This window comes from Sphingobium lactosutens DS20 (assembly GCF_000445105.1).
Taxonomy (GTDB): Bacteria; Pseudomonadota; Alphaproteobacteria; order Sphingomonadales; family Sphingomonadaceae; genus Sphingobium; species Sphingobium lactosutens.
Genome location: NZ_ATDP01000075.1, coordinates 56,053 through 112,013, shown reverse-complemented (window position 1 = coordinate 112,013; position 55,961 = coordinate 56,053). Strand labels below are relative to the sequence as shown.

Below are 55,961 nucleotides of genomic sequence, written 5' to 3'. Positions count from 1 at the left end.
TCACAGGCTGCGAGTCTGTTCTCGCAGCGGCAGTCTCCCGCGTCACGGGCGCCTGCTGTGTCACGGCGCGCTCCGCGGGGCGGCTCGCGGCCTGCTCGGCTTCAGCAGCGGCGCGTGCTTCGGCAATCCGCTGCTCGATCGGGGCGGTCTGCTGCACGACGGGCGCGCTTGGCTGGAAGACCGGGGTGGTTGGCGAGTCAGCGCCGATTGCGGGCGACGTTGTCGCCGTCGGCGCCTGCGTCATGGCGGGCGGGGTGATGATCGTGGCGTCTGGCGTCATCGTGGGGGCCGATGCCGCCGAACCCATATCCTGCGCCAGCACAGGGGTTGCGGTGAAGGCCAGAACAGCGGCAATCGCGGCCCTGGCGGGGCGGGGGGTGCGAATATGTCCAGTCATAGTGCATCATCAACCCGCCACCGGCCCGAATCTTTGCATGCCATGGTCATTTCACGGATGAGTCGAAATCGCTATGCGACGAACGGACAATCCTGAACAGGCGTTCATAGTGAACCTGCCAAATATCCTTCGTTAAATGAACCAATATTCATCTAAACGGAGTTATTTACTCGACGTTATCTTGGGATAACTCCCGAAACGCTCCCTTCAACACGGCACTCTGTTGATCGTCTTCCTTCGCTTGCGATGCGCGCTCGGCCTTTGTGCGGCCAAAGCGCGCGCGATTTTCGGCGGCCTGCGCCGCCTTGTCGGCGCGTTGCTTGCGCTTGCGCGCCTGCCGCAGATTGATGACAGTGCCCATTGCCCCACCATAGGGCCACGCGCCATGGCTTGCCAAGCGCGCCGGCAAGGGGGCATGACAGTCCCTCCCCGCGCCACGAGCCAGGACCCCATGACCAGCATTCACGACGTCGCCGCCCTCGCCAAAGTCTCGATCAAGACGGTGTCCCGCGTTGTCAACAAGGCGCCCAATGTCAGCGACGCGTTGCGGGACCGGGTGCAGGCAGCGATCGCGCAGCTGGGATATCGCCCCAATCAGTCGGCGCGGCGGCTGGCGGGCGGGCGGTCCTTCATGATCGCATTCCTCTATAATAATCCCGCACCCGGCTATGTCAGCCGCATCCAGATGGGCGCGGCGTGGCGGTGCCGGGACCTGGGCTATCATCTGGTGGTCGAACCGCTGTCGCCCGGTGGGGAGGAACGGTTCGACGTGCTCGACCGGCTGGTCGCGGCGCTGCGGCCCGATGGCGTGCTGCTGGTGCCGCCACTGGCCGACGATCAGGCGCTGCTCGACAAGCTGGCGCAGATGCAGCTGCCCTGTGCGCGCATCGCCGGTTCCGCGCCTTCGCCCAGCTTCACGATATCGACGCCCGAACAGGCGGCTGGCCGGATGGTCGCGGGTCATCTGACCGGGCTTGGCCATCGCCGCATCGGCGTCATCACCCCGCCCCCGACCCACCATGCCGCGCTGCGCCGCGTGGATGGCTTTCGCGAGGGACTGGATGCGGCGGGCATCGCGGCGGAGGAGGCGCTATTCGTGCCCGGTCGCTTCGATTTCGCGTCCGGCATCGCGGCGGGCGAAACCTTGCTGGCGCTGCCCAATCCGCCGAGCGCCATCTTCGCCACCAATGACGACATGGCGCTGGGCGTGCTGACGCTGGCGCACCGGATCGGATTGCGCGTGCCAGAGGATCTGTCCGTGACTGGCTTTGACGATACGTCGGCGAGCCTCACATCCTGGCCCCCGCTCACCACCGTGCGCCAGCCGCTGGAAGATATGGGCCGCGCCGTCATCGACGCACTGGCGCAGGGCGCGCAGGGCACGCAGGGCATGCCGCAATTCACCTTCACCCTGATCGAACGCGGCAGTTCCGGCCCGCCGGCGATGGAGTGATTTTTCCCGCATCATCGGATCAAGACATTAGGTTGATAGTAAAAGGCCGTTGCGTCTTGTTGATGTCGGACAGGAACCGGGTCGGTGATGACCTCATCCGCATCGCCGGGAGCAAACTCCAGCGTGGCGCCAACAGCTACTGGCGCATCGCCGCGCCGCGTTATTATCACTGAACCGAAATGGTGCACCCAACTGGATTCGAACCAGTGGCCCCCAGATTAGGAATCTGATGCTCTATCCTGCTGAGCTATGGGTGCCCGGTGCCGGCTCTATTGCGCGGGAGCGCCGGGGTCAATTCTTCGCGTGCGGCGGGACGACGGGAAGTGGCAGGGGCGCGACCTCTACGCCTTCGGCGATCAGGGCCTTGGCTTCGGCGGGGGCGACTTCGCCATGGATGCTGGCGCGGTCCTGTTCGCCATAATGCATGGCGCGGGCCTGATCGGCAAAGTCGCGGCCGACCCAGGTGGAATCGGCCAGCAGCTTCTGCTGCGCCTGCGCCACCGCTTCGACCAGCGCCTGCATCTTGGCCATGTCCGCGCCGCTCGCAGCCGGAGCGGCATCATTCGGCGCTGCGGGCACTGGGCGCTGATTGCCCTTGGCCGCGATGGCCGGCGCCATGACGGCCTTCATCACCGACACGTCGCCGCAGACCGGACAGGCGATGAGGCCGCGGGCCTGCTGCGCGTCATAATCGCTGCTGGACCCGAACCAGGCTTCGAACACATGGCCCTGACCACTGCATTTAAGGTCGAACACGATCACGAAATTGTCACGTCCTTCGGGATAAGCTGGCGATTGGCGAGCGCGGGCACCCGCGCGCGCACATCCTCTATGCGCGACAGGTCGATATCCGCAAGCCCCAGACCTGCCGCCTCGCCCATGTCCAGCAGCACGTCGCCCCAAGGGTCGACCACCAAGCTATGACCATAGGTGGTGCGCCCGTCCGCATGCGCACCGGCCTGCGCCGCGGCAATGACGACGCATCCCGCCTCGATCGCGCGGGCGCGCAGCAGCACATGCCAGTGTGCTTGGCCCGTCGGCACGGTGAAGGCGGCGGGCGCCAGCAGGATTGTCGCGCCGGCATCGGTCAGCGCCCGATACAGATCGGGAAACCGCATGTCATAACAGATGGAAAGGCCCATCAATCCCCACGGCGTCTTTACCGCGACCGCCTGTTCCCCCGGCCCGTATACGGAAGATTCCCGCCAGCTTTCCCCGCTCGCCAAATCGACGTCGAACAAGTGTATCTTGTCGTAGCGCGCGCGGATGTCGCCATTGGCGTCGATCATCAGGCTGCGATTGACCCAGCGGCCATCCGATCGTTCATCCTTGAAAGGCAATGACCCGATATGGACCCAAAGCCCTTCGCGCGCCGCTGCTTCACGAACGGCGGCCAGGACATCATCATCCGCTTCACTGCGCAGCGTGCCTGCCGCGCGGGCGCGATCGCGATCCAGATAGCCAGCCATTTCGGGGGTGAAGAGCATGTCCGCCCCTTCCCGCTTGGCGCGGCCCGCCATGTCGACGATCGCGGCGGCATTGGAAGCGGGATCAATCCCGCTCGTCATCTGAAAAAGGGCGGCGCGAAAATGGCTCACTGGCCGAGCATCGCGTCCAGCTTGCCGGCGCGGTTCAAAGCGGCAAGGTCGTCGCTGCCGCCAATATGCTGGCCGTCGATGAAGATTTGCGGCACGGTCGTCTGACCGGGCGCGCGCTCCAGCATTTCGTCGCGCTTGGGGCCGCCCATGCTGATGTCATATTCCTCGAACGCCACGCCCTTGTCGCCGAGCAGCGCCTTGGCCCGCGCGCAATAGCCGCACCAGGCCTTGGTATAGATTTCCACTTTCGCCATGAAGAATATCGCTCCTTTGCCACAAAGATGGGGCAAGGCCAGCCAATGTCAATCAGCTGCGTCGGTTGGCGCGGCATCGCGGTCGGGCAGCGCGCGCGCCCAGCAAAGCAGCCGGACGGTGGTGGCGCCGCCGCGCTTCAGCGTCCGCGCGCAAGCCCCGGCGGTCGCGCCGCTGGTGTGGACATCATCGATCAGCAACACGCGCCGCCCGGCAAATCCATGGCCCGCAGCCAAAGTGAAAGCCCCACGGACCGCCCTGGCCCGCTGCGCCGGGTTCATGCCGCGCAATGGCTGTGTCCGCCGCGCGCGTATCAGACCGTGCCGGTCGACCGGCCAGCCCGTCAGCGTGCCCAGATGGTCCGCGATCAGCGCCGACTGGTTGAACCCGCGATGCCACAGGCGCCAGCGATGCAAGGGCACTGGCACGATCACGGGCGGATCGCCCTCCCCTGCCGTCCCCACATGACGCAGCATCTGCCGGGCGATCAGCCGCGCCAACCCGATGCGCCGCCCATATTTAAGCCGCAGCGCCACCGTGCGCGCGACATCACCATAGGCCAGCACGGCGCGCGCGCTGTCCCAGGGCGGCGGAGCAGCCAGGCACGCGCCGCACGCGGCACCATCGCCCATGTCGTGCGGGAAAGGCAGGCCGCAGCGGGCGCAACAGGGGTCGCCCAGAAACTCCATGCCGCCCCAACATTCGAGGCAGAAGGCATGATCTTCCCCGACGATGCCGCCGCAACCGGGGCAGCGCGGCGGCAGCGCATAATCGAGCGCCGGACGCAGCGCGGCCTTGAGAAGCGGGGCAAGAGGCATCATCTGCCTTGTTCCCGCTTCACCGCCTCTGCACAAGGCCCGCCATGGATTCCCGCCCCGACATATTCGATTCGGCCCTGCGCGCCCGGCGGCGTGACAGGATGCTGCCCGCTTATGCGGACCATGATTTCCTGCACCAGGCAATGCTCGACGAATTGCTCGATCGGCTGGGCGATGTGCAGCGCGAGCTGCCCGAAGCGCTGGTGATCGGATGCCCTGACGGCCGCGCGCGCGCTGCGCTGGAGGCGATGGGCAAACGAGTCGCCTGCGTCGATCCGTCCTTTCTGGCCGCGCGCGCCGTCAATGGCGTGCAGGCGGATGAGGACGCCCTGCCCTTTGCCGACGATAGTTTCGACCTGGTGCTGGCATGCGGCACGCTGGACAGCGTCAACGACCTGCCCGGCGCGCTGATCCTGATGCGACGGGTGTTGCGGCCCGACGGGCTGATGCTGGCCGCCTTTGCCGGCGCGGGCAGCCTGCCGCGCCTGAAAGCCGCTCTGCTTGCCGCTGAAGGGGATCGAGCGGGCCAGCATATCCATCCGCAGGTGGACGTGCGCGCGGCGGGCGATCTGCTCAGCCGCGCCGGCTTCGCCATGCCGGTGGCCGATGGCGAGACGCTGACGATCCGCTATGGCGACATCGTGCGACTGATGCACGACCTGCGCGGCATGGGGGCGGGCAATGTCCTGACCCACCGTCCGCCTGCGCTCACCCGCAACGTGCTGATGCGGGCGGCGGCGCATTTCAACGATGCCGCCGATCCCGACGGGCGCGTTGCCGAGCAAATGGCGCTCATCTATCTGTCCGGCTGGAAACCCGACCCGAGCCAAGCGAAGCCGGCCCGGCGTGGCAGCGCGACGGTATCGCTCGCCCAAGCGCTCAGGAAACCGGATTGATGATCAGCCCGGCGACGCGGCCGAGCCAGCCAATAGTCCGCCATCAATGTCGATTTCGGTGCCCGTGATGTAGGTTGCCTCATCAGAGGCCAGCAGCACTGCGACCGCAGCGACTTCCTCGACCCGGCCAAAGCGTTTGACCGGCGTATCAGCCACCAGCGCCGCCATTCGGGCCTGCCGGTCGGGACCGTCCCCTATCATCGCATCCCAAATCGGCGTCATGATCGCGGCGGGATGGATGGAGTTGCAGCGGATTTTCCATCCCTGCTGCGCGCAATAGAGCGCTACGCTCTTGCTATGGTTGCGGATCGCCGCCTTTGATGACGCATAGGCTGCTGCGCCTGGAATGCCGACCACCCCGGACCGGGACGACATATTGATGATCGCCCCTTCGCCCTTTCGCTTCATCGCGCGAATGGCGTAGCGGCAGCCCAGGAAGGTGCCGTCGAGGTTCACGCGGTGCACCGCATGCCATTCGGAAAGACTGGCATGTTCAGGGTCATGGCGAGTGCCGGCCTCCCCCAGACCGGTGATGCCCGCATTGTTGACCAGCACGTCGATCTCAGGATGCAGGTCAAGCAGTCGGTCCCAGTCGGCTTCTTCGCCAACATCCAGCCGTTCGAAGCGACAGCCGATCGCGTTCGCGCTTTCGCTGCCCGCCGGTGCGTCGATGTCCGTCAAAAGCACATCGGCGCCTTCCCGATGAAAGGCCTCGACGATTGCGCGTCCGATGCCGCGCGCACCGCCTGTCACGACGCATGTTTTTCCCGCCAGCCGCGCCATATCGCCTCCAATTGTTGAGATGCGGCGAGAGAAACCGTCAGTTCGCCGCCGACGTCAAGCCCGCAGGGACCGTCATGGCCCCTACCCGCGCCGGCTCTATCACCTCCTTCGCGGTCCATTCCTCGTTATCGCGGACATATTCCACATGGCTGGCGCGGCGGAAGCTGGCGCCGTCCCAGACGATCACTTGCAGGTCCATCTCATTATTGCGACGGACATGCAGCCAGTTGAAGCTTTGCGGTTCGTCATTGCGCAGGCGGGTGGAGGTGGCTGTCCCGGCCTGGATGACCAGCGCGCCGCCGCTGTGGGCGACCATCTTGTCGGCAGCTTCCGCATAGGTGCGATGGAAATGGCCGGCAAGCGCCACATGGACGCCCGCCTCACACGCGGCCTGCACGGCATCGTCATGCCGCCCGACCGCTTCGCTCAGTTCATTGCCTCGGCCGATCGGCATGGAAAAAAGCGGGTGATGCGTCACCAGGATGCGCGTCTTGTCGCGCGCGACCCGGCCGAAGCGATCGCGTATCATGTCCATCTGGTCATGATTGATCCGCCCGTCCTTGATCGTCAGCGACCGTGCCGTGTTGATGCCCAGGATCGCGACTTCATCGTCTTCGTAGAATGGGCAAAGGTCATGACTGATATAGCGACGGTAGCGGCGCAGCGGCGCAAAGAAGCGGCGCACAATGTCATAGAGTGGCACGTCATGATTGCCCGGTATGACAAGCGTTTTGAGGCCAGCGGCGCGCAGCTTGCCCAGCCAGGCGGCGGCCTCACGAAACTGATCGACCCGGGCGCGCTGCGTGAAATCGCCGCTGATGACGACCAGGTCGGGGCGACGCGCCTCCAGCCAAGCGGTGGCGGCGTCCACGATCCGGGGATCGTTCGCGCCGAAATGAATGTCGGACAGGTGAGCGATGCGGGCCATGGCAAGGTAACGAATCGCGCGCAAAGGGTTTCCGGCCGGAGCCGAATCCATCGGGCGGAGTTATTGCGGCATGGAAACGACGGACTTGCCCAAGGACGCGATACTGGTCGTCAACGCCCATAGCCGGCGCGGCCAGGACAATTTCGATCAGGCGCGCGAGAAGCTGGAATCGGCCGGCGTCAGGCTGCTGGCCGCCCATGCGGTGAAAGACCCCGAGCAGATGGCCGCCACTGTGCGTCAGGCGATTGCCACCGGCGCGCCCATGGTCATCGTAGGCGGCGGCGACGGGTCGATGTCGGGCACGGTCGACGAATTTGTGGGGAAGGATTGCGTGTTCGGCGTGCTGCCGCTGGGCACCGCGAACAGCTTTGCGCGCACGCTTGGACTGCCGCTGGATCTGGACGGCGCGGTGCAGGCCATTGCCACCGGGCGGCGGCGACGCGTCGATCTGGGGATGGTGGATGGCGATTATTTCGTCAATGCCGCCTCCCTGGGCCTGTCACCCATGATTGGGCGCACGGTGCCGCATAAGTTGAAACGCTATCTCGGCCGGATCGGCTATCTGGCCTGGGCCGCCAAATGCTCGGTCGGCTTTCGCGCCTTTCGCCTGACGATCGATGACGGGACGCAGGAACATCGCATGTGGTCGACAGAGGTGCGAGTGCTGAACGGCCCCTATCATGGCGGGGTCGAACTGTCCGATCATGCCGACGTCGATACTGGCGAAATCGTTATCCAGGCCGTGGTCGGCCGCAGCAAGCCGCGCCTCGCCTGGGACTGGTATGCCAAATTCTTCAAGCTGCGGGATCGCGACGCGCACACCCGCGAATTTCACGGCAAGTCGTTCCGTATCGAAACCCGGCCGCGCCAGCGCATTTCCATTGACGGGGAGGTGCTGGCGCGCACGCCCGTCACGGTCAGGATCGCCCCCGGCGCTGTCGACGTCGCGGTGGCGCGCGATGAGTAGCTACGCGATAGCAGGCAACAAAAAAGGGCGCCGATCGCGGCGCCCTTCTCTATTCGTGCCGCGTCGGCCGATTACTTCTTCAGCGTCAGACCGCCGAAACGCTTGTTGAAGCGCGCCACCTGGCCGCCGGTGTCGAGCTGACGGTTGCCGCCCGTCCAGGCCGGGTGCGACTTGGGGTCGATGTCGAGCGCCAGCGTGTCGCCTTCCTTGCCCCAGGTCGAACGGGTCTGGAAAGTGGTGCCGTCGGTCATCTGGACGGTGATCATGTGGTAATCGGGGTGGGTATCGGCCTTCATGGCAATATGCTCCTTTGGTGGCCGGTTTCCGACCGGCCGGATGCGAAAATAAGCGAAGGCGCGCCGTTAGCGGTTTCGGCGCGCCAAAGCAAGCATGGTAATGGACGGGCGGTCAGTCCTGCGGCGGATCGGTGATCATCGCGACGAAATTCGCCTCCGACGCCAGTTTGCCGTCGATCGTCGCCTTGCCGCTGAACTTGCAGATCGCGCCTCGGTTCTGCGTCACTTCGACATGCAGGTCGAGCAGGCAACCTGGTTCGACCGGCGATCGGAACTTCGCGCCGTCGATGCTCATGAAATAGACGAGCTTGCCGGAGTCGGCGAGGTTCATCGATTCCACCGCCAGCACGCCGGCCGCCTGGGCCATCGCTTCGACGATCAGCACCCCTGGCATGATCGGGCGCGTGGGGAAATGCCCCTGAAAAAAGGGTTCGTTGACCGACACCGCCTTGATCGCGTGGATCGACTGGTTGGGCACCAGTGACACCACGCGGTCGATCAGCAGCATCGGGTAACGATGCGGCAGCGCAGCCATGACCCGACGGACATCCATCGGGCCACGCGCGTTCGTTTCAACCTCTCCGTTCATTCTTGTGTCAGCGCGACTTGGGCGCCTGCGCCGGGGTCGCGGGCGCTGCGGCGGCCGCGCCCTGCGCCTGGCCCGGCTGCCAGCCGGCCGGCGGGGTGATGCCGACGCTGGGCACCAGTGCATTGAGTTCGGTGATGACGGCCGGCGTGATATCCGCGTTCGCGCCGAAGCTTTCGGTCGCCGCCTTCTTGAAGACGATTTCCGACTTGGTCTTGGCGGTTGCGGCCTTCAGCGCGTCGTCCAGCTTGGCGACGATCTGCTGTTCGACATAAGCGCGGGCGAGCGCCACCGGTTGGGTCAGGCGCTGCAATTCGGCCTGGCCGGTCTGCTGGGCCTGCTGCAACTGCTGGAACTGGGTTTCCAGCGCCGGCGTCGATTTGTTGCCGGCGGCCTTGTAGGCGGCCTGAAGCGCGTCATTCTTGGTCTTGAGATCGGTTTCGATCGCGCTGCGACGCGCGGTGATCTGGTCCAGCTGCGGCTTGTAGGTCGTCTGCATTTGCGTCATCGCGGTGGTGAAGGCCGTGCTCTTGGCGACGGCTTCCTCCAGATCGACGACAGCGATGCCCGACTTGGTCTGGGCAGCGGCCGGGACGGCCGTCAGGGCGATGGCGGTCATGGGCGCCAGAAGCAGCGCCGCAGCTTTAACGAATGTCTTCATCAGAATTGAGTCCCCACATTGAAGGTGATGAGCTTGTTGTCGTCCCCTGGTTCCTTGAGCAGGGCCTTGGCGATGTCGATGCGGAACGGGCCGAAGGGCGAGTTCCAGTTGACGCCAAAGCCCACCGACAGACGCGGCTTGAGCGTGTCGCCGAGATATTCTTCTTCGAATCCGCCGGCCACTTGAAAGCCATCGGCTGTCACATAGTTTGAAGGGCAGATCGGGCTGGCGGCAGTGCCGGTTGCCCTTACCGTGGTCAGACCGCTGGCAGAGCAATAGCCTGCAAACTGACCATTACCGTTGATCAAACCAGGATCTTTGAGGCCAGCCACGGCCCCAGCGTCCATGAAGATCGACGGACGCAGCCCCATCTCGCGCGCTGCGGAACCCAAGGGAATCTGGACCTCAGCACGAGCAAGATAGTATATTTTGCCGCCCAGAGCATCGTCAGTCCGATTGTTGTTTCCGGTCAACCGTTCGCCCGTAACGACGCCGTCCTTCACTGACGTGGAATAATAGCGGCGGATGATGCGCGGTCCGACGCCGCGAATATCAAAGCCACGGAATTGCGGTTCGCCCAGGAAGAAGCGATCGACCAGACGGACCTTGTCCACCAGTTCGCCGGACGCATCGCGCCGTTCGCCTTCCAGGCTATGGATATAGCCGCCCTCGCCCGACAGGGAGAAGATGAAACCACCGCCCAGCGGCCAAAACTTGGATGCCGACAGACGCGTCTTCACATATTTGACGTCACCGCCAAGGCCCGCAAAATCCTGGCTCAGCACAACATTGTTGCCGCGCGTCGGGCGAATGCGATTATCGCGCGTGTCGTAGATCAGCGAATAGCCCACCGACGATGTCGTCCGCTTGCCGATCGCATCGCAGAGATAGCGGCCCGCCAGCAACGGGTCGCACTGGCCATCCGTATAATAAGTGTCCTCGTCCAGCGTCACATCGTCGAAGTTGAGGCTGTAGCGCAGCGCCAGCGACATATATTCGGTGATCGGCACGCCCGCCCGGATCTGGAAGCCCGTGGTGGTCTGCTCGTAGGTGGTGTTGCGGTCATTGTTGTTCAGATATTGGAAGCTGTTGAGATCGCGGCGATAGATGTCGCCGCCGAGCGCAATATTCTTGTCCATGAAATAGGGTTCGGTGAACCCGACCTCAACCGACTTGGAATAGGCGGAATAATTGATCGACGTGCGAAGCTCCTGGCCCTTGCCGCGGAAATTACGCTGGGTGATCGATGCTGCGACGATGAAGCGCTCCAGCGAGGAGAAACCAGCCGAGAGCGACAGTTCGCCGGTCGATTTTTCCTGCACATTGGTTTCCAGCACGATGCGGTCGGGCGCGGAGCCGGGCTTCTGTTCGATATCCAGCTTTTCCTGGAAGAAGCCGAGCGAATTGATCCGATCCTTCGACCGCTTGACCAGGAAGCTGTTGAACGCATCGCCTTCAGCCAGTCGGAATTCGCGACGGATGACCTTGTCCTGCGTCAGCGTATTGCCGTTGATGTCAACCCGTTCGACATAGACGCGCGGCGCGTTGGCGATGCGGAAATTAATCCCCATCGTCAGGTCTTCCTTGTTCCGATTGAAGTCGGGCTGCACGTCGGCGAAGGCATAGCCGAACAGGCCGGCCGTCTCGCTGAGCGTATCGACCGTATCCTCGACCAGCTTGGCGTTATACCAGTCGCCCGTCTTCATCGGCAGCCGCTTGGTCAGGCTTTCGCCCGACAGGTCGCGAATGTCCGATTCGACCTTCACGTCGCCAAATTTGTAGCGGTCGCCTTCCTCCACCACATAGGTGATGATGAAGTCCTGCTTGTCCGGCGTCAGTTCCGCCACGGCGGAGATCACGCGGAAATCGGCATAGCCTTCGGTCAGGTAGAATTGGCGCAGCTTCTGCTGATCATAGGCCAGGCGATCGGGATCATAGCTGGTGCCCGAGGAGAAAATGCGGAACCAGCGCGACTGCTTCGTCACCATCTCGCTGCGCAGTTCACCATCGCTGAACTTGTCATTACCGATGATGTTGATCTGGCGGACCTTGGACTTAGGCCCTTCGGAAATTTCAAAGACGATATCGACGCGATTCTGGTCGAGCTGCACCATCTTGGGCTCAATGGTCGCGGCGAAGCGGCCCTGGCGGCGATAAAGCTCGACGATGCGGGCGACGTCGGCGCGCACCTTCGACCGGGTATAGATCTGGCGCGGGGCGAGCTTGATTTCCGGACGGATCTTGTCGTCCTTCAACCGCTTATTGCCTTCCAGCACAATGCGGTTGATGACCGGATTTTCCTTTACCTCGACCGTCAGCGCGCCATTGTCGTTGCGGATCTGGACGTCGGCGAACAACTCGGTTTCGTACAGGTCGCGCAGCCCCTGATCGAGGCTTTCCTGGCTGTAGGGCTGGCCGATGCGCAGCTTCGTGTAGGACAGCACCGTGTCCGGCTCCAGCCGCTGCGTGCCGGTGACGGTGATCGACCGGATCGTCCCCTGCGCCGCAGGCGCTGCCGTCGTCGCAGGCGCGGCCAGAGGTGCGGCGGCATCCTGCGCCACCGCCGGAACCGCCGTGAGGCCCGCGATCATGGTCGTCGCCAACAGGGCGGCCACGATCGGGCGCTGCCTCATGCTGCTGTTCATCGCTGTCACCCGCTCCACCTCAAACGCAAAAAAATGTTTCCGTCGCAACAGACGACGCCAAGCCGCGCTTCCCTGCCCGAAGCGCGTCAGCCGATCAAGCCGGACAGGCTTTTCCAAAGCCCGAAAGACGACAAATCGTTGAAAGTCACCAGCAGCATCATCGCCATCAGCACTGCAAGGCCGGACCTGTAGGCCCATTCCTGCGCCTGCGCACTGACCGGGCGCCGCTGCACCGCCTCAATCCCGTAAAAGAGCAGATGCCCGCCATCGAGCATGGGGATTGGCAACAGGTTGATGAACCCCAAGTTAATCGAGATGAGCGCGACGAAGAAGATGAAGCTTTCCAGCCCCAGCGTCGCGGCCTGCCCTGACACTTGCGCGATCTTGAGCGGCCCGCCCAATTCCTTGACGGATCGGCCGCCGCTCACGATCTGGCCCAGCGTTTCGACCATGGTGCGCACGATCTGCCCGGTACGCTCGACCGCCACGACCGGCGCGCGCAGCAGGCTGACGCGCTCGACCACGGGTTCACCAGCGCCGATGCCCAGCCGGCCGACGCGGAATTTCTGGCCGAAACCATCATCCTCCATCACCGCGCCGATTGTCGTGCGCACGTCCAGCCGCCGCCCATTCCGTTCGATCGCGACATCGACCGGCTCGCCTGGACGGATGCGCGTGTACATCACCATGTCGGTATAGGTGTCCATCGCCCGTCCGTTGAAGGACAGGATGCGATCGCCCACCCTGATGCCGGCGGCGTCCGCTGCGCTGCCCTGTTCGACGATGCCCGCAACCGCCGGCGTACGGCTTTCGCCATGGACCACGGCGAAGGTCGCGATGATCAGCATGGCGAACAGGAAATTGATCGCCGGCCCTGCCGCCACGATGGCGGCGCGTTGCCACAAGGGTTTGGCGGGGAAGCTTTCCGCCCGATCCTTGGCGGACATTTCCAGCCAGGCCGGATCGGTCATGCTGGCGGCGTTCATGTCGCCCTTGAAGCGGACGTAGCCGCCCAAGGGCAACGCCGCGACACGCCAGCGCGTGCCGCGCCTGTCCACCCAGGCGAAGAGTTCGGGACCAAAGCCGATCGAAAAGGCCTCTGCCTTCACCCCGAACCAGCGGCCGACCAGATAATGGCCAAGTTCATGGACGAAGACCAGCGGTCCGATGACCGCCACAAAGGCCAGCGCTGTCAGCAGGAAGCCGGGATTCTGGATCAAACCGTCAATCTTTCCATCGTCTGACCCGCAAAGAGGCGGGCCTGCGCGTCGGCCGCCAGCACGTCCCCGATCGTGCTGGGCCGCCCCGCGCTATAGCGGTCCAACACATCCTCCACAATCATGGCAATATCAAGGAAGCCGATGCGCCCCGCCAGAAAAGCGGCCACCGCGACTTCGTTGGCCGCATTGAGGATTGCGGGGGTCGCCCCCCCTTCCGCAGCGGCCGCGCGGGCAAGGCGCAACGCAGGAAAGCGTTCAGCATCAGGCGCTTCGAAGTCGAGCCTGCCAATGGTTGCGAGATCCAGTTTCTGGCACGGCGTGACGATACGGTCCGGCCAGGCCAGCGCATGGGCGATGGGAATACGCATATCCGGCGAACCCAATTGCGCCAGCGTCGAACAATCGCGATATTCGACCATCGAATGGATGACCGATTGCGGGTGGACCAGTATCTCTATGCGATCAAGGCCCACCGGGAACAGGTGATCGGCCTCGATCAGTTCCAGTCCCTTGTTCATCATCGTCGCGCTGTCGACGCTGATCTTTGCGCCCATCGACCAGTTGGGGTGTGCCACCGCCTGCGCCGGAGTGATGCCGACCATCTCGGCGCGGCTGCGCGATCGGAACGGGCCGCCGCTCGCCGTCAGGATGATCCTTGATACATCGTCGATGGAACCGCCGGCAAGGCACTGGAAGATCGCATTATGCTCGCTGTCAACCGGCAGCAGCGTCGCGCCCGATTCCCGCGCCGCCGCCATCATCAGGCCACCGGCCGACACCAGCGACTCCTTGTTCGCCAGCGCCACCGTGCCGCCGGCCTTCAGCGCAGCCATGGTGGGCGTCAGGCCCGCGCAGCCGACGATGGCCGCCATGGTCCAGTCCGCGCCGGCTTGCGCTGCGTCGACCAGCGCCGCCTCTCCCGCTGCTGCTTCGACACCCGATCCGGCGAGCGCATCCTTGAGCGCGCCATAGAGATCGTCCTGCGCAATGACCGCCAGTTTTGCGCCGGTCGCCTTCGCCTGCGCCGCCAGCCCGTCGACATCGCGGTGCGCGGTCAGCGCCACCACGCGATAGGCGTCGGGTTCGCGCTGGACGAGATCAATGGTGGACAGGCCGACCGATCCGGTGGCGCCAAAGATGGAAACGCTTTTCATGTCGCTCAAACAGCCTGCGCCAGAAGGATGTAGCACAGCGCCGCCAAGGGTGCCGCAGCCACCACCCCGTCCAACCGGTCCAGCACGCCGCCATGGCCGGGCAGCATCGTGCCGCTGTCCTTGACCCCGGCGCGGCGCTTCATCGCGCTTTCCAGCAGATCACCCAGTTGCGCCGCGACCGCCAGCAGTCCGCTCGCCGCCGCCAGCTGGATCGGCAGGCTGGCAAAACGGTGCAAAAGGAAACCAAGCATCAGCGCCGCCAGCACGCCCCCCGCGAGGCCCGACCAGGTCTTGGACGGGCTGATCCGGGGCGCCAGCTTTGGCCCACCGATCGACCGTCCCGCAAAATAGGCGCCGATATCGGTCGCCCACACCAGCCCGAGCGCCCAGAAGGCGAGCAGCAAGCCATAAGCATAAGGCGGCTGACCCCGCAGGAACAACAGGGCGGTGACGGGAATGCAGATATAGGGGACGCCAAGCGCCAGCACGATATTGCGGCTGGTAAAGGCGATGAAGAAGAAGGCCGCCGCCCCGGCGATCAGCACGGGCCAGTCGATGCCGGCCGCCAATGGACACAGCAGCGCCAGGGGAATGGATATAGCGAACATGGCGGCCTTGCGCTGCTCTGCGGTGGCGCGGGTCAAATCGCCCCACTCGCCCTGCATCAGCACGCCCGCAACCACCAGCAGCAGCCAGAAGATAATCCCGCCGGCCAGCAAAGCGCCCAGCGCCATCGCAATCAGCGCGACGCCAACGATGGTCCGGGTCCGAAGGTCGCTGACCATCAATTACAATCCGCCAAAGCGGCGGTCCCTCATGCGAAAGGCGTCCAGCGCCTGCCCGAGCGCCTGACCGTCGAAATCGGGCCAGAGCAGGTCTGTAAAATAAAGTTCGGCATAGGCCGCCTGCCAGAGCATGAAGTTACTGAGCCGCAATTCGCCAGACGTCCGGATGAGCAAATCAAGTGGGGGCAGTCCTGATGTGTCCAGTTCGCCGTCGATGTCGGCAATGCCGATATCGCTCGCGACCAGTTCGCCGCGCGCCACCTTCTGCGCGATACGTTGCGCCGCGCGCACCATTTCATCCTGTGCGCCATAGTTGAGCGCGATCGCGATGACCGGGCCGCTATTGCCGGCGGTGCGCGCCATCGCGCCTTCGATCAGCGTCACCAATGACGGATCGAGCGCACGGTAATCCCCGATGACCTTCAACCGCACGCCATTTGCGTGAAATTCGTCAATATCGCTCTGGATGAAATGCCGCAGCAGCCCCATCAGGTCGGCCACTTCGCTCGCCGGTCGTTTCCAGTTTTCCGACGAAAAGGCGTAGAGCGTCAGGCATTCCAGGCCCATGTCCTGCGCGGCGCGCGCGACCCGGCGCACCGCCTCCACCCCCGCGCGATGCCCGGCGATCCGTGGCAGCAGACGCTTTTTCGCCCAACGCCCATTGCCGTCCATGATGATGGCGACATGGCGCGGTCCGGAAGACGGCGTCGCGACGCCATCGACGGCGCGGGCGCCATCGGCTGACGCGATGCTGGACAGGTTGGACTGGACGTGTGTGGCCATCAGGAAGACAATGCGTGCGTTGGCCGCGAAAGGAAAGCCCCGGCTTACTGGCCGAGAATTTCCTTTTCCTTCGCGCTAGTCATCGCATCGATATCAGCGATGGTGGAATCCGTCAGTTTCTGCACTTCGGTTTCCAACCGCTTACGCTCATCCTCGCTGATTTCGCCCTTCTTTTCATCGGTCTTCAGGCTGTCCATGCCGTCGCGGCGGACGTTGCGCACGGCGACGCGAGCGCCTTCGGCATATTTGCTGGCCAGCTTGGCCAGTTCCTTGCGGCGTTCTTCGGTCAGGTCCGGAATCGGCAGACGCAGCGTCTGTCCGTCGACGATCGGGTTGAGGCCCAGGCCCGCCGAACGGATCGCCTTGTCGCACGGGCCGACATTGCTCTTGTCCCACACCTGCACCGACAACATGCGCGGTTCGGGCGCGGACACGGTCGCGACCTGGTTGAGCGGCATATGCGCGCCATAGACTTCGACCGTCACGGGATCGAGCAGTTGCACGTTGGCGCGGCCGGTGCGCAGGCCGGTCAGGTCGCCCTTGAGCGATTCAACGGCGCCCGCCATGCGGCGTTCCAGATCGGCTTTGTCATATTGCGGCATGAGTCTTCAACGCTCCTGATTTTGCACGATCGTCGCCACGCCTTCGCCCGCCAGCACCTTGGCCAGATTGCCGGTCTCGCGGATGTTGAAGACGACGATGGGGATATTATTTTCGCGGCACAGGGCAATGGCGCTGGCGTCCATCACCTTAAGATCGTCATTGAGCACCTGGTCGAAGCCGATGCTGTCATAGCGGGTGGCGTCAGCAACCTTTTTGGGATCGGCATTGTAAATGCCGTCGACACTGGTCCCCTTGAACAGCGCATCACAATTCATCTCGGCCGCGCGCAACGCTGCGGTGGTGTCGGTGGTGAAGAAAGGGCTGCCGGTGCCGGCGGCGAATATCACGATCCGGCCCTTTTCCATATGCCGCTCGGCCTTGCGCCGGATATAGGGTTCGCACACGCTGGCCATGGGAATGGCGGACTGGACGCGTGTGTCATAGCCCAGTTTTTCTAACGCATTCTGAACGGCAAGCGCGTTCATGACCGTGGCGAGCATGCCCATATAATCGGCGCTTGCCCGGTCGAAGCCCTTGGCCGCGCCAGCGAGGCCACGGAAAATATTGCCGCCGCCGACGACCACGCAGATTTCGAAACCCGCATCCTTCGCCGCCGCGATTTCGCCCGCGACGCGCGCCACCGTTTCCGGCTCAATGCCGAACTGCCCCTGCCCCATCAGCACTTCGCCGGACAATTTCAGCAGGATGCGCTTGTAGGCGGGCCGGGTCATGCGAGGCGAGAATCCTTGGTTCGGGTTTAGGGAAGCGGCCGGACATTAGAAGGGCCGGGCCGCAATGGGAAGGGCGATTGTTGCTGGCAGGCCGCTTATCCCCGCCGGACGGGGAAAGGGACGTCAATGACGCCCGACCATCACATGTAAAAAGAGGAGCGACCCTGCGGCCGCTCCCCCCTTTACCATATCACTGCGAAACGGCGGCTCAGACGCCGGCGGCAGCAGCCACTTCGGCGGCGAAGTCGCTGACTTCCTTCTCGATGCCTTCGCCCAGCTGGAAGCGGACATAGGATTTCAGCGTGATGGTCGCGCCGGCATCCTTGGCTGCCTTGGCAACGACGTCAGCCACCGGGGTCTTGTTGTCCATCACGAACAGCTGGCTGAGCAGCGCCTGTTCCTTGGCGAACTTGGCGACCGCGCCGTCGACCATCTTGGCGACGATTTCGGCGGGCTTGCCGCTTTCCGCCGCCTTTTCAGCCGCGATCGCGCGCTCGCGCTCCAGCAGAGCCGGTTCGATATCGTCGGCCGACAGCGCCAGCGGGAAAGCGGCGGCGATATGCATCGCCAGCTGCTTGCCGAGCGGCTCCATGACGTCGGCCGGCGCATCGCCTTCCAGCGCGACCAGCACGCCGATCTTGCCCAGACCGGGCGCAGCGGCGTTGTGGACGTACGGGACGACGACGCCCTGGCTCACTTCGACATGGCCGACGCGACGGACATTCTGGTTTTCGCCGATGGTGGCGATGTTCGACACCAGCTTTTCATTGACGGTGCCGCCACCGGGATAGGCAGCGTTGGACAGCGCTTCAGCATCGGCAGCGCCGGTTTCCAGCGCAACCGTCGCGACGGTGCGGACGAAATCCTGGAACTGGTCATTCTTGGCGACGAAGTCGGTTTCGCTATTCACTTCAACCGCAACGCCCTTGGTGCCGGCGACGGCGACGCCGACCAGACCTTCCGCCGCGGTACGGCTGGACTTCTTCTGCGCGGCGGCCAGGCCCTTGGCGCGCAGCCAGTCGGTCGCGGCTTCCAGATCGCCATTGGCTTCGGTGAGCGCCTTCTTGCAATCCATCATGCCCGCGCCCGAACGGTCGCGCAGTTCCTTGACGGCGGCAGCGGTAATCTCGGCCATGTTTCGGCTCCTAAGTTTCGATGTTTCAAACAAGCGGTATTTAGATGCACACTAGGGCGCGTTCCGGTGGAGCGCGCCCTAGCCTGTCATGTTTGCAGTTGCGCGACGCTGTTAGGCTTCGGCGGCAACCTGCTCGACTTCGGGCTCGTCCAGAGCGCCGATATCGACGCCCGACGCCTGCTGCGCACCACGGTTGCCCTTGGTGGCGGCGGCGGCGACGGCTTCGCAATAGAGGCGGATCGCGCGGCTGGCGTCATCATTCGCCGGAACCGGGAAGGCGATGCCGTCAGGCGAGACGTTCGAATCGAGGATCGCGACGACCGGAATGCCCAGCGTGTTGGCTTCCTTGATCGCCAGCTCTTCCTTGTTGGCGTCGATCACGAACATAACATCGGGGATGCCGTTCATGTCGCGGATGCCACCCAGCGACAGTTCCAGCTTCTCACGCTCGCGCGTCATCTGGAGCACTTCCTTCTTGGTGAAGCCGTGAGTATCGCCCGACAGCTTTTCCTCAAGGGTCTTCAGGCGCTTGATCGAACCCGAAATCGTCTTCCAGTTGGTGAGCATGCCGCCCAGCCAGCGGTGGTTGACGAAATGCTGGCCCGACTTGCGCGCGGCGTCCGCGATGGGATCCTGCGCCTGGCGCTTGGTGCCGACGAACAGCACCTTGCCGCCGGCTGCGACGGTCGCCGACACGAAGTCGAGCGCACGGCCGAAGAGAGGCACGGTCTGGCTGAGGTCAAGAATGTGGATGCCGTTGCGCTCGCCGAAGATGTACGGCTTCATGCGCGGGTTCCAGCGGTGGGTCTGGTGGCCGAAATGGGCGCCAGCCTCGATCAATTGGTGCATGCTGACGACAGGGGTCGCCATAATCTTTCTCCTTCCGGTTGCTACCTCTGGGAATCGGGAACCGTCGCACGGCCTGAAAGGCCGGTCTGGCACCGGATATGGTGATTCCCATGTGGAATGGGCGCGCCTTTATACGTCCGGCGTCCGAAAGGCAAGGGTTGACAACCGCCTTATTCAGGAACATAAGGTGAACAGACGGAACAAATACGGTTAACGGCCGTTCAACCCGTCATAGTGAGACATGCCGTGCAAATGGCAAGACAGAAAGTGACGATCATGTTCACGCTTGTTGCCGCAACCTTGTTTTCCGCCGCATTCCTGCTGGCTGCCGGAACCATCGCCTGGATGTTCGCAGCCTATCATGACAAGATGGTTGCGGCCCTTCTGTTTCAGCCCATCCCTCAGACGCCGCAAGTCTATCATATTCGCGTCAGTCGTCCGCGCGTGACGCATCGTCTGCGCGCGGCAGGCGCACCCTCGCCGACGCAGGCTCCCCTGTCGGCGGCGTGATCTTCACACTGACGCAGCGGCGTCCCGCTGTTTCCTGACGCGGGCATAGGATAGGACGCCAAAGGGGATGAGCGCGACATATCCCGCACACAGGATCAATAATGTCAGCCAGGGGTCGGTGACGAGCAACGCCGCCAGCAGGCCGGCAACCGCGATGGCTTCCAGCCGGATGCGCTTGCGAAGGCGCAAGGCGGACCAGCTATAGGTCGCGATGCTGGATATCATCAGGAATGCCGTGAACGCCGTCCACGGCGCGACAATATACCAGGCCCGGAAAATGTCGGCGCCTGTCACCAGCCAGAGATAAAGCGGCACGAAGGCCAGCCCCGCCCCCGCCGGCGCGGGCACACCCGTCAGAAAGCCTGCCGATTTGTGCGGCTGTTCATCCGCATCGATATTCGCGTTGAAACGGGCGAGCCGCAGCGCACAGGACAGGGCATGAGCCAGCGCGAAAATCCATCCAAATTTCGGCATGGCGTGCAGCGACCAGAGATAGAGGATCAGCGCCGGCGCAACGCCGAAGGCGATCGAGTCCGACAGGGAATCGAGTTCCGCGCCGAACCGGCTCTCTCCGCGCAGCAACCGGGCGATCCGTCCGTCGAGTCCATCCAATACGCCGGCGAACAGAATCGACAGGATGGCCCGTTCCCATTCGCCGGAGATGCCGTAGCGTACCCCCGTCAGCCCGAAGCAAAGCGCCATGGCCGTGACGGCATTGGGCGCCACCATGCGCAGCGTGATGCCGCGACGCAATCCGCGCGGGATGGCGCGACGCTGACGGCTCATGACCGGCCCGCCATCACTGCTGGATACCCGGCACGACGCGCGCGTCGCCAATCTGTCCCAGGATGGTTTCGCCAGCCACGGTGCGCTGGCCCAGGATGACGCGCGGCGCGGTGCCGGCGGGCAGATAGACGTCCACCCGACTGCCGAAGCGAATAAGGCCGATACGCTGGCCCGCGGCCACCATGTCTCCCGGCTTGACGAAGGGCACAATGCGACGCGCGACCAGACCGGCAATCTGCGTGAAGCCGATGCGCAGCCCGTCATGCCGCTCCACCAATATATGTTGCCGTTCATTATCCTCGCTCGCCTTGTCGAGATCGGCGTTCAGGAACTTGCCCGAAATATAGACGACCGACTTGATCGTCCCGCCGATCGGCGTGCGGTTGATATGCACATCGAACACGCTCATGAAAATCGACACGCGAATGAGCGGTTGATCGCCAAGGCCGTCGACCCCCGCCATCTCGCGCGGCGGCGGAACCCGCTGGATCAGTGTGACAAGGCCATCGGCCGGCGCGATGATCGCGCCTTCATCCTGCGGCACGGCGCGCACGGGATCGCGGAAAAAGGCGAAAACCCAGATCGTCACCATCAGCATCAGCCAACCGACAATGTCCCAACCAACCAGAAACAGCACTGCGGTGATCGCCGCGGCAATCAGGCCGAACTTCATGCCTTCGGGGTGGACCGATGGCCAACGCCATTTGACATTGCCGCCAGCGGCGATCGTGATTTCGTTATTTTCCATGGACTCGTCTTAGGCAGAGACTGATGCGCTGACAACGACCGATGCCGCCTATGGCTCCCCGCATGCGCTTACGCGGCTTCCGCAGTTGAACATTGCCGCCGCTTTGCCTAGGGCGATGGCAAATTCCACCCGAGAGAAGAAAGCGAAGACGCGCTATGGCGAAGATCAAGGTGAAGAACCCCGTCGTCGAGATTGACGGCGATGAAATGACCCGGATCATCTGGGAATGGATCCGCGAGCGCCTGATCCTCCCCTATCTCGACATCGACCTTAAATATTATGACCTGTCGGTCGAGAAGCGCGACGAAACCAACGACCAGATCACGATCGATTCCGCCAACGCGATCAAGCAATATGGCGTCGGCGTGAAATGCGCCACCATCACGCCCGACGAAGCGCGTGTCGAGGAATTCAACCTCAAGCAGATGTGGAAGTCGCCCAACGGGACGATCCGCAACATCCTGGGCGGCGTCGTTTTCCGCGAGCCGATCGTCATTTCCAACGTCCCGCGCCTGATCCCCGGCTGGACTAAGCCGATCGTGGTCGGCCGTCATGCCTTTGGCGATCAGTATCGCGCGACCGATTTCAAGGTGCCGGGCGCTGGCAAGCTGCGTCTGGTGTTCGAAGGAGAGAATGGCGAGACGATCGACCGCGAAGTGTTCGACTTCCCCGGTTCGGGCGTCGCCATGGCCATGTACAACCTCGACGATTCGATCCGCGACTTCGCGCGCGCCTCGTTCAACTATGGCCTGAACCTCAAATGGCCGGTGTACCTCTCGACCAAGAACACGATCCTCAAGGCCTATGATGGTCGCTTCAAGGACCTGTTCCAGGAAGTTTTCGAGACCGAAGGCTTCGACCAAAAGTTCAAGGACGCCGGCATCGTCTATGAGCATCGCCTGATCGACGACATGGTCGCCTCCGCGCTCAAGTGGAGCGGCGAGTTCGTGTGGGCATGCAAAAATTATGACGGCGACGTCCAGTCGGACCAGGTGGCGCAGGGCTTTGGCAGCCTTGGCCTCATGACCTCCGTGCTGCTCTCCCCCGATGGCAAGACGGTCGAGGCCGAAGCCGCGCACGGCACCGTGACGCGCCACTATCGCCAGCATCAGCAGGGCAAGGCGACGTCGACCAACCCGATCGCGTCCATCTTCGCCTGGACCGGCGGCCTCAAGTTCCGCGGCAAGTTCGACGAGACACCCGATGTCGTGAAGTTCGCCGAAACGCTGGAAAAGGTCTGCATCCAGACCGTCGAAAGCGGGAAGATGACCAAGGATCTGGCGCTGCTGATCGGCCCGGAACAGGCGTGGATGACCACCGAACAGTTCTTCGAGGCGATCCGCGTCAATCTCGAAACCGAAATGGGCAAGTGGAACTGATCCCGCTCGCCGCGGTTTCAATACGCTAACGGAACGAGGCGGCGCCGGGCATCCGGTGCCGCCTTTTTCTTTGTGACTCACGTCTCAAGGCCGTTCGTCCTGAGGAGCCACTGAGCGAAGTCGAAGTGGCGTAGCGAGGGCCTTCGCGCAAACGGCCCTTCGATACGGGTCATCGACAAGCTCAGACCCTACTCAGGGCGAACGGAGATAAAAACCATGACCACCACCGCCAAGAAGCGCCTCGAGGTCCGTGCGGCCGTTCCTTCGGATGTGCGGGGCATCCAGCGGCTGATCGCTCGCGCCTATCCCGGCATGCCCAATTATTCGCTGGCGACGATCCGGGGGCAGATCAACAATTTCCCCAATGGCTGCTTCGTCGCGCTCTATGACAGCAAGGTGGTCGGCTATTGCGCGACGATGCGCGTCAGCAAGGCGATGGCCTTTGCCCGGCATGATTGGGAGGAAATCACCGCCAACGGCTTTGGCACACGCCATAGCGCGGCCGGCGAATGGCTGTACGGCTATGAAATGGCGGTCGATCCCAAGCTGCGCGGCCTGCGCATCGGCCAGCGCCTGTACGATGAACGCAAGGAGCTAGCAGAGGAGCTGGACCTGCATGGCATCGTTATCGCCGGCCGCATGCCCGGCTATGCCAGAGCCAAGCGGCGCGCCGGCAGCCCGCAAGACTATCTGGACAAGGTCGTCACGGGAAAGATGCGCGACCAGGTCATCAGTTTTCAGCTGAAAAATCAGTTCGAGCCGCTGGGCGTACTGGAAAATTACCTGCCCGAAGACAAGCAATCGGACGGCCATGCAGCGCATCTGGTGTGGCGCAACCCCTATGTCGACCCGGACGAAGCGCCCGAAATGCGGGTGCCCCGCGGTGTGGAAAGCGTCCGGCTCGCCACCTGCCAGTTGCAGGCGCGCGCGGTCGAGGATTTCGACGAATTCATTCGCAACATTGAATATTTCGTGGATGTGGCGGCGGATTACCGGTCGGACTTCATCATCTTCCCGGAACTCTTCACCCTGCCCCTGCTGTCGTTCGAAACCAAGAAGCTGTCACCCATGGAGGCGATCGACAAGCTCACCAATTACACCCCGCGCCTGACGCGGGAATTGGGGCGCATGGCGCTGGAATATAATATCAATATCATCGGCGGATCGCATCCGACGCGCGCCGAGGATGGCGACATTCAGAACATCGCCTATGTCGCCCTTCGCGACGGGTCGATCCATACGCAAGAAAAAATCCACCCCACCCCCAACGAAGCCTTCTGGTGGAACATCAAGGGCGGGGATTCCCTGGACGTCATCCAGACCGACTGCGGCCCAATTGGCGTGCTCATCTGTTACGACAGCGAATTTCCCGAACTGGCACGGCGGCTGGTCGACCAGGGCGCGCGCATCATCTTCGTCCCCTTCTGCACCGATTCGCGGCTGGGCTATATGCGCGTGCGCTATTGCGCGCAGGCCCGCGCGATCGAGAACCAATGCTATGTCGTCATGTCCGGCAATGTCGGCAACCTGCCCAATGTCGACAATATGGACATCCAATATGCCCAGAGCGCGATCCTGACGCCCTGCGACCTGCCTTTCGCGCGGGACGGCATCGCGGCGGAATCGACCGAGAATGTCGAAACGCTGACCATGGCCGACGTCAACCTGGCCGACCTCAGCTGGGCGCGGTCGGAAGGCACGGTGCGCAACCTGCGCGACCGGCGGTTCGACCTTTATCATATCGACTGGGACAACAATCCCGACAATGGCCATGCCCCCAGCGGCGGCCCGGTGCCGGCCGGCGGGCATAACGCACCGGGGGGTGGGTGAGAGTTGATTGAATGCAACCGGAAGCAGTCACCCCACGCCCGTTCAGGCTGAGCCTGTCGAAGCCCTGTTCTTTTCTTTCGGGCACTTGGCGACGACCAAAAGCGGCGGCCAAATCCTCCCCCGCAAGGGGACGGGGACCACGAAGTGGTGGAGGGGTCTCACCCTGTCGAGAGCGGACACCCTCCGTCTAGCCTAAGGCCAGCCACCTCCCCTTATAGAGGAGGATGGTCTGGAAGGGACCGTTTCTAGCCGTTCGATTGCTCTGAGCAGCATCCGAATTGCAGACAATGGACGAGCTGCTATTATGCATCGATGGACAAGCCCCGCTTCCGACGTTGGCTCGGCTATAACTACCTGCCTCTCAATCTCACGGCGTGGCTGACGATTGCCGCCCTTCTTTTGATCGAGGCCCCTCTAATGACGTTGTCATTTCACGTTGTGCCTGAAAGTTTGGAATGGTGGGGTCTGGCGATATTATCGTTCGGCATTTTCTTCACAGGGTGGGCATTCATCCATTGGCATTCGGAATGAAGCAGCCGGTCAGAAATCGACCATTTATCGTCATCCACATGAGCAATAGGCCCGCTTGAAACCGGACATTGCCGAGATGGCTATTGATTCGCTAAATGGCCGCGCCAGCGTGACGGAATTGGTAGACGTATCGCTACAGCGATCCTTGCCGTGAGGTGGAGGTGCGGGTTCGATCCCCTGCCGCTGGCATAAATCGACCATTTCTTGCAGCTCGGCTTAAAAGTCCTTGAACCTGATAGCTGACGTTTATCACTTAAGACCGCACAGCCACGAAATTCCGGCTGCCGATACTTCAAGAAAGGGGAGATTGCTCACCTGCCGCCACGGTGTCCGTGACGTGTCGTATTCGATTAGGTGGTAGCGTCGCCCGCAAGTCCGCCAACTTGTACAAGGGCAAACATTCGGCGCTTGATCCCATGGGAGGTTAGCTAATCGCTGCAATTCATCTATTGCGTCGATCTTGCTCTCAAACGACCCAACGTGTTCGGCGTGTGGCTCATCTTCTATGACAAACATGCTGCAACCCAAATCCAATTTCAGCGGCAGGTACACACTGATTATGTGCAACACCAGCAAGTCCGCAATCCACCCACTCCGTCATTCCCGCAATCGTGGGGATGACGACATGGAACACATGGTCCGCTTCCCACCCAACTCTGTCATTCCCGCGAACGCGGGAAACCATCTCTCGACTATACCCGACGTGCCGCGCTGGAACATGGATCCCCGCCTTCGCAGGCATGACGACATGAACCAGGCTGTCCACCCTTCTCACCCAATCAACCCGCCACCGGCTCCAGCAGCTGATCGCGCGTTGCCAGCAATTGCTCCAAGGGCGGCTTTTCACCTCCCCGTGTTACGCTCGCCATGGCGCGGTCCAGCCTGGCGCGCGACAGATCGCTCATCTCCGGCAGTTTTTCGGCGATGCCGACCATGTCCTCCATCCGCCCCCAGCAATTGAGCGCCAGATCGCATCCGGCCGCGACGACGGCGGCGGCGAGGTCGGGGATGGAGCCTTTGAGCGCCTTCATGTCGAGATCATCGGACATCAGCAAGCCGTCAAAGCCAATGCGTTCCCGGATGATCCCGCCGATCACCGCAGACGACAGGCTTGCCGGCCGGTCGGCATCCCAGGCGGTATAGACGACATGCGCCGTCATCCCCATCGGCGCGCTTCGCAATGTGTGGAAGGGCGACAGGTCGCTTTCCAACGCCTGCGCGTCGGCGGTGACGACCGGAAGTTCCAGATGGCTGTCCACGAGCGCGCGGCCGTGGCCGGGCATATGCTTGACGATGCCGACCACGCCGCCAGCCGCCAGCCCCTCCAGCACAGCGCGCCCCAGCGCGGCGACGCGCATCGGCTCAGCCCCCAGCGTGCGGTCGCCCATGATGTCGCTCGCCCCATCCTGCCGCACGTCGAGCAGCGGCAGAGCGTCGACCGTGATCCCGACTTCCGCCAATGTCAACGCGATGGCATGGGCATTGGCATGGGCCGCGGCGATCGCGCTGGACGGGGCGACATCATAGAGCCGGTCGAAGATCGCGCCGGGCGGAAAGCTGGGCCAGACCGGGGCCTGCATCCGCGCGACGCGCCCGCCCTCCTGGTCGATCATGATGAGCAGGTCGTCACGGCCATGGAGCGATCGCAGATCGTCGGTGAGCGCGCGAACCTGCGGCCGGTCGGCGATATTGCGTTTGAACAGGATGTAGCCCGCCGGGTCCGCCTCGGCAAAGAAGACGCGTTCGTCGGGGGTGAGGGTTTCGCCGGACAGGCCAAAGATGACGGGTTTCATGCGCGGATATCTAACGCCACCCGTTGACCCTGTCGAAGCGCAAATGACGCACCGGCCATAACCAGCGGTGCGTCCCCGACGCCGCTGCCCGTCAGTTGACGACCAGGCAGCTTTCCCCGGCTACCTTCAAGCGACCGCAGATGGTCGCCGCCTGCGCGCCGGCGCTGGCGCGCAGGCGATAGACGGTGCCGCCACCCACCTCGGCCGATTCGACCGTCATCGCCAGTGGCGCCAGATAGGCGAACCGCTTTGACAAGCGGCCCCAGGCATCCTTGGCGCCCGATGCGCTGCCATAGGCCCCAAGCTGGATCGTCCCGCCCGCGGCCTTGGCCTGTTTGACCGGCGCGGCCTGTTGCGACGTTTCGTCCGTTACCGGTGCCGATACGCTCTGCCCCGCCTTGGGCGCGACGGAGGGTTTGGCATTGCCCGGCGCGGGCGCGGTGCCAGTGATGGGCGCTTCGGGCACGCGGCTGGGGTCGATGCGTCCATCGCGCGCGACGCCCTCACTCGCGGCAAAGCTGGCATCGCCTTCGCCGGCAAATTTGCGGGCGTCGGCCTCGTTCGCCGGAATCTTGTAATTGCCTTCGGGCGCGGCGATCAGTTCGCCAGCGCCGCCCGCGCCATTGCGATTTTGCGCCCACCAGATGCCGGCGACGACTCCGCCGATCAGCAGCAGGCCAAGCAGGATCAGTCCGAGCATGCGGAGCGGCGAAATCCGCTCCTCTTCCTCGTCGATCGCCGGTTCCAGCCAGGGCAGCCGATCGTCGTCGTCCAAATCCAGTCGGCCCCGCGCATAGTCGCCCATCGTCAGAATATCCCGTCCATCACTGCATTTCGGTCAGCGCGGCCACGCCCATCAGCGCCAGCCCGTTGCGGATAATCTGCCCTATTCCCTGCGCCAGGGAAAGGCGCGTAGCGGTCAGCGCCGGATCGTCGGCGCGGATCACGCGCGCGCCCGGATCGTCATTACCCATATTCCACCAGCCATGAAATGCCGAGGCCAGATCATTGAGATAAAAGGCAATTCTATGCGGTTCGCGCGCCTGTGCCGCCCCTTCGACGACACGGGGGAATTGCGCGGCGAGCTTGACCAGGCCGAGTTCCGCCGTCCCAAGTAGGGACAGGTCAGGCGCGGGCAGATCAATTCCAGCCTCTTCGGCGCGCCGGCCGAGTGAGGAAATCCGGGCATGGGCATATTGGACGTAGAAGACCGGATTGTCCTTCGACGCCTCCACCACCTTGGCAAAATCGAAATCCATCTGCGCGTCGGCCTTGCGCGTCAGCATGGTGAAGCGGACGACATCCTTGCCCACTTCGCGCACCACGTCCGCCAGCGTCACGAAATTGCCGGCGCGTTTCGACATCTTCACTGGCTCACCGTCGCGCAGCAGGCGGACCATCTGGATGAGCTTCACGTCGAACCGCGCCCGTCCTTCCGTCAGCGCGGCGACGGCGGCCTGGATACGCTTGACCGTGCCGGCATGGTCCGCGCCCCAAATGTCGATGAGCTGGTCCGCCGACTGCGCCTTTTGAAAATGATAGGCCATGTCGGCGCCGAAATAGGTCCAGCTGCCATTGGACTTCTTGATCGGCCGATCCTGATCGTCGCCAAATTTGGTCGAGCGGAACAGCGGCAGTTCCACCGGCTCCCAGTCATCGGGCAATTCGCCCTTGGGCGCTTCCAGCACGCCGTCATAAACCAGGTCATGCGCGCGCAGCCAGGCTTCCGCCTCATCGGGCTTGCCCGCCGCCTGCAACTCCGCCTCCGACGCAAAAATATCGTGATGGATGCCCAGCAGCGCCAGGTCGCTGCGGATCATGTCCATCATCTTCGCCACGGCAAAAGTGCGGAACGTCACCAGCCAGTCGGATTCCGGCGCGCCGACGAACCTGTCGCCATATTCGGCGGCAAGCGCCTGCCCTACCGGCACCAGATAGTCACCTGGATAAAGCCCCTCGGGGATCGCGCCGACATCCTCGCCCAGAGCCTCGCGATAGCGCAGATGCGCAGACCGGGCGAGCACATCGACCTGACCGCCCGCGTCATTGATATAATATTCGCGGATCACCTTGTGCCCGGCATATTCGAGCAGCGTCGCAAGCGCATCGCCCACCACCGCGCCCCGGCAATGCCCCATATGCATGGGTCCGGTGGGGTTGGCCGACACATATTCGACATTGACGGTGACGCCCTGCCCCAGGTCGGACCGCCCATAGTCGGCCGCGTCGGCATGGATTGTCGCCAGTTCCGCACGCCAGGTCGCGTCCGTCAGCGTCATGTTGATGAACCCAGGGCCGGCGATGGCGGCGCTTTGCACGTCGTCCAGCGCCTGCAACTTCGTGACGATAGCCTCAGCAAGTGCGCGCGGGTTCGTGCCGGCAGGCTTGGCCAGCACCATCGCGGCGTTGGTGGCCAGATCGCCATGGCTGGCATCGCGCGGCGGCTCGACCGTGACAGCTTTGCGATTGAGACCGGCGGGCAGAACGCCCTCGATCTCCAGCGCGTCGAGCACGGCGTCAAGATGGGCGGTAAAGCGAGTATAGAGGGACATTCAACAATCCTGCGTCAAAAAATCCGTTTGCCCTGAATAGCCATTGAGCGACGTCGAAATGGCGTATCGAAGGATTTGGGTGACGCAGATGCTTCGATACGGGCCTTCGGCTTCGCTCAGTCCCTACTCAGCACGAACGGGAAAATCAAAGTTGAGCGCGCCTTAACGGGTCGCGTTATATCGCAGCTGATCCTGGGTCAGGTTGAAGCCCACGAGCAGTTCAAAGCTGGTCCGCTGCAAGGCGGCCTTGACGTCCGGCTGCGCGAACGGATCTATCGCGGCATCGGCGTCACCGGCCTTGCGCTTTTGCGTGATCTTCTGCTGGATTTCGGCCGGCAGGGTGGCCGCGCTCTTGTTCACATAAGATCCGGCCTTCGCCTGCACGCTGGCGCGATACTGGCCCGGCGCGAAGTCCAGCGTCACCTGACCGATGCGCTTGGCCACCACGGCGCTGCCGCCCTGCACGACCGCCGAGAAATAGGGCAGCACGACCTGCCGCGCGCCATTGGCGTCCGTGCGGCGCGCGTTCACGGTGAAGGTCGCCTCGGTATAGAACTGGTCGCCATCGGCGCATGTGGAGCGCAGGTCGGTGATGTTCGCCACCACGTCGATCGCCGATGCGTCGGTGCTGTTCGCCGGATTGAACAATGTGATGTCGCCGGTTTGCGCGGGGATCGCCGCCGTCGGGCAAGCCGAACGCACGGCGACGATGCCGCCGGTCGCATCGATTTCGCCACGCCGCGAGCAGCCTGCCAGAGCGAGCGCCAGCATGGCGGTCAGGGCGATCGAAGAAGTTTTCACAGGCAGATATTCCTTGGCGGGGCGCAGAAGTGTTGCGCTTCCTTATCCATCCGCCGCCTGCCACGCAACTGCAAGCAAGCCGCTTTCGCATGCCCCCTCTTCCTTCCGCCGCGCCATTCGCCTAAGCCGACGCGCATGACGCATGCGCCCGATACCCTTCGCCCGATGACCCTGTTGATCGCCGCGCCGCGCGGCTTTTGCGCGGGGGTGGACCGCGCCATCGTCATTGTCGAGCGCGCGATCGAGAAATATGGCGCGCCCGTCTATGTTCGCCACGAAATCGTCCACAACAAATATGTCGTGGACAGCCTGAAGGCCAAGGGCGCGGTCTTCGTCGAAGAACTGGATCAGGTGCCCGACGGCGTGCCGGTCGTTTTTTCCGCCCATGGCGTGCCCAAGGCGGTGCCGGAAAAGGCGCAGGAGCGCGGCCTCGACTATTTGGACGCCACCTGTCCGCTGGTCAGCAAAGTGCATCGCCAGGCCGAACGGCAGGTCGACAACGGTCGCCACATCCTGTTTATCGGCCACAAGGGGCATCCTGAGGTGATCGGCACATTCGGGCAAGTGCCGGACGGTTCGATGACCTTGATCGAAACGGTCGAGGATGCGGAACGCTTCGTGCCCGTCGATCCGGATAATCTGGCCTTCCTCACGCAGACGACCTTGTCGGTGGATGACACGGCCGCCATCGTTGCGGCCTTGCAGCGGCGCTTCCCAACCATCGCCGCGCCGCGCGGAGAGGATATCTGCTATGCAACGTCCAACCGCCAGACTGCGGTGAAGGCGATCGCCGGGCGGTGCGATGCGCTCTATGTCATCGGCGCGCCCAACAGTTCCAATTCGCTGCGCCTGGTCGAAGTCGCCGAACGCGAAGGAACGCCGGCCCGCCTGATCCAGCGCGCGGACGAAGTGGATTTTGCCTGGCTGGAGTCGGTCGGCACATTGGGCCTGACGGCCGGGGCCTCCGCGCCGGAAATTTTGGTGCGCGAAGTCGTCGACCGCATCGCCACCCGCTATGCCGTGACCGAGGAACAGGTGGAAACGGCGCGGGAAACCATTTCCTTCAAACTGCCGCGTGGCCTGGACCATGCATGAGGCGCGACTGCGCGCGCCCGCTCCTGCACGCTATCTAGATCAAGGCTGACCGACCATGGCCGTCTATACGCATGTCCCCGCCGAAGACATTGACGTCTTTCTGGCCCGCTATGATGCCGGACGGCTGGTGTCGGCCAAGGGCATCGCCGAAGGCGTCGAGAACAGCAATTACCTGCTCGAAACAACCGGCAGCAGCGACAATGACGAGGGCCAGCGCTTCATCCTGACGCTGTATGAAAAGCGGGTGGACGAAGAAGACCTCCCCTTTTTCATGGACCTGCTCGACCATCTGGGCGCGCGCGGGTGCCGCGTGCCCCGCTTCATAGCCGATCGGGAAGGCCGTCGGCTTCAGCATCTGGCCGGACGACCCGCCTGCCTGATAGAGTTTCTGACCGGCATCAGCGTTACGGAACCGACGGCGGCCCAGGCCCATGCCGCTGGCATGGCGTTGGGCGAATTGCACAAGGCGGCGCAGGGGTTTGCGCAGCAGCGCCCCAACCGGCTGGACAAGGCGGGCTGGCATGCCCTCGCCGCGCGCTGCGGCAGCGATCTCGACCAAATCGAGCCGGGGCTGGCTGGCCGGGTACGCGACGAACTTGCCTGGCTGGATGCGCATTGGCCCTCAGACCTGCCGCAATCGGTGATCCATGCGGACCTGTTCCCCGACAATGTGCTGATGCTGGGCGATCATGTGACCGGCCTCATCGACTTTTATTTCAGCTGCACCGACATTCGCGCCTATGACCTTGCCGTCACGCACAGTGCCTGGTGTTTCAGCAATGATGGCGCGAGCTGGTTCGGGGATCGAGCAGCCGCACTGGGCAACGGATACAGCGAAGCCCATGGCCTCACGCAGGCTGAGCGCGACGCCTTCCCGACCCTGTGTCGCGGCGCGGCGCTGCGTTTCCTGCTCACGCGCGCCTATGACTGGATCAATACGCCGGCCGATGCGCTGGTGACGCGCAAGGACCCCACCGCCTATCTGCGCCGACTGGATTTCTACACCCATGCGGACGCAGCGGAGTTGCTGGGCGCATGAGCGATCTCCCCCGGGTCGAGATTTTCACCGATGGCGCGTGCAAGGGCAATCCTGGCCCTGGCGGTTGGGGCGCGGTGCTGCGCTTTGGCGACACGGAAAAGGAAATCTCCGGTGGCGAGCCGCAGACGACCAACAACCGCATGGAAATGACGGCGGCGCTTGAAGCGCTCAACCTGCTCAAGAAGCCATGCGCGGTAACGCTCTACACCGACAGCAAATATGTCATGGATGGCATCACCAAATGGGTGTTCGGCTGGCAAAAAAGGGGCTGGCGCACCGCCGACAATAAACCAGTGAAAAATGTCGAGATTTGGCAGGAACTCGTCAAGGCGGCCGCCCGCCACCAGATGTCCTGGAAATGGGTGAAAGGCCATGCCGGCCATCCCGAAAATGAGCGCGCCGATCAGCTTGCCAGTGCAGCCGCCGAGACGTTTCGCCGCTGACTTGATGGAAGCTTCGCCTGCACGGCCGCGCGCGTGGACGAATGACCGGATGGAGCCTCGCCAAGCGCGAGGCTCCATCCCGTGGCATCCGTGTCAGGCGATGCCCGCGCGGCGGCGCACGGTCTGCTTCAATATGTCGAGCGGCATCGCGCCGAGCGTTAGCACTTCATGAAACTGCTTGATGTCGAAAGCAGCGCCCTGATGCTGTTTCACGTCTTCGCGCAGGTCGTTCCAGACGGTGTGGCCGATCTTGTAACTGCATGCCTGTCCTGGCCAGACGGTGTAGCGATCAATTTCACCCTGGCTGCGGCCTCGCGCGATGCCGGTCGTGGCAATCAGGAAATCCGTCGCTTTTTCGCGGCTCCAACGCTTGGCGTGCATCCCTGAGTCTACCACCAGACGAGTCGCGCGGAACAATAGCGATTGCAGATAGCCGACCTGACCCAGCGGATCGCCTTCATACATGCCCATTTCGTCGGCCAGTTGTTCGGAATAGAGCGCCCAGCCTTCTGAATAGCCGCTATAGCCGCCACGCCGCCGGATCAGCGGAATGGCATTCGATTCCAGCGCGACCGATACCTGGAGATGATGGCCCGGCACGGCTTCATGATGGGTCAGCGTCGCAAGGCCGAATTTGGGCCGATCGAACGTGTCGCGCAGGTTGATATAATAGATAGCCGGGCGCGAGCCGTCGAGCGAGGCATTCTGATAATAGCCGCCCGGCGCGCCCGCCTGGATCGTCACTGGCACGCGGCGCACCTCGACCGGCGCCTTGGGCAGCGTCCTGGCGGAAAAGGCCTCGGGCAGGCGCTTGCTCATGGCGATGATCTGGCGATTGAGCTGCGCCAGCAAGGCCTCACGACCCGGATCGGTGTTGGGATAAAGCTGGTCGGGCCGCTTGTTGAGCGCCACCAGCCGCTCACCGACGCTGCCCTGGCTCATCCCCTCGCCTTTCAGGATCGCGTCGATCCGGGCGCTGATCTGGGCGACCTGATCCAGACCGATGCGGTGAATTTCGTCACCGGTCAGCTTCGTCGTCGTCGCCGCTTCGGCCGCATTGGCATAGAATTGCTCGCCATCGGGCAGGCGCCAGCAACCCGCATCATGCACCGCCCTGGCACGCAAATCGCGCACCAGCGCACGCTGGCGATCAACGGCGGGAAAGATGCTTTCCGCCACGATCTTTTCAGCTTGAGCGGCCCGATCCGGCGGCAGACCCGCGTCCTTGAGCTTCTTGACGAACGACGTGACGAGCACCGTCTCAGCCGCTGGCTGATCGCGCAGCGCGGCCTGCATCTTCATCGTCGTGTCCAGAATATAGTCGGGTGAGAAAACACCACGAGCGGCGTCCGCCTTTTGCCGCTCCAGTTCGCCGTCCATCGCCGCGGGAAAGGCCTCCAGACGCGACAGATAGGCGTCGGCGTCCGCCGCATCCTTCACCCGATGTTGCGAATCCAGGAAGTCGGGAATTTCGCGATAGCTGCCGGTCAGTTGCGAAAGGATATAGGGCGCATAGCGGCCCATGGTTTCGCCATAGCCAAATTGTTCGCCCCCCAGCGACCGGTCGAACTGGTAGGACAGGACATCATAATCGAGCTGGCTCGCTTCGCTGAGCTTTGACCGATCGAAGCTGGCGAGCTGCTGCGCCTGGGCCTTTACGCGCGCTATGTCCTTGGCGACGCCCGCTGCGCTCGTATCGCTCAATTGCCCGCGCAAGGCCGCGCGAGGCCCCGTGTCCAGGCCAAGACGCGTGGCGCTTTCGGGAGATGATTCCAGGCGCTCATAGAAAAACCGGTCCAGCATCGCGCGGAACCGCGCATCGGCACTGCCGGTCTGCGCAAGAACATGGGGTGTGGCCGCAGCGATGGCGGTGGCGCCGCTGGTGGCAAGAAATTGGCGTCGGTTCACGACTGGAACTCCATGATGGGAAGAGGCGATGCAAAGGCATCGCACGGGATGGGCCCATTGTGCCGTTGGATCAGGCATTTGGCTAGGGCGTCGTCCATGCAAACATCGCCCGTTATGGGGAGGCTTGGATGGATGCCGCTATATCGGCGACCACCAATCAGCTATGCCGCCCTCCATCAATTGCATGGGAGCATCGCCTCATGGCGTACACGCTGATTACCGCAAATCGCAACTACAGCAGCTGGTCGCTGCGCCCTTGGATATTGATGACGGCGCTGGGCCTGCCGTTCGACGATCATATCGAACCCTTTGCCGCCGCCAGTAATTACGCCGCCTTCCACAGCTTCTCGCCAACGGGCCAAGTGCCCGCGTTGATCGACGGCGATCGAACCGTGTGGGATTCGCTTGGCATCACGCTCTACCTTGCCGATCGCCACGCGGGCGTCTGGCCAGCGGACGAGGCCGCCCGCGCCTTTGCGCAATGCGCCGTTGCCGAAATGCACAGCGGTTTCGCGACGCTGCGCCAGGACTGCCCGATGAATATTGGCGTGCGCGTCGAGCCCAACATGCGCTCCCCCGCGCTGGGGCGGGATATCGCGCGGCTGCGCGAGCTATGGGAACAGGGGCTGGACCGTTTCGGCGGCCCATTCCTGGCGGGCAAGGCCTTCACTGCGGTCGACGCCTTTTACGCGCCCGTCGTCTTTCGGGTACGCAGCTATGGACTGGACGTCGGAAAGGCGGCGCAGGCGTGGGTCGATCATATGCTGGATCACCCGGCGATGAAGCAGTGGGAAAGCGAAGCCCTGGCCGAAACCTGGCGAGAGGAAAGCCATGAGGCAGAGATCGCCGCTGCCGGCAGGATTATCGCGGATTATCGAGCCGGATGACGAGGACGTAACTTTCTTGCCGCTACCCTGACAAAAACAGGATATTTCGGTCGTATTCCCCCTTTTCCCTTTGGCAGGAGGGGTCTAGGGGGAAGCATCATGGTTAAGCCCCGCACCCTTTACGAGAAGATTTGGGACGCGCACGTCGTTGAACGGCGTCCCGACGGCACCTGCCTCATCTATATTGATCGTCACCTTGTGCATGAGGTGACCAGTCCGCAGGCGTTCGAAGGGCTACGCCTTGCCGGACGCAAGGTGCGTCGGCCCGACCTCACGCTGGCGGTGCCAGATCATAATCTGCCAACGACGCCGCGCCGTGATGCGGCGGGCAATCGCATTCCGATCAGCGATCCCCAAAGTGCGCAGCAGCTGGCCGCGCTGGAACGCAATGCGCCGGAATTCGGCGTGCGGCTGATCGGCGATGCGGACCCTGAACAAGGCATCGTCCATGTCGTCGGCCCGGAACAGGGCTTCACCCTGCCCGGCACCACTTTGGTCTGTGGCGACAGTCATACCAGCTCGCATGGTGCGTTGGGCGCTCTGGCCTTTGGCATCGGCACCAGTGAGGTCGAGCATGTGCTTGCCACACAGACCCTGCTGCTCAAACAGTCGAAGACGATGGCCGTTGTGGTCGACGGCGAGCTCGCCCCCGGCGTGACGCCCAAGGATGTGGCGCTGGCCATCTGCGGCGCGATCGGCACCGCGGGCGGGACCGGGCATGTCATGGAATATCGCGGGTCCGTCTTCCGCGACATGTCGATCGAAGGGCGACTGACGGTCGCCAATATGTCGATCGAAGCGGGCGCGCGGTCCGGCCTGTTCGCGCCTGATGAGAAGACCTTCGCTTATCTGAAAGGGCGGCCGATGGCGCCTGCGGGCGCGGACTGGGACGCGGCCGTCGCCTATTGGAAAACATTGGTCACGGACGACGGCGCGACGTTCGACAAGACCGTGGTGATTGACGCCGCCGATATCGTGCCGACCGTTACCTGGGGCACCAGCCCCGAAGACGTCGTGCCGATCACCGGCGTCGTGCCCGATCCAGGCAGCTTTGAGGATGCGAGCAAGCAGGACGCGGTGCGCAAGTCGCTGGACTATATGGGCCTTACGGCTGGGCAGCGGATGCAGGACGTCGCTATCGAACATATCTTCATCGGCAGTTGCACGAACAGCCGGATCGAGGATTTGCGCGCCGCAGCCGCCTTGCTGAAGGGTCGTCATGTCGCGTCCGGCATCAAGCATGCGATGGTGGTGCCCGGATCGGGCCTCGTTAAAGCGCAGGCCGAAGCCGAGGGGCTGGACCGCATCTTTCTTGACGCAGGCTTTGAATGGCGCGAGCCGGGCTGCTCCGCGTGCCTGGGGATGAACCCGGACAAGGTGCCGGCCGGCGAGCGCTGTGCGTCGACCAGCAACCGCAATTTCATGGGCCGCCAGGGACCGGGGGCACGCACGCATCTGGTATCGCCCGTCATGGCCGCTGCCGCCGCCATTACCGGGCGGCTCACCGATGTTCGCGAATTGATGACGACGCAAAAGGGGATGGTCGCATGAAGAAGATTTTCTGGCTGCTGACGATGGGGGCATTGGCCAGCGCGGCGATGGCGGCAACGCTGGGCCGCGCCGAAGACACGCCGGCGCCCGAGGTGCAGAAGGCGAACTGATGGACAAACTCACGACGGTCGAAGGGCGGGCCTATCCGTTCGGGATGAAGAATGTCGACACCGACATCGTCATTCCCGCCCATTGGCTCAAGACGATTTCACGCAGCGGCCTTGGCCAGGGCGCGTTCGAGGTGTTGCGCAAGCAGCCGGGCAATGTCTTTGACGATCCTGCCTATGCCGGCAGTCCGATCCTGATCGCTGGCGATAATTTCGGCTGCGGGTCCAGCCGCGAACATGCCGCCTGGGCGCTGGCGGACCTTGGCATCAAGGTGGTGATCGCCCCGAGTTTTTCCGATATCTTCTCGGGCAATGCGTTCAAGAACGGCATATTGACGGTTGTCCTGCCGCAGGATGCCGTCGATCGGTTGATGGAGGTCGCGAAGACGGATCCCATCCATATCGATCTGGAGGCGCAGAGCGTCACCACGCCGTTTCAGGACCGCTTCCATTTCGATATCGACCCGTTTCGCAAACAATGCCTGCTGGGCGGGCTGGATGAAATTGGCCTGACGCTGGGCGATGCTGACGTCATTGACAGCTATGAAGCGCAACAGGCGCAAGAACGCCCCTGGATTGTCCCCTCCGCCGCGCCGGCCGTTGCGTAATCCCTTGCATCTTCCTATCACTGTTCGACAACAGGCCATCTAAGCGGGGCACCAGCATATGACTACGTTCGACGATCGCGAAAAAGCGTTCGAAAATATGTTCGCGCATGATCAGGAGATGGAATTCCGCATCCAGGCGCGCCGCAATCGGCTGCTGGGCGAATGGGCCGCAGCGAAGATGGGCCTGACGCCGGAGGAAACCGATGCCTATGCCAAGGCGGTCGTGCAGGCCGATTTCGAGGAAGCGGGCGATGAGGATGTCATCCGCAAGCTGGTCGGCGATATGACTCAGGCCGGGATCGACATTGACGAAGCGGGCGTGCGCGCGGCGCTGGAAGAACAGGCGGTGATCGCACGCCGCATGTTCATCGAAGCTCAATAGGGAACGCGCCGACCATGCCCATGGCCGCCGACGACATTGCTGACATGATTCGCGCCGCCATCCCCGATGCGCAGGTTGAAATAACCGACCTGGCCGGCGACGGGGATCATTATGCCGCGCGGGTCGTATCCGAAAGTTTCCGGGGGATGAGCCGGGTCGCGCAGCAGCGTGCAGTCTATGCCGCCTTGGGCGGGCGCATGGGCGGCGTGCTCCATGCCTTGCAACTCACCACCGCGGTTCCCAACTAACGCACCTGGAACGTTTCGCGCCTCCTGTGGCCGCGACAGATAGAATTGGATGACGATGATGACCGACGCCGTGCAGCAGCGGATCGCGCAGATTGTGACTGGCCATGATGTGGTGCTTTTCATGAAAGGCACGCCGCTTTTCCCCCAATGCGGCTTTTCCAGCCGGGCGATTGCCATTCTGGAGCATCTGGGCGTCGGCTACGAAACCGTCGACGTGTTGCAGGATCAGGCCATCCGTCAGGGTATCAAGGCCTATTCGGACTGGCCGACGATCCCACAGCTGTATGTGAAGGGCGAGTTTGTCGGCGGCAGCGATATCATGATGGAAATGTATGAGGCGGGCGAGCTGCATCAGCTCATGACCGACCAGGGCGTCGCCCCGGCCAACTGAGACGCTTCACCGTATCGATGATTGAGAAACGGCTCGCCTGGCGGGCCGTTTTTTGTTGCTATCTTAAGGATAGATAGCCTGTTCTGATCACATATAGGCTTAGTTCTACCCGCGTCGTCGTGACGATTTCAGTGGTAGCCGGTATCCGTTGGTCGCTGCGACCTGCAACACGCTAGCAAATATCAGGCGCGCCACACACCAAACCCTTTCTCGCCGTACATGTCAGGCGGAGCGCGGCTACCCCTTGGATCGCTCAAATGCGCATTTGTCCTCGACGAGAACGCACTACCGGATGGCGCTGCATTTTGACCCGGCAACCTAAGCCGCAAATGAAAATAGGCGCGACCGGGAGGCCGCGCCTTTCTTGAAAATGCCTGTTGTCGCGGCTTACGCGCCGGCTGGCGTAGGATCGCCGAACGGCCCCTTGCGCTTGCGGATTTTCGGGATTGACGATCCGACCGCCGGGATGACCGAAGGCTTGATCGTGGTCCCGTCGTCGCGGGTAATCTCACCCTGCTCCAGCAGTGTTTTGATTTCCTCGCCGGTCAGCGTCTCATATTCCAGCATGGCGTTGGCCAGAAGATGCAACTGGTCTTCATGGCCCTTGAGCACCTCTTGCGCCCGGGCATAACCCTGCTCCACCAGACCGCGAATTTCCTTGTCGATCAGCTTCGCCGTCTCGTCAGACATATGGACGCGCTGGCTCTGCGAATAGCCAAGGAAGGTTTCGCCCTGCTGCTCTTCATATTGGAGCGGACCCAGCTTGTCGGACATGCCCCACTGGGTCACCATGTCGCGGGCCAGCTTGGTGGCATATTGAATGTCACCCGATGCGCCCGATGACACCTTGTCATAGCCGAAGATGATTTCCTCGGCCACGCGTCCACCCATGGCGACGGCCATGTTGGCGTGCATCTTGTCACGATGATAGCTGTAGCTGTCCCGTTCGGGCAGCCGCATGACCATGCCCAAAGCGCGACCGCGCGGGATGATCGTCGCCTTGTGAATCGGGTCGGAGGCCGGTTCGTGCATTGCGACGATGGCATGGCCAGCCTCATGATAGGCGGTCATCTTCTTTTCATCGTCGGTCATGACCATGGAGCGACGCTCGCTGCCCATCATGACCTTGTCCTTGGCCGCCTCGAACTCGTCCATGGCGACCAGACGCTTGCCCCGCCGGGCCGCCATCAACGCGGCTTCATTGACGAGATTGGCGAGGTCCGCGCCCGAAAAGCCCGGCGTGCCACGCGCGATGGTGCGCGGATTGACGTCGGGGGCGAGCGGCACCTTCTTCATGTGGACAGCAAGAATCTTCTCGCGGCCTTCAATGTCGGGGCGCGGCACCACGACCTGCCGGTCAAAACGGCCGGGACGCAGCAGCGCGGGATCGAGTACGTCGGGACGGTTGGTCGCCGCGACGATGATGATACCTTCATTCGCCTCGAAGCCATCCATTTCGACGAGAAGCTGGTTCAGCGTCTGCTCGCGCTCGTCATTGCCATTGCCCAGGCCCGCGCCGCGATGGCGGCCAACCGCGTCGATTTCGTCGATGAAGACGATGCAGGGCGCATTCTTCTTCGCCTGCTCGAACATGTCGCGCACACGGCTCGCACCAACGCCCACGAACATTTCGACAAAGTCTGACCCGGAGATGGTGAAGAAAGGCACACCGGCTTCGCCCGCGATCGCGCGCGCCAGCAGCGTCTTACCGGTACCGGGCGAACCGACCAGCAGCGCACCCTTGGGAATCTTGCCGCCCAGACGCGCAAATTTGCTGGGGTCTTTCAGGAACTCGACGATTTCCTGCAATTCCTCGCGCGCCTCGTCGATGCCGGCCACGTCATCAAACGTCACCTTGCCATGCTTTTCGGTCAGCAGCTTGGCCTTCGACTTGCCAAAACCCATGGCGCCACCGGCGCCGCCGCCCTTCTGCATCTGACGCAGCACGAAAAAGGCGATGCCCAATATCAGCAGGAACGGCAGCGACTGGTAGATGAGGATCATCCAGAAGCTGGGTTGCTCCTCCGCCTGACCCGAATATTTGACGTTGAAGTCATCGAGCATCTTGGGAAGGCCCGGATCGTTGACCGGGACAGTGCTGAATTTCTGGCCGCTCGACAGGGTACCGGTGATGCGATCAGGCGCGATCGCGACATCCTTGACCTGCCCTTCCTGCACTTTCGAGCGAAACTCGGAATAGGCGATGCCAGTGCCTGCCGTCGTGGCGGTGCGGCTGTCGAACAGAGATACGAACAGCAACAGGGCGACAATCACGCCTGCCCAAATCATCGCGCTCTTGATCCAGGGGTTGCCCTGCGGGTCTTTCTCGTCGTTCATCATCACTCTCTTTCACCCGCCAAGATAGGGCACGCCGACAAAAGCGCAAGCGCAGCCGACGCCGTTCCCTGGCGGCGATTTAGCATAGATGACCGAAGGTCAGACGACCCCGGCGATCGTCAATGCAAGATAGCCGAGCGCCAGAGCGAGGCCTGCCGACATACCGCACAGCAGATATCCCATATAAAGCAGCAACGGTGGATGCGGCCGAGCCAAAGTCCGATTCCGCTGCGCCGCCGAAAGAATGACGCTTGCCAAGAGACCATAAGATAAAGCAGCAAATTCAAACATGCATAGAGAGTCCCGCTGGAAAGCAGGCCCGATACCATATCGACCGTTAACCAGATGCCACTATCAGGCTAAAAGCGGCAAAACGTGAGTACGGCGCGCTGACCCGTGGAACCTTTTGCCAAATTAATTGCGCGGCGGCGCCGGTCGCAGGCTCCACGTGCTGCCGCCTTTCACCAGCCAATCGCCAAGGCTTGCCTGACGGCCAGCCGCCGCCTCCTGCAAGGCGTGATCCAACGTGTCCCCACGCGGCGTCTTTGCGCCGGCCAGCATCAGCATATGCACCAATAGCCGACGCAGATATTCGCGCGGAAGGTCGATACGGTCGAGCGTCCATCCGAGGCCGTCGGCGCGCACATGACGCTCCGCCAGTTGCGCGACGCTCCACAGAATCGCGGCTTCCGCCTCCGCCAATGCTGCGGCGCTACGCGTCACCGCCTGCGCGTCCAACCAGGGCGCGTCAGACAGCGCCAAGCGCAAGGCAGCCCGGTCAAAGCGCGCGTCGCGATTTGAGGGATCCTGCACATGCGGTAATTTTTCGCGATCGACAAATGCCTGCAACTGCGCCTTGCGCTCGCCCAGCAGTGCCCGGATCACCCGGCCGGACCTGGCGCGCACGCCGGCAAGTCCACCAATGCCCGACCCCCGGTTGAGACGCATCACCACTGTTTCGAGCTGATCGTCGGCGTGATGGGCGGTCATGATCCAGTCCATGGCGCAAGACGCGCGCCAAGCCTCCATCAGGCGATAGCGCATGGCGCGCGCCCAAGCCTGGACATTGCCCGTCACCGGCACATCGGGATGGAGCGTGGCATGATCGATACCGTGCGCGCTACACCATCGCGCCACCATTGCCGCTTCGTCGGCGGATTCCGGCCGCAAGCCATGATCGACCGTCACTGCGGCCACGCGACCCGGAAAGGCGCCCGCCGCGAGCCACAGCAGCGCCATGCTGTCCGGTCCCCCGGACACGGCGACGGCGAAACGGGTCGCCGGATCATTGCCGACCAGCGCGCGCGTCGCATCGACCAGCCGCGTCTGAAGCGCGGCGCTTTCGCCTGTCAGCTGCACTTCGCCTGAGCGCGGCCCTTGTCCATCATCGCACGCAGGCTAGAGGACAGGCTGCTGCCATAAACCTGATCCAGTTCCTGATAGACCTTGCAGGCATCAGCAGGTTTTTTCAGCTGGATAAGCGCTTCGCCAAGATAGGCCAGGCTGTCAGCCGCACGGTCGCCACGCGGCCGCTTCTGATAATTTTCGTAAAAGGCCACGGAGGCGAGCGCCGGCTTGCCATCATCCAGATAGGCGCGACCAAGCAGGTTCTGCGCCCGGCTGGCGACCGAACTGTCGCCATATTTGTCGACCGTGGCTTTGAGTTGCGCCTGCGCCTCCGGGTAGAATTTGGCGTCCCACAGGCGAAAGCCGTAGGTATAGGCGTCATTGGCCTCATCACCGCTATTGGGCCGCTCAATCGCCGCGACTGCCGTCTTGCGCGCTTCGCTCGCGCCTGCGGGGGCGGAGGGTTTGGCGGCGGCAGGCCTGGCGGGCGCCGGTTCGGCGGGTGCGGGCGCTGCGCCGGCGCCTGACGATGCCGTCGGCACCGTGGCTACCGGCGGCGCGGCAGGCGCCATCCGCGCGTCAGTTTCAGCCTTGTACTTGGTGAAGGATTCTTCGAGCTGACGCAGCTTGTAGCTGTTTTCCTCAACCTGCCCCGTGATCGAGGCCAGTTGCGATTCTAGCGCGCTCACCCGCGCCGTCAGGTCAGCGACAGGCGTCGATGCGGGCGTTCCCGGCGATGGCTGGGGTGTCGCGGGACGCGTAATCTCCGCTTCGATCGGCGTGCCCGCGGGAAATACCTTGCGCTGCACCGCGCGCATCTCCTTTTCCAGCCGATCGACACGCCCTTCGACACTGGTCTGTGCCGCAGTTGGCGAGGCAAGGGCGATCATCGCGCTTGCGATGGCGGCTGTGGACGCGAATAAGGCGTGACGCATGACGTTCCCCGACTGCTGCGACCCCGGCACGGACCATATCCTTCCGACCGGCAAGCGCATGACTTCCAAGCTGCGACCTTCAACTCCCCGCTGAGGTGACGGCCGCACCCTTAACCATAAAGCCTAATTACCTGCGGTAAAGCGGGACCTTCGCTCCTGTCAGTTCGCCGAAGCAGCAGGCACCGCTTGCCCGCCGGCCGGCGTGCCGGATTGTTGCGCGGCCGGAGCGGCGCGCGCCAACAACGCCTCGGCATTGACCGGAACATCGGCGATGGTGCGATCGGCAGCGCCCAGGGGCGGAATAAGCTTTCCACCTACAGTGACGTTCAATGCCTGCGGGCGACCGGTCAAGATCGTGGGATTGCGCGCACCGGCGGGAAGGGTGAAGCTTTCGCCCTTCTTCATAGTCCCGTCCTTCAACCGCTCGCCTGCTTCATCGACGATCCGCAACCAGACATCATCCACCGCCGTGAAGACGACAGTTTGCGGCACCTGGCGAATGGGCGCGACGGCGCTGCCCGCTGCGGGCGCAGAGGGCCGGGCTGGCGCGCTGGCGGCAATCTCCTCGCTCGACGGCGGCGTGAACAATTGGGTACGCCAGATGATATAGCCACCGATCAGCACCAGCACGATCGCGGCCAGCGTCCAGGCCAGCGCACGCGACGGCACGCGCGCCGGATCGGCCGGCTCGAACGCCTCATAGCGATTGGCGCCCAGGTCCGAACCATGGACGCCTTCCCGCACTTCGGCGGCAATCGCCACTTCGTCCACATCCACGGCACGGGCATAGGCCCGGGCAAAGCCCACGGCATAGGGAATACCCGGTAAGGCACCATAATCATCGCGCTCAACCGCTTCGAGTTGCCGCAAGGCGATACGCGTGCGCGTCGCGACATCCTGAAGCGAAAGCCCCTGCGCTTCCCGCGCGGCGCGCAGTTTTGCGCCGGGCGTCCTGGGCTGCGTGTCTTCCACCGGCGTCGCGCCGGGTTCGATGTCTGGTTCTTCTGCCATATTGCTCCGCGACCTGTGATGGTCGGCCTTGTCTCATTGCGGGACGGGCATTGTCAACGCCGGTCCAGCCGTTTCAGCTGAGTTCCACACCCCGATCGGATGCCCATTGCGTCAGCCGTTCGCGTATGTCCGGCGCACCGCTGTCGAGCCATTCCCGCATCAGGAATTGCAGCTGCGCCGCGTCGACTGCGCGGATCATCGCCTTGACCGGGCCGACTGACGGAGGGGTGATCGACAAGCGTCGGATGCCAAGGCCGATCAGCGCCATCGCCTCCAGCGTGCGCCCACCCATTTCGCCGCAGACACCGACCGGCACCTGATGCGCCACGCAGGCGCGCACGACGCGGTCCAGGAAGCGCAGGATCGCGATGCTCAGCCAATCATACCGCTCCGCCAGCTTCGGGTGGGCGCGGTCCGCCGCGAACAGAAATTGCGTCAGGTCGTTGGTGCCGATCGACAGGAAGTCGAGGCGCGGCAGCAACAGGTCGAGCACTTCGGCCAAGGCCGGCACTTCCAGCATCGCGCCATATTTGACGGCGATCGGCAGCTTTTTCTTATGGCCGTGCAGCCATTCGCGCTGATGCTCGACCAGAGCACGGGCGGCTTCATATTCCCACGGCTCCGACACCATCGGGAACATGATGTTGAGTATCTTGCCCGCGCTCGCCTCCAGCAGCGCGCGCGCCTGCGCCTTCATCAGCCCGTCGCGATCGAGCGCGAGCCGCAGCGCGCGCCAGCCCATGGCGGGATTGTCCTCCAACTCCTCGTCGCCATCGCGCTGCATATAGGGCAACGCCTTGTCGCCGCCGATATCGACGGTGCGGAAAATGACTGGCCGGTCGCCCGCCGCGTCCAGCACATCCTTGTAAAGCCTTTGCTGCTTTTCGCGTTGCGGCAGGGTCGCGGACACCAGGAACTGGAATTCGGTGCGGAACAGGCCGATGCCATCCGCACCGACCAAGTCCAGCGCCTGCGCGTCTTCGCGCAGGCCCGCATTGACCATCAATTCGACGCGCTGCCCATCGGTGGTCACGGACGGCAGGTCGCGCATGGCGGCAAATTCCGCGCGGCGCTTCTGCGTCACATGCAGCTTGTTCTCGAACGCCTCGTCCATGTCCGGGCCGGGCCGGATCAAGACTGTATTGTCCGCCACGTCCAGCAGGATGAGGTCGCCTTCATTGAGCTTGTGGCGGACATCCCGCACCCGGCCCAGAACAGGCACGCCCATCGCGCGCGCGACGATGGTGACATGGGCCGTCAGCGACCCTTCCTCCAGAATCACGCCCTTCAACCGCCGACGATCATATTCCAGCAGCTCCGCCGGCCCCAGATTGCGCGCGATCAATATGGCGTCCTGGCGCAAACCCAGTTGCGCGGCGGTCCCCAATTGCCCCGACACGATCCGAAGCAGCCGGTTCGCCATATCCTCTAGGTCGTGCATCCGATCCTGCAACAGCGGGTCGTCAATCTGCCGCATGCGCATGCGGGTGCGCTGTTGCACCCTCTCGATCGCCGCCTCGGCGGTCAGGCCACTGTCGATCACTTCATTGATCCGCCGGATCCACCCTTCGTCATAGGCGAACATCTTGTAGGTTTCGAGCACCTCCTGATGTTCGCCCTCGGTCCCGAATTCGGCCGCGCCGGTCATCCGGTCGATCTGCTCGCGCATCTTCGTGAAGGCGGAAATGACCCGCGCGCGTTCGGCCTCGGTATCTTCCGCCACCGTATGTTCGACATGGATGCGCGGCTGGTGAAAGACGGCGTGGCCGCGCGCCATGCCCATCACCAGTTGCAGACCCTGCAAGATGGTCGTGCCCGTTTCGGCAACGCGTGCGTCGGCCGGGCCGTCATCGGCCAGTTCGGCGTTTGCGATCAGTTCGGACAGCACCATGGCGACCGTCTGCAACGCCTCGATCTCCACCTCTTCATAGCGGCGCGGCTCCACATGCTGCACGCACAGGACACCGATCGACCGCTCCCGCCGCACGATCGGCACACCGGCAAAGCTGTGAAAACGATCTTCCCCGGTTTCGGGACGATAGGAAAAGTCGGGATGCGCCGCCGCCTCGTCAAGGTTCAGCGTCTCGACATTGGTGGCGATAAGGCCCACCAGCCCCTCCCCCATGGCCATCCGCGTGACGTGGACCGCCTCCTGTTTGAGGCCGCGCGTGGCGAACAGTTCCAATACACCTTCGCGCACCAGATAGATGGAGCAGACTTCGCTGGAGAGCGACTGGCCGATGATCTCCACCACCTTGTTCAGCTTCGCCTGGGCGCTGTTGCGCGACGCCATCACCTCCTGCAACAGGACAAGGATCTGGCGGGCGGCAGCGGCGGGCGTCGTGGGCATGGGGCAGCGCTACCAGATTGACCCGGAAAGTGCCAAGATTTGTGCGGCCAAGGTCGGGCTGAAAAATATCACCTCAAAAAGACCGCCCGCCATTCACATAGCGGAAACAATCGGTAGCTTCGTCCAATAGAGTGACGACCTTTCCAGGCACGGCCCGCAGGGAGACAGGACCATGGCGACCCAAGCAGATATGACACATTTCGAACAGGATCTTATCGACCGCGGCTATTCACGCCGCCAGCTGGCGAAGGCGGCCGCGATGTTGGGCGCCGCCACCGCGACGCTGCGCGTGACCGGCGCTGCCGCGCAACAGGCGGCCAAGCCGGTCGAAGGCGCGGTGCGCATCGGTGCGAACGAGTGCTGGACCGGCCCCTTCCCGGTCGCGGCGGAGGCCGCCTACAAGCTGGTCAATGAAGGCAATCGCTACGAGCCCGATAATGAGCATCAGAAATTATTTTCAGCTGTCTCCGCGGTCGAAGGCATCCCGGCCGAATATGTGACTGCCTGGCCCGGATCGTCCGACCCGCTGAGCCGCGTTGCGGTCGCCTATGCCTCCCCCACGCGCGGCATCGTCACTGCTGACCCGACCTATGAAGCGATCTGGCGGACGGGCGACTGGCTGGGCGCCAAAGTCACCAAGGTGCCGCTGACCAGCGACTATCGCCATGACGTCAAGGCGATGCTGGCGGCCGATCCCAATGCAGGGGTCTATTATATCTGTTCGCCCAACAATCCGACGGGCACAGTCACGCCGCTGGCCGACATTGAATGGCTGGCCAACAACAAGCCCAAGGATTCGATCCTGGTCGTTGACGAAGCCTATATCCACTGGTTCGACGGACCCAATGCCGCCAAGCTGGCGGCGTCGCGCGACGACGTGCTGGTTCTGCGCACCTTTTCCAAATTGTTCGGCATGGCGGGCATGCGCCTGGGCCTGACCTTTGCGAACCCCGCGCTGATGAAGAAGATGATGCGCTATGACGGCGGTCAGGTGACGGCGATGCTGCCGATGACGGCGGTCGCCGCTGGCACCGTGTCGGTCGCGCAGGCGGACCTGATCAAGGGGCGCCGGGCGGAAATGATCGCGGCGCGTGACAAGGCGATCAATCACCTCAAATCCAAGGGGATCAAGGTGATTCCGGGCAGCCAGGCCAATATGTTCATGGTGGATTGGGGCAAGCCAGCAAAGGAGATGCAGGCGGCAATCCTGGCGGAAAAGGTGCAGATTGGCCGCAACTGGCCGATCTGGCCCAATGTCTCGCGCGTGTCCGTCGGTTCGATGGAGGAAATGGACGCCTTCAACGCGGCGGTGGACAAGGTTTGGAAGGCCTGAAAGCCAGCGATGCGCTCGCGCAAAATAATATTATGATCGGGCGGCGGCACATTGCGGAAATGTGCCGCCGCTTCGTCTTTCGTTTGTGTGTGCTTCTTGCAGAACGGGGACGGACGATATGACCATGATGCTGAACAAGGATGCCAGGGAAGACCTGATGGAACGCGGCTATTCGCGCCGCCAGATCGCGGAAGTCGCCGCGCTGGTGGGCGCAGGCGTCGCCGCCAGTTCGTTGCTGGGCGGCGCAGCGCAGGCGCAGCAGCAGGCCGCGCGCGGCGTCGCGGGCGCGGTGCGCATCGGCTCCAACGAATGCTGGACCGGTCCCTTCCCTTCAGGCGTCGATGCCGCGGCCAAGGCCGCTGCGCTCGGCAACTGGTATGATCCCGACAATTACCGCGGCGAACTGGTCAAGACCGTCGCGTCGGTAGAGGGCATTCCCGAAGGCCATGTGATGCTCTGGCCCGGATCGGGCGGTCCGCTGGTCAGCACGGTCGCCGCCTTCTGCTCGCCCACCAAGGGGCTGGTGACTGCCGATCCGACGTTTGAGTCGGCCTGGCGCACCGCCGATTACCTCAAGGCCCCGATCGCCAAGGCGCCACAGGCTCCGGGCGCGGGCCATGATGTGAAGGCCATGCTGGCGGCCAATCCGAATGCGGGCCTCTATTATATCTGCACGCCCAACAATCCGACCGGCACCGTGACGCCGCTGGCCGATATCGAATGGCTGCTCGCCAACAAGCCCAAGGATTCGATCCTGCTGGTCGACGAAGCCTATATCCACTTTTCCGAAGCGCCGAGCGCGGCGAAGCTGGTGGCCGGACGCAAGGACCTGGTGGTCATGCGCACCTTCTCCAAGCTGTTCGGCATGGCGGGCGTGCGCCTCGGCCTGACTTTCGCCGATCCGGAACTGCAAAAGCGGATCAACCTGTTCAATCCGACCGCCGGCGGCCTGTCCATCACCGCCATGGCATGCGGCAACGCGGTTTATCCCGAAGCGGCGCTGATCAAGGCCCGGCGCGAGGAAATGATCGCCAACCGCGAAGAAACCATCGCGTGGCTGAAGAGCAAGGGGATCGACGTCCAGTCGGGCAGCCAGGCCAATATGTTCATGATGGACTGGAAAAAGCCCGCCAAGGAGATGCAGGCGGCGATGCTTGCCACGCCCGAGAAGGTGCAGATCGGCCGCAACTGGCCCATCTGGCCGACGGTTTCGCGCATTACCGTGGGTTCGGCCGAAGACATGGCGAAATTCCGCTCCGCCGTCGAAAAGGTCTATACGGCCTGATCTGATTGCCTCGTCGCAGAGCGAAAGGGCGTCTGGATTGCCAGACGCCCTTTTTTGTTGGGAGGCAGGACATGTCCATAGGATACGCTCCCGCTCATCATGTCAGGAAATGCGACACCACGCCCATGATGCGCTCGACCGTCGCTTCCTTCTCGCCCACTGGCGCGACATAGTCGATGACCGTTCGGGCCTGCGCCTCCCCCGCCCCGCGCGCGATCATCGCATGCCAGCGGGGCACCTGGTTCAGCAAAGACAGCGCAACGAAACTGTCCAGTTCGTTGAAGGCGTCAAAGGTCAGAGGGCTATCCGCACCGCTTCGCTACTCATTTTTTTGGCAGGATAGCGACCTAGCGACTATTGAAATCAAGTGCACGGCCCGTCTCGTAGACATTGGCACCTATTGGACTTCTAGCGGAGCAGCAGCGCGGTGATCGATAAGTATGCTCACCATGCTGCCCGCCATCACTTTGCCGTTAACGCGCTCCGGTATGATCAAGAACTGCCAAGCAGCCAGTCGCATCGCCCTTCCCAGACCGAATTGCGGCGACGACTCCTTAAGCACTTGGCAATTTTCAACGTGATAGTGGTCGACAGGCTCACAAGCCATCAATACCCACCATGATTTTGGCCGGTTTTCAGGCAAATAGGGCAACAATTCACTATACTTCGGACGCCTGTACCATTGGGCCTTACGAAGCTGGACGCCCCCCGGCCCCTCGCCCGGCCCCGCCACCGCCGCGCTCTCCCCCTGTCCTGCCGCGCCTTCGCCGGGCGCGCGCTTGGGCATCGTGCCGATGTCGGCCGACGCCATCTGCTCGCGATTAAGCGTCAGGAAAGGAAAAGGAGATGGCGGCTGCTCGGCCGGCTTTTCGACCTCGACCGGCGGGCGAACGACCGGCTCCTCCGCCTTTTGCGGCTCTGCCCTGCTTTTTTCCTTCCGCTCCGCCTTTTCCGCCTTGGCCTCTTCCTTGGCGGCTTTGGGGCCGGCCTCCGTTTCGAACGTGACCGGCAGGCGCGGGTCCATCTTGGGCGGCTGGAAGGATGGCGACAGGGTGAAGAGCGCCAGCAGAAGCAGCAGGTTGAGAACCAGCGCGAACGTCACGCCGCCCGCCCGCTGCCGCACCTTGTCCCAGGGAATCGAGGAGATATTCAAACGCGCGGACCAAACAGACGACAAGGGAAGCCGGTCTTGCCCAGACGGCGCGGCGGCGTCAACGCCGTCGCTTGCGACAGCCGACCAGTCGGTCCTGCAACATGACGAAGCCGGCGAAAGCGCTGGCAGCGCGGCGGCTTCTCCGCTAGGTCGCGCGCGATGCTCAACAGGCTCTATCAATGGACGCTGGCCAAGGCCGCGCACCGCCACGCCGAACGCTGGCTGTTCGCCGTCAGCTTCATGGAATCCAGCTTCTTCCCGATCCCGCCGCATCCATTGCTGGGGCTGATGTGCCTGGCCCGGCCGGAACGGGCGATCCGGTTCGGCCTCATCTGCACCATCGCGTCGGTGCTGGGCGGGCTGTTTGGCTATGCGATCGGTTACTTTCTCTACGAAACGATCGGCACCCAGATTCTCACCGCGCTGGGCCTGGCTGAGAAGTTCCCGGTCGCGGCCTGTTATTTGCGGGACTATGGAGCGGAGATCATCCTGATCAAGGGCGCGACGCCCATCCCCTTCAAACTGATCACCATCACCGCCGGTTTCATCGGCCTGCCGCTCTTCACCTTCCTGTGGGCCAGCATTCTGAGCCGCGGTTTCCAGTTCATGCTGGTCGGCATCCTGTTCTGGAAATTCGGCCGCCCGATCAAGGCGTTCATCGAGAAATATCTGGCGCTGCTGTCCGCCGCCTTCCTGCTGCTGATCGTTGGCGGCTTTCTGGCGGTGTCGGCCCTGTCGGGATCGCAGGGCAAAAGCGACCTATGTTCCGGCGCGACCATAGATACGGTTCGCTGATCGCCATGATCCAAGTCCAGGCCGCCTTTGACCGTCACCCAAGGGTCGCAGCGCTGCTGGCGGGTCTTTTGTCCGCGACCGGATTTGCGCCGCTCAACCTCTGGCCGGTAACGCTGGTCTGCCTGGCGGCGCTCATCATCCTGATCGGCAAAGCCTCCGATCGCCGCGCTGCCTTCTTTTATGGCTGGCTGTTTGGCGTGGGGCATTTCACCCTTGGCCTCAACTGGATCGCGCACGCCTTCACCTTTCAGGACTCGATGCCGCACTGGTTCGGCTATGGCGCGGTGGTGCTTCTCTCGCTTTATCTCGCGGTTTACCCCGGACTGGCGGTCCTGGCCAATTGGTGGATCGCGCGCCGGTTCGCGCTGCCCCCACTTGCGTCGCTGTTCGTCCTCGCGGCCTGCTGGATCGTCACGGAATTTCTGCGCGCGACGCTTTTCACCGGCTTTGCCTGGAACCCGCTTGGCGTCATCCTGCTGCCAACCGGCGCGGGCATCGCGGCGACCGTGATCGGCACCTATGGCCTTGGCGCGCTGGTGATATTGGCGGCAGGCGCGCTGATGTTCGCCGTTCATGGGCAGGCGCGGCTCGCCGGCGTGATCGCCGCGCCGATCGCGCTCATCGCCCTTGTCGGCTGGATCGCCCCTGCTCCGCCAATCCCAGCAGGCGCGCCGCGCGTTCGGGTGGTTCAGCCCAATATCGGGCAGGAGGAAAAATATTCGGTCGAGGCCGAATATCGCAACTTCGCCAAACTCCGCGCCTTGTCGGGCGAACCGCGCCCCGCGCCGCGCCTCATCTTCTGGCCCGAAGCCGCCATTCCCGCCTATCTCGACATGGAACCGGACTGGCGCGCGCGGCTCGCGGGCCTGTTGGGACCGGGCGACCTGCTGCTGACCGGCGGGGACAAGGTCTATTTCAAAACGGTCGAGGAGAATGGCGTTCCAGTGAGCAAACTGACCGGCGCCAACAACAGCGTTTGGATCGTGACGCCGCAGGCGACGATTGCCGGGCGCTATTCCAAGGCGCATCTCGTCCCCTATGGCGAATATCTGCCCATGCGGAACATCCTAGAACCCATCGGCCTGTCCCGCCTAGTGCCCGGCGACGCGGATTTCTGGCCCGGCCCCGGCCCGCAGAGTCTTACCCTGCCCGCCACCCTGGGCCGGCCATCGCTGAAGATGGGGGTCCAGATTTGCTACGAAATCATCTTTTCGGGCCAGGTGATCGACCGGGCCAACCGACCCGCCTTCCTGTTCAACCCGTCCAATGACGCTTGGTTCGGCAGTTGGGGGCCGGTCCAGCATCTGGCCCAGGCCCGGTTGCGCGCACTGGAAGAAGGCATGCCGATCATCCGGTCGACACCCACGGGCGTATCGGCCATCATCGACGCGCGTGGGCAGATCGTCCGGTCCATCGCCCCGAATCGCGCGGGTTATCTTGATAGCGGCCTGCCGCCGGCGCTTTCGCCCACGCCTTTTGCCCGCTTCGGCAATGTTCTTCCGGCGCTGTTCGCCCTGGGGCTTGCCGCCGCCGCCGTTGCAACCCGACGCCGCAGCCGCTAAGGCACCCGCTGCACATAAAGATTTCTTTATACGCAGACACAGCATCAGACTGGAGCAACCATGCGTTCAAACTACCTCTTCACGTCCGAATCCGTATCGGAAGGCCATCCCGACAAGGTCGCCGACCAGATTTCGGACGCCATCGTCGACCTGTTCCTGTCCAAGGACCCCGAAGCGCGCATCGCCTGCGAAACGCTCACGACGACGCAGCTTGTGGTTCTGGCCGGCGAAATCCGTTGCAAGGGCGTCTATGAAAATGGCGCATGGGCGCCCGGCGCGCAGGAAGAGATTGAACGCACCGTCCGCGAAACGGTGAAGCGCATCGGTTATGAGCAGGACGGTTTCCATTGGGAAACGCTGCGCTTTGAAAATAATCTTCATGCCCAGAGCGCCCATATCGCGCAGGGCGTCGATGCCAGCGGCAACAAGGATGAAGGCGCAGGCGATCAGGGAATCATGTTCGGCTATGCCGCCAATGATACGCCCGACCTGATGCCCGCCACCCTGTATTATAGCCACAAGATTCTGGAAACGATGGCGGCCGACCGCCATTCGAAGGCCGCGCCCTTTCTGGAACCCGACGCCAAGAGCCAGGTTACATTGCGGTATGAAGGCAGCAAGCCGGTCGCCTGCACCGCCGTCGTCGTGTCGACCCAGCATGCCAAGGGCTATGACCAGGGCGACAAGGAAGCCGAACTCAAGGCCTATGTGAAAGGCGTGGTGGCAAAGGTCATTCCCGCCGATCTGCTTTCGGACGAAACCGTCTACCACATCAACCCGACCGGCAGCTTCGAAATTGGCGGGCCGGATGGCGATGCGGGTCTTACCGGTCGCAAGATCATCGTCGACACCTATGGCGGCGCGTCTCCCCATGGCGGCGGCGCTTTCAGCGGCAAGGATCCGACCAAGGTCGACCGCTCGGCCGCCTATATCACGCGCTATCTCGCCAAGAATGTCGTCGCCGCGGGTCTTGCCCAGCGTTGCACCATCCAGATTGCCTATGCGATCGGCGTCGCCGAACCGCTGTCTCTCTACGTTGACACGCACGGCACCGGCACGGTGGGCGACGACCGGATCGAGGATGCAATCAAGTCGCTCAAGGAACTGGGGGGTCTGACCCCGCGCGGCATCCGCACCCATCTGGGCCTCAACAAGCCTATCTACCAGCCGACCGCTGCTTATGGCCATTTCGGCCGCAAGCCCGAAGGCGACTTCTTTCCCTGGGAGAAGACCGATCTGGTCGACAAGCTCAAGGCCGCTCTGTAACTCGGCGCTCGCCTGAAGGGCAGACAGGGAAAAGGCGCGGGAGCAATCCTGCGCCTTTTCCTTATGCGAGCACCAGCGCCACCAGTTCGGCTGAAGAAATGCCCGCCGATCGCAGAAACCCCTGATAATAATCGCACCCCTCGCGCGCCAGCAGGTCCAGTTGCTCCTCGGTCTCCACGCCCTCGGCGATGACCTTGAGCCCCAGCGACTTGGCCATGTGGATGATGCCCCGCACGATGATCCTGTCCCGCGCGGTGCCGGCAATATCCTGCGCCAGGCCGCTGTCGATCTTGAGATAATCGAGTGGCAGGGATTTGAGATAGGCCAGACTGGAATAGCCCGTGCCAAAATCATCGATCGCGACCGCAAGCCCTTCCTTGCGCAACGCGCGCAAAAGCGAGGCCGCCGCATCGACATCGTGGATCAGCCCGCTTTCGGTTATTTCCACCGTCAGCCGCGACCGCGGAAATCCGCTGCGATCGACCGTATCGAGCAGGTCAGGCATGAATTGCGGCTGAGCGATATCGGCGGCTGTGACATTGATGGATAGCCGCAGGTCGGACAAGGCGCGCGGCCAGGCCGACGCCTGCCGCAGGGCCTCACCCAGGATATGGGCGGACAGCGGCAGCATATAATCGGATCGTTCGGCCGTCGCGAACAGGATGCCGGCGCCCAGCGGGCCATAATGGGGGTGGTTCCAGCGCGCCAGCGCCTCGACGCCGCTGATGATCTCCGACCCTACCGGATATTGTGGCTGGAACACGATGCCGATTTCGCCCCGATCCAGCGCCAGGCGCAAGTCGGTTTCCAACCGGTCGGGATCGACCTGCCGACTCTGTTTCTCCGCCGCTAGGATGCGAATGCCCTCACCGCCCGCCTGCCGTGCATCGGCCAGCGCCATGCCGGCCCGCCGCAGCAGATGCGTCGCATCGTCCTCGCCGCGCGCTTGTGCGATACCGCATCGCGCGATCAGGCGAATGAGGTGATCGCCCGCGCTGAACGGTCGCCCGATTGCACCGATTAGCTGGCGCGCCAGAAATGTCGCCCGGTCGCCGCTACCCTGTTCGCCGACAAGGCCGACGAGAAATTCGGTTCCGGCAATCCGCGCCACCATGGCACCGGGCGCGACATCATCGACCATGCGCTCGATCCGCCGCGCGATCCGGCCAAGCAGCGCGTCGCCCACCACCTGTCCATAGGCCGCATTCATCCGTTCGAACTGGCTGATCGACAGCAGCAGGATCGTGGTCGGCAGCCCTGTCCGACGGTCCAGCCACTCAAGCGCCGCCTGTCGTGATCGCAAGCCGGTCAGATAGTCCCGGCTGCTGCTGTCCCGCTCATGCTGGTCGGAGAGCCATTCGACATCGGCGGCAAGATGCCCCTCTTCCATACGCAGATGATGAACCAGCCGATCGCCTGGCCGATCGGGCAATCCGTGCGCCAGCGATGCAGGGCGGC

At 63.2% G+C, this 55,961-nt stretch carries 56 protein-coding genes, 1 tRNA gene and 1 pseudogene (2 of these 58 only partly in view); 21 read left to right on the top strand and 37 right to left on the bottom strand.

Annotated features, from left to right (window positions below):
* Both RLDS_RS0127910 and RLDS_RS35930 read right to left on the bottom strand, forming a co-directional pair.
* Nucleotides 1-397: the 5' portion of a hypothetical protein gene (locus RLDS_RS0127910; protein WP_236616822.1), read on the bottom strand. The gene continues 644 nt to the left of window position 1, outside the view; only the first 397 of its 1,041 coding nucleotides appear in the window; its start codon is at nt 395-397; its stop codon lies beyond the left edge, outside the window.
* A 166-nt stretch (nt 398-563) separates the two neighbouring features.
* Nucleotides 564-758: a DUF4169 family protein gene (locus RLDS_RS35930; RefSeq protein WP_021225295.1), complete on the bottom strand. Its 195-nt coding sequence runs from the start codon at nt 756-758 to the stop codon at nt 564-566.
* Nucleotides 759-848: 90 nt separating this feature from the next.
* Here RLDS_RS35930 and RLDS_RS35925 point away from each other — a divergent pair, with 90 nt between their 5' ends.
* Complete coding sequence (locus RLDS_RS35925) at nt 849-1,850, top strand: LacI family DNA-binding transcriptional regulator (protein WP_021225294.1); 1,002 nt, start codon at nt 849-851, stop codon at nt 1,848-1,850.
* 180 nt (nt 1,851-2,030) lie between these two features.
* On the opposite strand, the gene RLDS_RS35920 is transcribed toward RLDS_RS35925, so the two are convergent.
* The 5 genes from RLDS_RS35920 to RLDS_RS35900 all read right to left on the bottom strand — a co-directional run bounded on the left by RLDS_RS35920 (nt 2,031) and on the right by RLDS_RS35900 (nt 4,521).
* A tRNA-Arg gene (locus RLDS_RS35920) sits at nt 2,031-2,107 on the bottom strand.
* A 34-nt stretch (nt 2,108-2,141) separates the two neighbouring features.
* Nucleotides 2,142-2,612, bottom strand: coding sequence for a DUF1178 family protein (locus tag RLDS_RS35915; protein ID WP_021225292.1), 471 nt, complete (start codon nt 2,610-2,612; stop codon nt 2,142-2,144).
* The gene (locus RLDS_RS35910; RefSeq protein WP_021225291.1) at nt 2,609-3,448 is read right to left on the bottom strand and encodes a carbon-nitrogen hydrolase family protein; all 840 of its coding nucleotides are present in this window, start codon (nt 3,446-3,448) and stop codon (nt 2,609-2,611) included. The genes RLDS_RS35915 and RLDS_RS35910 overlap by 4 nt, the downstream gene beginning before the upstream one ends.
* Nucleotides 3,445-3,702 carry a glutaredoxin 3 gene (gene grxC / locus RLDS_RS35905; protein ID WP_021225290.1) on the bottom strand — a complete coding sequence of 86 codons (258 nt, stop codon included), beginning with the start codon at nt 3,700-3,702 and terminating at the stop codon, nt 3,445-3,447. The genes RLDS_RS35910 and grxC overlap by 4 nt, the downstream gene beginning before the upstream one ends.
* Before the next feature lie 48 nt (nt 3,703-3,750).
* Nucleotides 3,751-4,521, bottom strand: a complete 771-nt coding sequence (locus tag RLDS_RS35900) for a ComF family protein (RefSeq protein WP_021225289.1) — start codon at nt 4,519-4,521, stop codon at nt 3,751-3,753.
* Between the two features lie 41 nt (nt 4,522-4,562).
* Here RLDS_RS35900 and RLDS_RS35895 point away from each other — a divergent pair, with 41 nt between their 5' ends.
* Nucleotides 4,563-5,414, top strand: coding sequence for a class I SAM-dependent methyltransferase (locus RLDS_RS35895; RefSeq protein ID WP_021225288.1), 852 nt, complete (start codon nt 4,563-4,565; stop codon nt 5,412-5,414).
* Nucleotides 5,415-5,417: 3 nt separating this feature from the next.
* Here the strand turns inward: RLDS_RS35895 and RLDS_RS35890 are convergent, their stop codons facing one another.
* Both RLDS_RS35890 and RLDS_RS35885 read right to left on the bottom strand, forming a co-directional pair.
* Nucleotides 5,418-6,197: an SDR family NAD(P)-dependent oxidoreductase gene (locus tag RLDS_RS35890; RefSeq protein ID WP_021225287.1), complete on the bottom strand. Its 780-nt coding sequence runs from the start codon at nt 6,195-6,197 to the stop codon at nt 5,418-5,420.
* 37 nt (nt 6,198-6,234) lie between these two features.
* Complete coding sequence (locus RLDS_RS35885) at nt 6,235-7,125, bottom strand: metallophosphoesterase family protein (RefSeq protein WP_031297732.1); 891 nt, start codon at nt 7,123-7,125, stop codon at nt 6,235-6,237.
* Nucleotides 7,126-7,195: 70 nt separating this feature from the next.
* Here RLDS_RS35885 and RLDS_RS35880 point away from each other — a divergent pair, with 70 nt between their 5' ends.
* Nucleotides 7,196-8,092, top strand: coding sequence for a diacylglycerol/lipid kinase family protein (locus RLDS_RS35880; protein ID WP_021225285.1), 897 nt, complete (start codon nt 7,196-7,198; stop codon nt 8,090-8,092).
* Nucleotides 8,093-8,163: 71 nt separating this feature from the next.
* Here RLDS_RS35880 and rpmE read toward each other — a convergent pair whose 3' ends face one another.
* The 12 genes from rpmE to rpsB all read right to left on the bottom strand — a co-directional run bounded on the left by rpmE (nt 8,164) and on the right by rpsB (nt 19,561).
* Nucleotides 8,164-8,388 (bottom strand): 50S ribosomal protein L31, encoded by a 225-nt coding sequence (gene rpmE, locus RLDS_RS35875; protein WP_009822308.1) that lies wholly within the window; start codon nt 8,386-8,388, stop codon nt 8,164-8,166.
* A gap of 112 nt (nt 8,389-8,500) precedes the next feature.
* Nucleotides 8,501-8,941 (bottom strand): 3-hydroxyacyl-ACP dehydratase FabZ, encoded by a 441-nt coding sequence (fabZ, locus tag RLDS_RS35870; RefSeq protein WP_021225284.1) that lies wholly within the window; start codon nt 8,939-8,941, stop codon nt 8,501-8,503.
* Nucleotides 8,942-8,984: 43 nt separating this feature from the next.
* Nucleotides 8,985-9,635, bottom strand: a complete 651-nt coding sequence (locus RLDS_RS35865) for an OmpH family outer membrane protein (RefSeq protein ID WP_021225283.1) — start codon at nt 9,633-9,635, stop codon at nt 8,985-8,987.
* Nucleotides 9,635-12,280, bottom strand: a complete 2,646-nt coding sequence (gene bamA, locus RLDS_RS35860) for an outer membrane protein assembly factor BamA (RefSeq protein WP_031297728.1) — start codon at nt 12,278-12,280, stop codon at nt 9,635-9,637. The genes RLDS_RS35865 and bamA overlap by 1 nt, the downstream gene beginning before the upstream one ends.
* A gap of 86 nt (nt 12,281-12,366) precedes the next feature.
* Nucleotides 12,367-13,500, bottom strand: coding sequence for an RIP metalloprotease RseP (gene rseP, locus RLDS_RS35855; RefSeq protein ID WP_021225281.1), 1,134 nt, complete (start codon nt 13,498-13,500; stop codon nt 12,367-12,369).
* A complete protein-coding gene (locus RLDS_RS35850) occupies nt 13,497-14,654 on the bottom strand; it encodes a 1-deoxy-D-xylulose-5-phosphate reductoisomerase (protein WP_021225280.1) in 1,158 nt (385 codons plus the stop codon). The genes rseP and RLDS_RS35850 overlap by 4 nt, the downstream gene beginning before the upstream one ends.
* 5 nt (nt 14,655-14,659) lie before the next feature.
* Complete coding sequence (locus RLDS_RS35845) at nt 14,660-15,439, bottom strand: phosphatidate cytidylyltransferase (protein ID WP_031297726.1); 780 nt, start codon at nt 15,437-15,439, stop codon at nt 14,660-14,662.
* A 3-nt stretch (nt 15,440-15,442) separates the two neighbouring features.
* Nucleotides 15,443-16,222, bottom strand: coding sequence for an isoprenyl transferase (locus RLDS_RS35840; RefSeq protein ID WP_021225278.1), 780 nt, complete (start codon nt 16,220-16,222; stop codon nt 15,443-15,445).
* Between the two features lie 44 nt (nt 16,223-16,266).
* Nucleotides 16,267-16,824, bottom strand: a complete 558-nt coding sequence (gene frr / locus RLDS_RS35835; RefSeq protein WP_021225277.1) for a ribosome recycling factor — start codon at nt 16,822-16,824, stop codon at nt 16,267-16,269.
* Between the two features lie 6 nt (nt 16,825-16,830).
* Nucleotides 16,831-17,556, bottom strand: coding sequence for a UMP kinase (pyrH, locus tag RLDS_RS35830; RefSeq protein WP_021225276.1), 726 nt, complete (start codon nt 17,554-17,556; stop codon nt 16,831-16,833).
* Nucleotides 17,557-17,764: 208 nt separating this feature from the next.
* On the bottom strand, nt 17,765-18,691 hold the full coding sequence (gene tsf / locus RLDS_RS35825) for a translation elongation factor Ts (protein WP_021225275.1): 927 nt from the start codon (nt 18,689-18,691) through the stop codon (nt 17,765-17,767).
* 111 nt (nt 18,692-18,802) lie between these two features.
* Nucleotides 18,803-19,561 carry a 30S ribosomal protein S2 gene (gene rpsB, locus RLDS_RS35820; protein ID WP_009822321.1) on the bottom strand — a complete coding sequence of 253 codons (759 nt, stop codon included), beginning with the start codon at nt 19,559-19,561 and terminating at the stop codon, nt 18,803-18,805.
* Between the two features lie 255 nt (nt 19,562-19,816).
* Here rpsB and RLDS_RS56475 point away from each other — a divergent pair, with 255 nt between their 5' ends.
* Complete coding sequence (locus RLDS_RS56475; protein WP_031297723.1) at nt 19,817-20,050, top strand: hypothetical protein; 234 nt, start codon at nt 19,817-19,819, stop codon at nt 20,048-20,050.
* Between the two features lie 3 nt (nt 20,051-20,053).
* On the opposite strand, the gene RLDS_RS35810 is transcribed toward RLDS_RS56475, so the two are convergent.
* Both RLDS_RS35810 and RLDS_RS35805 read right to left on the bottom strand, forming a co-directional pair.
* Complete coding sequence (locus RLDS_RS35810; RefSeq protein ID WP_031297721.1) at nt 20,054-20,779, bottom strand: CDP-alcohol phosphatidyltransferase family protein; 726 nt, start codon at nt 20,777-20,779, stop codon at nt 20,054-20,056.
* 70 nt (nt 20,780-20,849) lie between these two features.
* Nucleotides 20,850-21,584, bottom strand: a complete 735-nt coding sequence (locus tag RLDS_RS35805; protein ID WP_021225272.1) for a phosphatidylserine decarboxylase — start codon at nt 21,582-21,584, stop codon at nt 20,850-20,852.
* A 155-nt stretch (nt 21,585-21,739) separates the two neighbouring features.
* On the opposite strand from RLDS_RS35805, the gene RLDS_RS35800 reads away from it, so the two are divergent.
* The 3 genes and pseudogenes from RLDS_RS35800 to RLDS_RS55885 all read left to right on the top strand — a co-directional run bounded on the left by RLDS_RS35800 (nt 21,740) and on the right by RLDS_RS55885 (nt 25,513).
* Nucleotides 21,740-22,963, top strand: a complete 1,224-nt coding sequence (locus tag RLDS_RS35800; RefSeq protein WP_021225271.1) for an NADP-dependent isocitrate dehydrogenase — start codon at nt 21,740-21,742, stop codon at nt 22,961-22,963.
* A 216-nt stretch (nt 22,964-23,179) separates the two neighbouring features.
* A complete protein-coding gene (locus RLDS_RS35795) occupies nt 23,180-24,793 on the top strand; it encodes a GNAT family N-acetyltransferase (RefSeq protein WP_021225270.1) in 1,614 nt (537 codons plus the stop codon).
* A 634-nt stretch (nt 24,794-25,427) separates the two neighbouring features.
* Nucleotides 25,428-25,513 (top strand): annotated as a pseudogene (locus RLDS_RS55885).
* A gap of 590 nt (nt 25,514-26,103) precedes the next feature.
* On the opposite strand, the gene nagZ reads toward RLDS_RS55885, so the two are convergent.
* The 4 genes from nagZ to RLDS_RS35770 all read right to left on the bottom strand — a co-directional run bounded on the left by nagZ (nt 26,104) and on the right by RLDS_RS35770 (nt 30,440).
* Nucleotides 26,104-27,117: a beta-N-acetylhexosaminidase gene (gene nagZ / locus RLDS_RS35785; RefSeq protein ID WP_021225268.1), complete on the bottom strand. Its 1,014-nt coding sequence runs from the start codon at nt 27,115-27,117 to the stop codon at nt 26,104-26,106.
* A 91-nt stretch (nt 27,118-27,208) separates the two neighbouring features.
* Nucleotides 27,209-27,922, bottom strand: coding sequence for an SPOR domain-containing protein (locus RLDS_RS35780; protein ID WP_021225267.1), 714 nt, complete (start codon nt 27,920-27,922; stop codon nt 27,209-27,211).
* Nucleotides 27,923-27,941: 19 nt separating this feature from the next.
* Complete coding sequence (gene argS / locus RLDS_RS35775; RefSeq protein ID WP_021225266.1) at nt 27,942-29,669, bottom strand: arginine--tRNA ligase; 1,728 nt, start codon at nt 29,667-29,669, stop codon at nt 27,942-27,944.
* A gap of 162 nt (nt 29,670-29,831) precedes the next feature.
* Nucleotides 29,832-30,440: a hypothetical protein gene (locus RLDS_RS35770; RefSeq protein WP_031297720.1), complete on the bottom strand. Its 609-nt coding sequence runs from the start codon at nt 30,438-30,440 to the stop codon at nt 29,832-29,834.
* A 165-nt stretch (nt 30,441-30,605) separates the two neighbouring features.
* On the opposite strand from RLDS_RS35770, the gene ispH reads away from it, so the two are divergent.
* From ispH to rnhA, 3 genes are read left to right on the top strand one after another with little or no spacing between them, the layout of a single operon-like run.
* On the top strand, nt 30,606-31,565 hold the full coding sequence (gene ispH, locus RLDS_RS35765; protein ID WP_021225264.1) for a 4-hydroxy-3-methylbut-2-enyl diphosphate reductase: 960 nt from the start codon (nt 30,606-30,608) through the stop codon (nt 31,563-31,565).
* Between the two features lie 55 nt (nt 31,566-31,620).
* Nucleotides 31,621-32,604, top strand: coding sequence for a homoserine kinase (gene thrB / locus RLDS_RS35760; protein ID WP_021225263.1), 984 nt, complete (start codon nt 31,621-31,623; stop codon nt 32,602-32,604).
* A complete protein-coding gene (rnhA, locus tag RLDS_RS35755) occupies nt 32,601-33,047 on the top strand; it encodes a ribonuclease HI (RefSeq protein WP_021225262.1) in 447 nt (148 codons plus the stop codon). Before thrB ends, rnhA begins: the two co-directional genes overlap by 4 nt.
* 93 nt (nt 33,048-33,140) lie before the next feature.
* Here the strand turns inward: rnhA and RLDS_RS35750 are convergent, their stop codons facing one another.
* Entirely contained in the window at nt 33,141-34,955 is a 1,815-nt protein-coding gene (locus RLDS_RS35750; RefSeq protein ID WP_021225261.1) for a DUF885 domain-containing protein, read from the bottom strand.
* A 200-nt stretch (nt 34,956-35,155) separates the two neighbouring features.
* On the opposite strand from RLDS_RS35750, the gene RLDS_RS35745 reads away from it, so the two are divergent.
* The 6 genes from RLDS_RS35745 to grxD all read left to right on the top strand — a co-directional run bounded on the left by RLDS_RS35745 (nt 35,156) and on the right by grxD (nt 39,129).
* A complete protein-coding gene (locus RLDS_RS35745; RefSeq protein ID WP_021225260.1) occupies nt 35,156-35,842 on the top strand; it encodes a glutathione S-transferase family protein in 687 nt (228 codons plus the stop codon).
* A gap of 99 nt (nt 35,843-35,941) precedes the next feature.
* On the top strand, nt 35,942-37,393 hold the full coding sequence (leuC, locus tag RLDS_RS35740; protein WP_021225259.1) for a 3-isopropylmalate dehydratase large subunit: 1,452 nt from the start codon (nt 35,942-35,944) through the stop codon (nt 37,391-37,393).
* A gap of 109 nt (nt 37,394-37,502) precedes the next feature.
* Nucleotides 37,503-38,108: a 3-isopropylmalate dehydratase small subunit gene (gene leuD, locus RLDS_RS35735; RefSeq protein WP_021225257.1), complete on the top strand. Its 606-nt coding sequence runs from the start codon at nt 37,503-37,505 to the stop codon at nt 38,106-38,108.
* Between the two features lie 58 nt (nt 38,109-38,166).
* Nucleotides 38,167-38,490 carry a DUF1476 domain-containing protein gene (locus RLDS_RS35730; protein WP_021225256.1) on the top strand — a complete coding sequence of 108 codons (324 nt, stop codon included), beginning with the start codon at nt 38,167-38,169 and terminating at the stop codon, nt 38,488-38,490.
* Between the two features lie 14 nt (nt 38,491-38,504).
* Nucleotides 38,505-38,738 (top strand): BolA family protein, encoded by a 234-nt coding sequence (locus RLDS_RS35725; protein WP_021225255.1) that lies wholly within the window; start codon nt 38,505-38,507, stop codon nt 38,736-38,738.
* Nucleotides 38,739-38,796: 58 nt separating this feature from the next.
* Complete coding sequence (gene grxD, locus RLDS_RS35720; protein WP_031297719.1) at nt 38,797-39,129, top strand: Grx4 family monothiol glutaredoxin; 333 nt, start codon at nt 38,797-38,799, stop codon at nt 39,127-39,129.
* A 387-nt stretch (nt 39,130-39,516) separates the two neighbouring features.
* Here the strand turns inward: grxD and ftsH are convergent, their stop codons facing one another.
* From ftsH to ptsP, 6 genes are all read right to left on the bottom strand, one after another.
* Nucleotides 39,517-41,466 carry an ATP-dependent zinc metalloprotease FtsH gene (ftsH, locus tag RLDS_RS35715; protein WP_021225253.1) on the bottom strand — a complete coding sequence of 650 codons (1,950 nt, stop codon included), beginning with the start codon at nt 41,464-41,466 and terminating at the stop codon, nt 39,517-39,519.
* 99 nt (nt 41,467-41,565) lie between these two features.
* Nucleotides 41,566-41,757: a hypothetical protein gene (locus RLDS_RS35710; RefSeq protein ID WP_021225252.1), complete on the bottom strand. Its 192-nt coding sequence runs from the start codon at nt 41,755-41,757 to the stop codon at nt 41,566-41,568.
* Between the two features lie 123 nt (nt 41,758-41,880).
* Nucleotides 41,881-42,825, bottom strand: a complete 945-nt coding sequence (gene tilS / locus RLDS_RS35705) for a tRNA lysidine(34) synthetase TilS (RefSeq protein ID WP_021225251.1) — start codon at nt 42,823-42,825, stop codon at nt 41,881-41,883.
* Nucleotides 42,816-43,748, bottom strand: coding sequence for a hypothetical protein (locus tag RLDS_RS35700; protein WP_031297718.1), 933 nt, complete (start codon nt 43,746-43,748; stop codon nt 42,816-42,818). The genes tilS and RLDS_RS35700 overlap by 10 nt, the downstream gene beginning before the upstream one ends.
* A 159-nt stretch (nt 43,749-43,907) precedes the next feature.
* On the bottom strand, nt 43,908-44,759 hold the full coding sequence (locus tag RLDS_RS35695; protein WP_021225249.1) for a helix-turn-helix domain-containing protein: 852 nt from the start codon (nt 44,757-44,759) through the stop codon (nt 43,908-43,910).
* 73 nt (nt 44,760-44,832) lie between these two features.
* Nucleotides 44,833-47,109, bottom strand: coding sequence for a phosphoenolpyruvate--protein phosphotransferase (ptsP, locus tag RLDS_RS35690; protein WP_021225248.1), 2,277 nt, complete (start codon nt 47,107-47,109; stop codon nt 44,833-44,835).
* 172 nt (nt 47,110-47,281) lie between these two features.
* On the opposite strand from ptsP, the gene RLDS_RS35685 reads away from it, so the two are divergent.
* Together RLDS_RS35685 and RLDS_RS35680 are read left to right on the top strand one after the other, a co-directional pair.
* A complete protein-coding gene (locus tag RLDS_RS35685) occupies nt 47,282-48,442 on the top strand; it encodes a pyridoxal phosphate-dependent aminotransferase (RefSeq protein WP_021225246.1) in 1,161 nt (386 codons plus the stop codon).
* Nucleotides 48,443-48,560: 118 nt separating this feature from the next.
* On the top strand, nt 48,561-49,727 hold the full coding sequence (locus tag RLDS_RS35680) for a pyridoxal phosphate-dependent aminotransferase (protein WP_021225245.1): 1,167 nt from the start codon (nt 48,561-48,563) through the stop codon (nt 49,725-49,727).
* A gap of 97 nt (nt 49,728-49,824) precedes the next feature.
* Here the strand turns inward: RLDS_RS35680 and RLDS_RS55200 are convergent, their stop codons facing one another.
* Together RLDS_RS55200 and RLDS_RS35675 are read right to left on the bottom strand one after the other, a co-directional pair.
* Nucleotides 49,825-49,965: a hypothetical protein gene (locus RLDS_RS55200; RefSeq protein WP_236616821.1), complete on the bottom strand. Its 141-nt coding sequence runs from the start codon at nt 49,963-49,965 to the stop codon at nt 49,825-49,827.
* Between the two features lie 159 nt (nt 49,966-50,124).
* Entirely contained in the window at nt 50,125-50,880 is a 756-nt protein-coding gene (locus tag RLDS_RS35675) for a hypothetical protein (protein ID WP_021225243.1), read from the bottom strand.
* Nucleotides 50,881-51,039: 159 nt separating this feature from the next.
* On the opposite strand from RLDS_RS35675, the gene RLDS_RS35670 reads away from it, so the two are divergent.
* The 3 genes from RLDS_RS35670 to metK are packed head-to-tail and all read left to right on the top strand — an operon-like array spanning nt 51,040 to nt 54,503.
* Entirely contained in the window at nt 51,040-51,675 is a 636-nt protein-coding gene (locus RLDS_RS35670) for a YqaA family protein (RefSeq protein WP_021225242.1), read from the top strand.
* A complete protein-coding gene (lnt, locus tag RLDS_RS35665) occupies nt 51,642-53,237 on the top strand; it encodes an apolipoprotein N-acyltransferase (RefSeq protein WP_021225241.1) in 1,596 nt (531 codons plus the stop codon). The genes RLDS_RS35670 and lnt overlap by 34 nt, the downstream gene beginning before the upstream one ends.
* A gap of 60 nt (nt 53,238-53,297) precedes the next feature.
* On the top strand, nt 53,298-54,503 hold the full coding sequence (metK, locus tag RLDS_RS35660; RefSeq protein ID WP_021225240.1) for a methionine adenosyltransferase: 1,206 nt from the start codon (nt 53,298-53,300) through the stop codon (nt 54,501-54,503).
* 61 nt (nt 54,504-54,564) lie between these two features.
* On the opposite strand, the gene RLDS_RS35655 is transcribed toward metK, so the two are convergent.
* Nucleotides 54,565-55,961: the 3' portion of a putative bifunctional diguanylate cyclase/phosphodiesterase gene (locus RLDS_RS35655; protein ID WP_021225239.1), read on the bottom strand. It continues 640 nt past the right edge of the window; 1,397 of the gene's 2,037 nt are visible here — the last part of the coding sequence; its start codon lies off the right edge, out of view; its stop codon occupies nt 54,565-54,567.

Bases quoted from the DNA above. Each gene is read 5' to 3' on its own strand.
- RLDS_RS35930 (WP_021225295.1), bottom strand. From the start codon at position 758: ATGGGCACTGTCATCAATCTGCGGCAGGCGCGCAAGCGCAAGCAACGC.
- RLDS_RS35670 (WP_021225242.1), top strand. From the start codon at position 51,040: ATGCTCAACAGGCTCTATCAATGGACGCTGGCCAAGGCCGCGCACCGC.
- ispH (WP_021225264.1), top strand. From the start codon at position 30,606: ATGACGCATGCGCCCGATACCCTTCGCCCGATGACCCTGTTGATCGCC.
- RLDS_RS35895 (WP_021225288.1), top strand. From the start codon at position 4,563: ATGGATTCCCGCCCCGACATATTCGATTCGGCCCTGCGCGCCCGGCGG.
- RLDS_RS56475 (WP_031297723.1), top strand. From the start codon at position 19,817: ATGTTCACGCTTGTTGCCGCAACCTTGTTTTCCGCCGCATTCCTGCTG.
- ftsH (WP_021225253.1), bottom strand. From the start codon at position 41,466: ATGAACGACGAGAAAGACCCGCAGGGCAACCCCTGGATCAAGAGCGCG.
- RLDS_RS35880 (WP_021225285.1), top strand. From the start codon at position 7,196: ATGGAAACGACGGACTTGCCCAAGGACGCGATACTGGTCGTCAACGCC.
- RLDS_RS35800 (WP_021225271.1), top strand. From the start codon at position 21,740: ATGGCGAAGATCAAGGTGAAGAACCCCGTCGTCGAGATTGACGGCGAT.
- RLDS_RS35680 (WP_021225245.1), top strand. From the start codon at position 48,561: ATGACCATGATGCTGAACAAGGATGCCAGGGAAGACCTGATGGAACGC.
- grxD (WP_031297719.1), top strand. From the start codon at position 38,797: ATGACCGACGCCGTGCAGCAGCGGATCGCGCAGATTGTGACTGGCCAT.
- RLDS_RS35745 (WP_021225260.1), top strand. From the start codon at position 35,156: ATGGCGTACACGCTGATTACCGCAAATCGCAACTACAGCAGCTGGTCG.
- RLDS_RS35730 (WP_021225256.1), top strand. From the start codon at position 38,167: ATGACTACGTTCGACGATCGCGAAAAAGCGTTCGAAAATATGTTCGCG.
- RLDS_RS35700 (WP_031297718.1), bottom strand. From the start codon at position 43,748: ATGCGTCACGCCTTATTCGCGTCCACAGCCGCCATCGCAAGCGCGATG.
- RLDS_RS35840 (WP_021225278.1), bottom strand. From the start codon at position 16,222: ATGGCCACACACGTCCAGTCCAACCTGTCCAGCATCGCGTCAGCCGAT.
- RLDS_RS35890 (WP_021225287.1), bottom strand. From the start codon at position 6,197: ATGGCGCGGCTGGCGGGAAAAACATGCGTCGTGACAGGCGGTGCGCGC.
- RLDS_RS35900 (WP_021225289.1), bottom strand. From the start codon at position 4,521: ATGATGCCTCTTGCCCCGCTTCTCAAGGCCGCGCTGCGTCCGGCGCTC.
- RLDS_RS35685 (WP_021225246.1), top strand. From the start codon at position 47,282: ATGGCGACCCAAGCAGATATGACACATTTCGAACAGGATCTTATCGAC.
- RLDS_RS35710 (WP_021225252.1), bottom strand. From the start codon at position 41,757: ATGTTTGAATTTGCTGCTTTATCTTATGGTCTCTTGGCAAGCGTCATT.
- metK (WP_021225240.1), top strand. From the start codon at position 53,298: ATGCGTTCAAACTACCTCTTCACGTCCGAATCCGTATCGGAAGGCCAT.
- RLDS_RS35850 (WP_021225280.1), bottom strand. From the start codon at position 14,654: ATGAAAAGCGTTTCCATCTTTGGCGCCACCGGATCGGTCGGCCTGTCC.
- leuD (WP_021225257.1), top strand. From the start codon at position 37,503: ATGGACAAACTCACGACGGTCGAAGGGCGGGCCTATCCGTTCGGGATG.
- frr (WP_021225277.1), bottom strand. From the start codon at position 16,824: ATGCCGCAATATGACAAAGCCGATCTGGAACGCCGCATGGCGGGCGCC.
- leuC (WP_021225259.1), top strand. From the start codon at position 35,942: ATGGTTAAGCCCCGCACCCTTTACGAGAAGATTTGGGACGCGCACGTC.
- RLDS_RS35780 (WP_021225267.1), bottom strand. From the start codon at position 27,922: ATGGGCGACTATGCGCGGGGCCGACTGGATTTGGACGACGACGATCGG.
- RLDS_RS35885 (WP_031297732.1), bottom strand. From the start codon at position 7,125: ATGGCCCGCATCGCTCACCTGTCCGACATTCATTTCGGCGCGAACGAT.
- tsf (WP_021225275.1), bottom strand. From the start codon at position 18,691: ATGGCCGAGATTACCGCTGCCGCCGTCAAGGAACTGCGCGACCGTTCG.
- fabZ (WP_021225284.1), bottom strand. From the start codon at position 8,941: ATGGATGTCCGTCGGGTCATGGCTGCGCTGCCGCATCGTTACCCGATG.
- RLDS_RS35845 (WP_031297726.1), bottom strand. From the start codon at position 15,439: ATGGTCAGCGACCTTCGGACCCGGACCATCGTTGGCGTCGCGCTGATT.
- argS (WP_021225266.1), bottom strand. From the start codon at position 29,669: ATGTCCCTCTATACTCGCTTTACCGCCCATCTTGACGCCGTGCTCGAC.
- RLDS_RS35810 (WP_031297721.1), bottom strand. From the start codon at position 20,779: ATGGTGGCGCCCAATGCCGTCACGGCCATGGCGCTTTGCTTCGGGCTG.
- RLDS_RS35865 (WP_021225283.1), bottom strand. From the start codon at position 9,635: ATGAAGACATTCGTTAAAGCTGCGGCGCTGCTTCTGGCGCCCATGACC.
- rpmE (WP_009822308.1), bottom strand. From the start codon at position 8,388: ATGAAGGCCGATACCCACCCCGATTACCACATGATCACCGTCCAGATG.
- RLDS_RS35805 (WP_021225272.1), bottom strand. From the start codon at position 21,584: ATGGAAAATAACGAAATCACGATCGCCGCTGGCGGCAATGTCAAATGG.
- nagZ (WP_021225268.1), bottom strand. From the start codon at position 27,117: ATGAAACCCGTCATCTTTGGCCTGTCCGGCGAAACCCTCACCCCCGAC.
- rnhA (WP_021225262.1), top strand. From the start codon at position 32,601: ATGAGCGATCTCCCCCGGGTCGAGATTTTCACCGATGGCGCGTGCAAG.
- RLDS_RS35770 (WP_031297720.1), bottom strand. From the start codon at position 30,440: ATGCTGGCGCTCGCTCTGGCAGGCTGCTCGCGGCGTGGCGAAATCGAT.
- pyrH (WP_021225276.1), bottom strand. From the start codon at position 17,556: ATGACCCGGCCCGCCTACAAGCGCATCCTGCTGAAATTGTCCGGCGAA.
- RLDS_RS35925 (WP_021225294.1), top strand. From the start codon at position 849: ATGACCAGCATTCACGACGTCGCCGCCCTCGCCAAAGTCTCGATCAAG.
- bamA (WP_031297728.1), bottom strand. From the start codon at position 12,280: ATGAACAGCAGCATGAGGCAGCGCCCGATCGTGGCCGCCCTGTTGGCG.
- RLDS_RS35725 (WP_021225255.1), top strand. From the start codon at position 38,505: ATGCCCATGGCCGCCGACGACATTGCTGACATGATTCGCGCCGCCATC.
- lnt (WP_021225241.1), top strand. From the start codon at position 51,642: ATGTTCCGGCGCGACCATAGATACGGTTCGCTGATCGCCATGATCCAA.
- RLDS_RS35795 (WP_021225270.1), top strand. From the start codon at position 23,180: ATGACCACCACCGCCAAGAAGCGCCTCGAGGTCCGTGCGGCCGTTCCT.
- thrB (WP_021225263.1), top strand. From the start codon at position 31,621: ATGGCCGTCTATACGCATGTCCCCGCCGAAGACATTGACGTCTTTCTG.
- rpsB (WP_009822321.1), bottom strand. From the start codon at position 19,561: ATGGCGACCCCTGTCGTCAGCATGCACCAATTGATCGAGGCTGGCGCC.
- ptsP (WP_021225248.1), bottom strand. From the start codon at position 47,109: ATGCCCACGACGCCCGCCGCTGCCGCCCGCCAGATCCTTGTCCTGTTG.
- grxC (WP_021225290.1), bottom strand. From the start codon at position 3,702: ATGGCGAAAGTGGAAATCTATACCAAGGCCTGGTGCGGCTATTGCGCG.
- RLDS_RS35695 (WP_021225249.1), bottom strand. From the start codon at position 44,759: ATGGCAGAAGAACCAGACATCGAACCCGGCGCGACGCCGGTGGAAGAC.